The sequence below is a fragment of the Corynebacterium minutissimum genome (assembly GCF_000805675.1).
Lineage (GTDB): Bacteria > Actinomycetota > Actinomycetes > Mycobacteriales > Mycobacteriaceae > Corynebacterium > Corynebacterium minutissimum.
In genome coordinates this window covers 1-40,498 of record NZ_JSEF01000011.1, presented here as the reverse complement: position 1 = coordinate 40,498, position 40,498 = coordinate 1, and the positions used below count along the sequence as shown (strand labels likewise).

The following is a 40,498-nucleotide window of genomic DNA, read 5'->3' as shown; positions in this document are numbered from 1 at the left end:
GCTCCCAACGACTCGACACCACAAACACCACCAATCAAGGCCAGGTGTTTCCACGATCCTTAGAATCCGGGGTTGTGTGGGTAAGGCGAAACCCCCTGCTCCTCCTCGTGAAAGGAAGTGCAGGGGGTTCTTTTCAAGCCAGAGTGGGAAGGGCGGTCATTGCTGCCCGTTCTCTCCCCTCTCCGCTAATCCGTTAGCTGTTGAAGCGGCGCACGGCACGCAATGCAGCGTCGCCGCGGGACCTCGTCAACTCATCCTCAGACTTCAGGTCTTCCTGAGCCTGGGTCTCATCGACCTCGCGGGCCCAGATGGCCCAATCCGCGAGGACGGTGATCTTGTTCTCGGATACGGAGAGGAAGCCACCCTGGACGGCAGCGACGCGGCGCTCGCCGTCCGCTGGGTGGATGGTCACAACGCCATTGTTGATCAGCTGACCAACCATAGGCTCGTGGCCAGGAAGCACGCCGATCTCACCCTCGGTGGTCTCAGCCGTCACCATGGTGGCCTTGCCGGTCCACAGCAGGCGCTCGACGGAAACCAATTCGGCGGTGATGTCAGCCATGTGCCTCTCCCTACTTCTTCTCGCTCAGCTTCTTGTACGCAGCCTCGACGTCGTCCAAGCCACCCAGGCCGTTGAAGGCCTGCTCCGGGTAGTGGTCGAATTCGCCGTTGCAGATGCGCTCGAAAGCGTCGATGGTGTCAGCCAGCGGCACGTAGGAGCCCGGCAGGCCGGTGAACTTCTCTGCGACGAAGAAGTTCTGGCCCAGGAAGCGCTCGATACGACGTGCTCGCTGAACGGTGACCTTGTCCTCCTCAGACAGCTCGTCCATACCAAGGATGGCGATGATGTCCTGGAGTTCCTTGTTCTTCTGCAGGATACCGATGACACGCTGTGCCACCTCGTAGTGGCGCTCGCCCACGATGGACGGCTCCAGAATACGAGAGGTAGAGGTCAGCGGGTTCACTGCCGGGTAAATACCCTTCGAAGCAATGGAACGGTCCAGCTCAGTGGTGGCATCGAGGTGGGCGAAGGTGGTGGCCGGAGCCGGGTCGGTGTAGTCATCGGCCGGCACGTAGACGGCCTGCAGGGAAGTAATGGACTTACCCTTGGTGGAGGTAATACGCTCCTGCAGCACACCCATCTCATCAGCCAAGGTCGGCTGGTAACCCACAGCAGACGGCATACGGCCGAGCAGCGTGGACACCTCAGAACCTGCCTGGGTGAAACGGAAGATGTTGTCGATGAACAGCAGCACGTCCTGGTTCTGGACATCGCGGAAGTACTCCGCCATGGTCAGTCCGGACAGAGCCACGCGCATACGGACTCCCGGCGGCTCATCCATCTGGCCAAACACGAGGGCGGTGTCCTGGAGAACGCCCATCTCTTCCATCTCAAGGAAGAGGTCGGTGCCCTCACGGGTGCGCTCGCCGACGCCTGCGAAGACGGAGGTACCGGAGAACTCGCGTGCGATACGAGTAATCATCTCCTGGATAAGAACGGTCTTACCCACACCTGCACCACCAAAGAGGCCAATCTTGCCGCCCTTGACGTACGGGGTGAGAAGGTCAATGACCTTAATGCCGGTCTCGAGGATTTCGGTCTTACCTTCCAGCTGGTCGAATGCCGGCGGCTCGCGGTGGATGCCCCACTGTTCGCCATCGCGGCCCAGACCCGGCTGGTCAAGGCAGTCACCGAGGGCGTTGAAGACGTGGCCCTTGACCACATCGCCCACCGGGACGGAAATCGGCTTGCCGGTGTCGGTCACGGCAGCGCCACGGACGAGGCCGTCGGTCGGAGCCATGGACACGGCACGGACGAGGTTGTCACCGAGGTGCTGAGCGACCTCAAGGGTGACGGTCTTTGCAACAGCCTCGAGGGTCACCTCGACGGTCAGTGCGTTGTACAGTGCCGGCAGCCCGCCACGCGGAAACTCCACGTCGACGACCGGACCGATGACACGCACCACACGGCCGGCGGTAGCCGACGACTGTGTGTTCTGCTCTTGCAGAGCTGTAGTCATAATCTAGTCACTTTCTGCGCTTTCGGCGAGCGCCCCAGCGCCACCGACGATCTCTGTGATTTCTTGGGTAATCTGCGCCTGACGTGCCTGGTTGGCAACGCGGGAGAGGTCCTTGACCAGCTCGGTCGCGTTATCAGTTGCAGACTTCATTGCGGTACGGCGTGCGGCGGACTCGGAGGCTGAAGCCTCCAAGAACATCGCAAACAGGAGACGGGACACGTACTGCGGGAGCAGTGCTTCCATGAGGGTGTCCGCATCCGGCTCGAAGTCGTAATCAGGGGTGACCTGATTGACCGACGCGGAGTCGGAAAGCGCGGACTCGCCCATGTCGAAGTCCTCTTCCTCAATAACCGGTACCACCGGCAGCAGCTGCTGCACACGCGCCGTCTGGGTCAGCATGGACTCAAACTCGGTGTACACAACGTGTACCTGGTCGAAACCGCGAACAGTCTCGCCCTCGAGATTGATGCCCGCACGAGTCTTAGCCTGGCCCTTCGAACCGGCAATGAAGCCGTCGATGATGTGGCGGCGCACGTCATGCGTCGCCTTCCAGGTCGGATCCTGCGAGAATCCGGTCCAGCTGCCTGCGACCTCGGCTTCACGGAACTTGTAGAAGCCAACGCCCTTGTTACCCGTGACGTAGCGGACGGTCTCGTAACCTTCGCTCTTCAGCAAAGCTTCGAGCTCGGCCACCTTCTTGAAGACGTTGTTGTTGTAGCCACCGCACATACCGCGGTCAGAAGAGACCACGAGAATGGCGGCAACCTTGCCATCTTCACGCTCACGGAGCATCGGGTGATCCAGGTTTGTGTGCGCGGCGAGCTTGTTCAACACGTTGGACAGCTCGTGCGCATAAGGCTGCGACGCCTCGACCCTGGCCTGAGCCTTGGTAATGCGCGAGGTAGCAATGAGCTCCTGTGCCTTGGTGATCTTCTTAGTGGAATTGACGGACCTGATGCGGTCGCGCAGTTCACGAAGATTAGCCATGGTTTTCGCTCCTCCCTTCTCTTTCTAGACGGTTAATTCTTAGAGCGTGCGAAACTCTACTTGGCCGTCTTGCGGGAGACGCTGAGCTCGGACTTGTTGATCTCCTCAGCGTCGAGCGGATCCACCGGAGCCTCAGTGCCCAGGTTGTGGCCCTCAGAGGTGCGGAAGGACGGAGTGAAGTCCTTGGCTGCAGCAACAAGTGCGTCCTTGGACTCGTCGGTCAGAGCGGTGCCACCCTGAATCTGCTCGAACACCTGCGGGGTTGCAGAGTTGAGGTGATCGTGCAGCTCCTTCTCGAAGCGGCGTACGTCCTCGACGGGAACGACGTCGAAGATGCCCTGGTCTGCGAGGAAGATGGAGACCATCTGGTACTCGACAGGCTGCGGGGATGACTCGGACTGCTTGAGCAGCTCAACGAGGCGCTCACCGCGCTCCAGCTGAGCTTTGGACGCAGAGTCAAGGTCGGACGCGAAGGCAGCGAAGGCCTGCAGGTCACGGTAGGCAGCCAGCTCAAGACGGAGGTTACCGGCAACCTTCTTCATGCCCTTGGTCTGTGCTGCACCACCAACACGGGAGACGGACACACCGACGTTAATTGCCGGACGGACGCCCTGGTTGAACAGGTCGGACTCCAGGAAGACCTGGCCGTCGGTAATGGAAATAACGTTGGTCGGGATGAAGGCGGAGACGTCGTTCGCCTTCGTCTCAATGATCGGCAGTGCGGTCATGGAACCTGCACCCATGTCGTCGGAGAGCTTTGCAGCACGCTCCAGCAGACGGGAGTGCAGGTAGAAGACGTCACCCGGGTATGCCTCGCGGCCCGGCGGGCGGCGCAGCAGAAGGGAAATCGCACGGTAGGCCTCAGCCTGCTTGGTCAGATCATCGTAAATGATCAGGACGTGGTTGCCCTGGTACATCCAGTGCTGACCCAGAGCTGCACCGGAGAACGGTGCCAACCACTTGAAGCCGGCGGCGTCGGATGCCGGAGCAGCCACGATGGTGGTGTACTCCAGTGCGCCGTGCTGCTCCAGGGTGTGGCGCACACCAGCAATGGTGGAGCCCTTCTGGCCGATGGCGACGTAGATGCAGCGGACCTGCTTGTTCTTGTCGCCAGACTCCCAGTTAGCCTTCTGGTTCAGGATGGTGTCGATACAGACAGCGGTCTTACCCGTCTTACGGTCACCAATGATCAACTGACGCTGACCACGACCAATCGGGGTCATGGCGTCAATTGCCTTGATGCCGGTCTGCATCGGCTCTTCCACCGGCTGGCGCTGCAGCACGGACGGTGCCTGCAGCTCGAGGACGCGGTCCTCTTCAGCGGTGATCGGGCCCATGCCGTCAATCGGCTGGCCCAGGGGGTTGATAACGCGGCCGAGGAATTCCTCGCCCACAGGGATAGAGAGGACTTCGCCGGTCCTCTTGACCTCGTCGCCTTCCTTAAGGGACTCGAAGTTGCCCAAGACCACGACACCGATGGAGTTGGTGTCAAGGTTCTGAGCGACGCCAATGACGCCGCCTGGGAACTCGAGCAGCTCATTCGCCATGACGGACGGCAGGCCCGAAACCTGCGCAATACCGTCAGCTGCCGAAATGACCACGCCGACCTCCTCACGGGAGGCCTCCGCGGAGTAGCTCGAGGTGTAGTTCGCAATCGCGCTACGGATCTCGTCGGAGGAGATCGTCAGCTCCGCCATGTTCTTCCTGCTCTCGGTAGTATCTTCCAGCAATTACTTATTCGTTTCTGTCGTTTCGGCTTATGCCATCACAGCACGAAGGCGGGAAATCTTGCCTGCCGTCGAGCCATCAATGACTTCGTCGCCAACGCGGATGGTCATACCACCGAGGAGGCTGGTGTCAACCTCAGAGTGGATGGACATCGCACGACCATAAATTTTGCCCAGCTTTTCAGCGAGTGCTGCCCGCTGGCTATCGTTTAGCTCACCCGCCGACGTCACGCGCGCAATGGAGCGGCCCTGCAGCTCAGCTGCGGAGTCTGCCAGTGCGGCAATATCATCAATCGGGTTCTGCTCCGGGCGGCCAATGGCCTGCAGCGCGAGCGCCTCAGTGACCATAGTGACCTTGCCGTAGAGCACGCTTGCCAGCAGTCCAACCTTGCGGTCGGACGTCGCAGTACGGTCTGAAAGCAGCTGGGTCAGTTCGCCTTCGCGGTCAAGCACGCGCGACAGGGAGAAGAGCTCGTCTTCTACCTGGCCCAGCTTGCCCTCGGACTCAGCGCCACGCAGAAGAGCGCGGCGGCCAAGCTTCACGAGGCCACGGGCGATATCACGCGGGGAGGACCACTGTGCGGCGGCGGCTTCCTCGAGCACCTGCTGTGCTACCGGAGAAATCTTGCCGCCGAAAAGCTTCTGGACCAGGGACTTACGCTCCTCAGAGGAGGCCGCATCATCGGTCAGGGCAACGCGCAGTTCGCGGTCACCGTCGAGGACGCGGACAACCTCGAAGAGGTCCTGGCCTGCCTGGGTAGCAGTAGCTACCGAGTTGTCGCCGGAGAGAAAACCATCCAGCTTGGACTCAACGGTAGCGAGTGCTTCGCGGCTAGCTGCCTTCATCGTTGCCTACTTTCCGGCCGGTGCCACAGTGTCGAGCTCGGACAGGAAGCTATCAATGGTGGAGGACTGCTTCGTGGCGTCGGAAAGTTCGCCGCCAAGAAGCTTCTCTGCCAAGTTGATGGAGTTCTGTCCGATGTCGGAACGCAGCTCAGACACGACCTGTGCGCGGGAAGCTTCCAGCTGCTTCTCGCCAGCCGCAAGAATGCGACGAGACTCTTCTTCTGCAGCTTCCTTAGCCTCTGCCTCGATCAGCTTGCCGCGCTCACGCGCCTGCTCACGGATCTCAGCAGCCTCTGCTCGAGCGTCAGCGAGCTGAGCGTTGTACTTTTCCAAAGCGGCCTTTGCTTCGGCCTGCTGAGCCTCCGCACGCTTAAGGCCACCCTCGATCCGGTCTTCACGCTCCTGCAACATCTTGCTGTAAGCCGGAAGAACAAACTTCCAGAAAATCAGCAGGATGACGGCGAACGGAATGAGAGACCAGACCAAGTCGTACATCTTGGGCGAAAGGATGGAGTTGCCGCTCTCCAGCGGCAGGTGCTCACTTCCTTCCGCTGCAAGGTAGTAAATGACGTTGTTCATGGGGCTCCGTTCTTAAAGTTCGATTTACTTGTGTAAAGCGCTCTTTAGAACAGGAAGCCTGCAACGAGGCCGATGAGGGCGAGGGCCTCAACGAAGGCGATACCCAGGAACATGGTGGTACGCAGCTGACCAGCCATCTCCGGCTGGCGAGCCATGCCCTCGACGGTCTTGCCGACGAGGATACCGATGCCCAGACCCGGGCCGATGGTTGCGATGCCGTAGCCGATGGCGCCGAGACCGGTGATGGTGGACTCAGCAGCGTCCTGAGCAAGAATGATTTCGTTCATGATGAAAGTCGTTCCCTTTCAATGTTTCTCCTGCGGACTGTTCCGCAGGAAGCAGTGAGGATGGATTCTGGGGATATTTAGTTAACCGCGAGGTTCGCGTTGTTGTTAGTGCGAGTCTGCATGCAGCGACAGTTCGATGTATACCGCCGTCAGCAGGGCAAAGATGTATGCCTGCAGGAAGATGACGATAATCTCGTAAATCGTGAACAGAACCGCTGCGACCAGCGTCAGGCCACTCAATGCGGTCCAGGCGTTGAACTGGAAGAAGAAGAAGTTCGTTGCCGAGTACAACAGGACCAAAATGAGGTGACCAGCCAGGAAGTTCGCCATCAGACGAAGTGCCAGCGTGACTGGGCGCATAACGAACGTAGAGAATGCCTCAATCGGCACAACAAGGACGTGCAGCGCCGGTGGAAGGTTAGGAATAACCACCGAGGACTTGATGAACTTGCCGAAACCGAAGCGCTTCGCGCCGGCGTAGATCATGGCGATGTACGCCACGATGGCCAACACGATCGGCATACCAATACGGGCGTTCGGAGAGATGTTCAGGCCCGGAACAATAGTTGCTACGTTCCAGAACAAAACGCCGAAGAAGATAGAGGCCAAAATCGGAAGGAAACGGCGTCCTTCCTTCTTGCCCAATATGTCTTCTGCGATGTGAATTCGCACGAAGTCAATCGCATGCTCGCCTACGTTCTGCAATCCTTTAGGAACCAGCTTGGGGTTCTTAAAGGCGACAACAAAAAGGAGCACCAGGATGGCTGCCATGAACAGGCGAACCAGCATGATGCGATCCAAAGCGAACCAACCGTTGGCGAAGTCAGCAAACAAAAGGTCGACGACTTCACCGTCATCGGTTACGTGCCCCGGGAAAAATTCTGGATCCAGTTCGGGTGCGTGAAAGCTACCCTTCATGGCCAATGTTGTAACGCTCAGCGTTCTCTCCCGTGTTCGGGCCACACAGCTTGTCGAAGGCTATGTGGTGCGATGGACGTCTTCAGCTCTTTGCCTTGATCACGGACTCCGTCGCACATCAGCGTGAACAAGACAAGGATAAACCGCACTGTATCGGGCTAGCATGACACTAACCCGCGGTAACCCGAAGTGAATGGTATCAGTTTGATGACAAGTTTTCGCACGTGGGGGCACCGTGCCTCAAGCAACTCGCTACCCCACCCTCACGGATAGACCTAAAACGCCTACATTCTGCCCAAACCCCAGTCAGTGGACTTGGTCACATACCCCTATTTGCCCACCTTGACGGGGGTAACTCCGGGTGTCAGCAATGCCACATCACTACATGCAAAAGCCACCCTCCTGGGGTGTCCAGCAAGGGCGGCAGACATGGTACTTGGGAAGAATCTCTCCCCGCTACGCTACGACACGTACGTCACGTTGGAGGTCACTACTCCCCATACCTCAGTGCCGAGCGTAACCGCCAGTGCACAGATGACGGTGACGAAAAGCGCCATAGTGTCGTAGAACTCCAAGTCCTTAATGAGCAGCAGGACCATAATGAGGATGACCACCTTGAGCAGCCATCCGCCAAGGACCACAGCCATGGTCGTGGACGGCGTCGTACGAGCAGTCAGCAGCACCGAAGCGGCCGTAAAGAGCACGAAGCCTCCGCCGATGGCTGCGCCAACCAGAACGCCCAGAAGGCCCGGCGTGCCACGGACACCGCCCCAAATAGCGAGGGAGGCAAAGGTCACCACCACGAGGCCCATCGCACCCAAGCGCAGTGCGCGTTTCAGCGGGCGGCGATGATCGTCGTAAGGCGATAGCTGGTCAGAGCTCGTTGATTCAGTCACAGCCCCTAACCCTACCTCAGGAGGGATCCGTTTCGAGCACCACGCTCGTGGGACGAGACTTGCGCCCAATCTTGCCCTGACGAAGCGGAATGAGGGTCACGACGAAGGCAACGACAAGGGCAAGCACGGCTAGTGCCACCGCAACGGGCGCGGGAACGATGGAAAAAGACACCGCACCAAAGGCCACCGCTGAGACCCACAAGTACAGCACGAGCACCGTACGGCGGTGTGTGTGGCCCAATGACAGCAAGCGGTGGTGGATATGCGCCTTGTCCGCCGCGAAAGGCGAGCGCCCTTGGGAAACGCGGCGAATAACCGCCCAGACAAGGTCCAGTACTGGAACAAAGACCGCCGCGATGACCACAATCACCGGGGACATAAGCGCTACCATGTCCACCGTCCCATACAGCGACATGTTGATTTTGCCCGAAGCCGAGGTGGATGCAGCCGCCAGCAGCAAGCCAATGAGCATCGCACCGCTATCACCCATAAAGATGCGCGAGGGCTCGAAATTATGCGGCAAGAAGCCGGCACACATTCCCACGAGCGCGGCAGCAATAATCGCCGGCGGATACGCCGAGACTGCCCCGCCTTGGTCATGGAGCACTGTGAGCGAAAAGATGAGGATGGCGCCACCAGCAATCATGCCGAGGCCCGCAGCCAAACCGTCCAGGCCGTCAACGAAATTGATGGCGTTGATGAGTAGCACCGTAAAGAACACAGTCAAGAGTGTGCTCTGGACTTGGTCGAGGATAACCGTGGTCCCATCACCAAATGGCAGGAAGAGCAATGTCCACGTCAGGCCTAAACCGCTCATGAGCGCAGCGGCGACCAGCTGGCCCACAAGTTTAACTATCGCACTCAGCTCTATGAGGTCATCAACCACTCCGACCAGCACAATGGCCGCAGCCGACCAGAGCACGGCATTCATCTCGGGTGTCACGGGCATAAAGCCGCGAGTCAAGGCTGGAAGCTGGCCTGCGAGATAGACTGCCGCGGCAAAGCCAGTAAACATGGCCACGCCACCCAACTGCGGTGTGGGTTGCGAGTGACTATCACGCAGGCGAATCTCCGCTACCCGGCCCGTGCGCACGAGAAAAGTACGCACCAGACCGGTGCTGAGATACGTAAATGCAGCCGCAACAAAGATGACCAAGGCCAATTCGCGCAGCGGCACGCCTGTTCCTGCCACGGTGCGCGCTCCTTAGCTCTGTGTGCTCGGGCGGGTGCGCAGGGATTCTGGGGTCACGCCAATGACCTCAGCGATCTCTTCGGCAGTTAGCGCTCCCTCACGCAGAAGGTATGGGTGTGGCCCGGAAAGGTCGATGATCGTCGACGGCTTGCCAATCTCTGCTTCCCCACCATCGAGGTACACCGTCACCGCTTTGCCCAGCTGTTGCTTAGCAGCGATGGCGGTCGTCGGCGGCTGGTGGCCGGAGATATTCGCTGAGGAGACAGCCATGGGGCCGACCTCGCGCAGCAGCTCAATGGCGATGGGGTGAAGCGGCATACGCAGCATCACCGTGCCACGCGTATCCCCCAGGTTCCACGGCAGCGACGGCGCCTGCTCGACGACGATCGACAGCCCTCCCGGCCAGAACGCCTCGATGAGGTTCTGGGCGGTATCATCCAACCGTGCCACGAGGCCTTTGACAGTATCCCACGAACCCACCAGCACCGGTACGGGCATATCGGGCCCGCGATGTTTGGTGGCGAGGAGACTGGCCACAGCGTCATTATCGAAGGCATCACAGCCCAGCCCGTAGAGGGTATCGGTAGGCATGACCACGAGACGCCCAGACTTAGCGGCCTTGACTGCAAGCTCCATGCCTTCTTCGCGCTCGGCTGCATCCGCGCAGTTAAAAATCTGTCCCTGCATCGGTATGATTCTCCTTTATGCCACGCTCATGTAGCGTCGGCTGGTTGGCCAATCCTTGACCAATCTACTGTACTCCCCGCACTGCCGTCACAAACCGCGCGGTGCCAGTGAGGTCACGAAGTATGTCTACTTGCTCGAATCCGCCATGCGCGCGGAATGCTTCCTGGACCTGGTGGGAAGTCTCATCATCGTGCTCAAGGCCTACTCTCCCGCCTGGGCGCAATAGGCGCGCGATGGTGGGAATCATGGCGGTGATGGTGTCCATCCCGTCCACCCCTCCAAAGACGGCCTCGTGGGGGTCCTGGTACACCTCCGGCTCTAGGTCCGGGGTTTCGGGCACGTAGGGAGGATTGGTGAGCACGAGGTCCACGGTGCCATCCAACTCGGAAAGGACCTGCGGGTCTGTCACATCACCTTGGACCAACTGAAGTTCAGGGGCATAACGTGCGGCGTTGCGCTGGGCGTAGGCCAGGGAGGCGTCGGAAAGCTCCACGCCCCACACCTGTGCCCGCGGCAAGTAGTGCGCTACGTAGAGCGCCAGCGCCCCGGACCCCGTACACAGGTCAACGACGCGACTATCCTCTGCGTCGGAATTCTTAAGAATTCCGACGGCATAGTCGGCAAGGACCTCCGTCTCTGGACGCGGAATGAACACGCCAGGTCCCACTTCGAGTTCGAGCGGGCCGAACCACGCGTGGCCCAGGATGTGTTGGAGGGGCTCGCGCGCTTCACGACGCCTCACCAACGCCCCATAGGCCACATCAAACCCGGGGATGGGCGCCTGATCCATGGGGATGTCCATGTGGCCGCAGTGGATAAGGTGCGCGGCAAGCAAGCGTGCGTCCCACTCGGGTGAGGGGACGCCGGCAGCGCGAAGGCGCCCCGCGGCATCGCGGAGCGCCTCCTGATAGGTGTGAAACGTCACCGTATCTCGTCCTAGCCTTATGCTCTAGCCCTCGGCCTCAAGGCGCTCAGCACGCTCCTGGGCCTGGAGGGCCTCAATAAGTTCGTGCATATCGCCGTTGAGCACCGCGTCTAGGTTGTTGGCCTTGTAACCGATGCGGTGATCGGTAATACGGTTCTCCGGCCAGTTATAGGTGCGGATGCGCTCAGAGCGGTCCATAGTGCGCACCTGGGAGGCGCGCTGCTCGCCGGCTTCGGCCTCGCGGGCTTCGCGTTCCATCTGGTCGAGGCGAGCCTGCAGCACTTGCAGGGCACGCGCCTTGTTCTGAATTTGGGAACGCTCCTTCTGACACGTCACCACCAGGCCAGTCGGCAGGTGGGTAATACGCACGGCGGAGTCAGTGGTGTTAACACCCTGACCGCCCTTACCGGAGGAACGGTACACGTCGACGCGGATGTCCTTGTCATCAATGTTGACGGCCTCCACCTCTTCCGGCTCCGGGTAAACCAGAACGCCGGCAGCCGAGGTCTGGATGCGCCCCTGGGACTCCGTTACCGGGATACGCTGCACGCGGTGCACGCCGCCCTCAAACTTGAACACGCTCCAGGCGCCGTCGCGGGACGGGGTCTTGGACTTGAAGGAGATGGACATATCCTTCACGCCGCCCAGATCCGACTCGTTAAGGCCCAGAACCTCCCACTGGAAACCGGCCTTATCGGCAAAGCGCTCATACATGCGGGCCAAATCGCCGGCAAAGAGGGCTGCCTCTTCACCACCGGCACCAGCCTTGATCTCCATGATGATGTCCTCGGAGTCCTGCTCATCGCGCGGTGCAAGCAGGTCTGCGAGCTTTTCTTCCAGCTCCACGACAAGCGGCTCGAGGCGGTCTACCTCGGGCTGAAACTCGTGGTCCTCGTAGGCCATCTCCTTGGCATCGGCCAGGTCCTGGCGAGCCTGCACCAGCTCGTCGTTGACGGCGACGATGGGGCGCAGCTCGGCATAGCGCTTGGAGAGCTTGCGGAACTGGGACTGATCACCGGCTACCTCCGGGTCAGCCATCTGCATTTCGATGCCCTGGTACTCGGAGACAATATCGTCAACGAGGGAAACCTGGTTCGACATTACTTGTAGTCCTCCTCGTCGGTGTCTGCCGCCATGGGCGCAGAGGACGCCACCTGCATGAGGAACTCACCGTTGGAGCGGGTCTTCTTGAGCTGCTTAATGAGCAGGTCAATGGCGGCGAAGGAGTCCAGGCCAGAGAGGATACGGCGCAGTTTGGTCATGATGCGTGCTTCCTCCGGGACGAGCAAGAGCTCGTCCTTGCGGGTGCCGGACGGGTTGACGTCCACTGCCGGGAAGATGCGGCGCTCAGAGATAGCGCGGTCCAGCTTGAGCTCAGCGTTACCGGTGCCCTTGAACTCCTCGAAGATGACGGTGTCACCGGTAGAGCCGGTCTCCACCATCGCGGTAGCGATGATGGTCAGCGAGCCGCCGTTTTCGATGTTGCGGGCAGCACCGAGGAAACGCTTCGGCGGGTAGAGAGCGTTGGAGTCCACACCACCGGAGAGGATGCGGCCGGAGGCCGGCGAGGAGTTGTTGTAGGCACGGCCCAGGCGAGTAATGGAATCGAGCAGGACGACGACATCCTTGCCCTGCTCCACCAGGCGCTTGGCGCGCTCGATGGCCAGCTCTGCCACGGAGGTGTGCTCTGACGGCGGGCGGTCGAAGGTAGAGGCAATGACCTCACCCTTGACGCTGCGCTGCATGTCGGTGACCTCTTCAGGGCGCTCGTCAACGAGAACGACCATGAGGTAGCACTCCGGGTTATTGGCAGCAATCGCGTTGGCGATGTTCTGCAGAATCGTCGTCTTACCGGCCTTCGGCGGGGAGACGATGAGCGCGCGCTGACCTTTACCAATCGGCATGATGAGGTCAATGACGCGGGTGGTGAGGATCTTTGGATCCGTCTCTAGGCGCAGACGCTGGTTCGGGTAGAGCGGGGTGAGCTTGGCGAAGTCCGGACGCTCCTTGGCGCTCGACGGATCGAGACCATTGACGGTATCGACTTCCACCAGCTGGTTGTACTTGCGGCGGTTGCGGCCGTTGCCGTGGGTGTGGGTCGGGCCGGAAACCTTGACCTTGCCCGTGAGCGCATCACCGGAGCGCAGGCCCAGGCGGCGCACGAGGTTGTTGTTGACAAAGACATCGGAGATCGCTGCGCGGTAACCCGAGGTGCGCAGGAAGGCCACGTTGTTGTCCACAACCTCCAGGATGCCGCCAACGATCTGCACTTCATCGCCCTCGCGGATCTGCAGGTCGTTACCGCCATTGCCGCCGCCATCGCGGTCACGGCCGCGGCGGTTACGGCGGTTGCGGCGGTTGCGACGTCCGCCACCGCCATGGTTGTTGTCATCATCGTGGCGGTTGTTGTTGTCACGACGGTTGTTGCCGCCGTTATTGTTACCACCGTTGTTGTTGCCGCCACCATTGTCGTGGCGGCCCTGGTTGTCCTCCGACTTGCCCTGGCCGTCGTGGTTGGCGTCATTCTTGCCGCCCTGGTTGCCAGAGTTGCCCTTGTCCTGGCCATTGTTGTCCTGGTCATCGTGACCGGAAGCCTTAGCCTCTTCGCGCGCCTCGCGCTCCTGGCGGCGGGCACGATTGCGGCGGGCGCGGCGCGCTTGGGAGCGCGACTCGTAGCGCTGCTCATCGTTCTTGCCGCCCTTGTCCGCGTCGTTGTCACCCTGCTCAGAGCCCTGATCGGAGCTCTGTTCAGGGTTGCTCTTCGCGCCCTTCGGGGCATCATGGTTCTTCTCCTCGGCGGAGCCAGCCGGGCGGGAAGCCTTGCGCGCTGCGCGGCGCGGCGCGGAGGCCTTCTCCTCGGTCTTGTCCTCTGCCTTCGGAGCCTTCGGGGCGTCGGCAGCCTTAGAGGCTTCCTTCGCGGCACGCACCGGAACCTGGCCGGTGGTCAGAGCAGTAATGAGGTCCCCCTTGCGCAGTCCGGAGACGCCGCGAAGTCCGCGCTCCGCTGCAAGCTTGCGCAGTTCCGGCAGCTTCAGGGACGCCAAGTCCTGTGCTGCGGTCTTGTCCGTATCGCTCACGGATATCCTTTCGTCGCTTCACCAACGAGCACCAACATGGCCAGGCCGCATTCGAGCGGTACAGCCCACGCGTGGGGCGTTGGAAGCCAGTGTGTAATTGAAGTGGTCCGCCGCCACCAGCGAGTTCACGCAACCGCGATCCCCGTGGGCGGTGGGTTTGTGTGGCTCTCCCCTCGTAGACGCGCCCCCGCGGCGCGGAAAAGAACTAAAGCCGTGGGTCACTGATGGGAGATGTATTAAGAGGCGACTGCGAGCGTATCTCTACTCCCCTTCACCGTCGTGCGCAGTCTTACGAGTGCACACCGTGGAGGATGCTCGGAAGGTGCGGGGAAGGCCTCCCCGCCAGTCGTGGATAACTATACCGCATCCTTCCACCGCGCTCACACTGACACGGCTAAAGTGGTACGCATGCTCTCCACCATGCAGGATATCCCCCTGTCCCTGACGCGCATCCTGGAGTACGGTTCCTCCGTCCACGGCCAAACCCAAGTCATCACGTGGCATAGTGACGATCCGGGCAATGAGCGCGAGGAAACCACCTTCGCCGACATCGGCGCACGCGCTGCCGCTTTCGCGCATGCACTGCATGACACGCTGGGGGTCACCGGGGATGAGCGCGTGGGGTCCTTCATGTGGAATTGCGCGGAGCACCTCGAAGTCCTCTTCGGTACTGCCTGCAAAGGCGCGGTGTTTACCCCGCTCAACAAGCAGCTGATGAATGACCAGATTCGGCACATCGTCAACCATGCGGAAGTACAGGTTATTGTTGCCGATGGGCGCCTTGGCCAGCAGCTCGCGAACGTCCTCAGGGGCGTGGAGTGCGTACGCGCGGTGGTCTTTACGGACGTCGATAAGCTTACTGTTCCCATGCCCCAAGGCATCGAAGTCTACAGCTACGAGGAGCTGCTCGATGGCCGCTCGACGGTCTACGACTGGCCCACCTTGGATGAGCACACCGCGGCCGCCCTGTGTTATTCCACCGGTACCACCGGCGCGCCCAAAGGCGTGCTCTACTCGCACCGCGCGCTGTATCTCGAGGGCATGCAACTGCGTGCTTCCGATTCACTGTGTGTGACGCATGGAGAGACCTTCCTGTGCTGCATTCCCATCTATCACGTGCTGAGCTGGGGCGTTCCTTTTGCGGCATGGATGACGGGCACGCCGCTGGTGCTTCCCGACGCCGACGTCTCCCCCGCCACCCTGGCCAAAATCATCGCTGCGACCTCCCCGCGCGTGGCGCATGGCGTGCCCACCATTTGGATTCAGCTCTTTGTGCACTACCTCAAGAACCCGCCAGAGCGTATGACGCTGACCGAGATTTTTGCCGGTGGCTCGCCTGTGCCGCCGCAGCTCATCAAGATGTGGGAAGAGCGCTACGGCGTCGACGTCGTACACGTCTGGGGCATGGCGGAGACCACCACCGTAGGAACCGTCGCACGCCCGCCTTCAGGTGCTTCCGGCGAAGCGCGCTGGGCCTACCGCATTTCCCAGGGCCGCTTCCCTTCCTCCCTGGAATACCGCGTGGTCAATGATGGCCACGTGGTCAACACCACCGACCGCAACGCCGGCGAGATTCAGGTGCGCGGCAACCTCGTTACTGGTTCCTACTATCACTCGCCCACCTCCGAAGTCGGCGGTGCCGCCCACGAGTTCCGCGGCAAGGACGTGGAGGATGCCGAGTCCAAGTTCACTGCGGATGGATGGCTGCGCACCGGTGATGTCGGCTTCGTCAACGAGGAGGGCTTCCTCACCGTGGAGGACCGCGCCCGTGACGTCATCCGCTCTGGTGGCGAGTGGATCTATTCCGTGCAGCTAGAAAACCTCATCATGGCCAACCCGTTGGTGCTCGAATGCGCCGTTATTGGCTACCCGGATAAACAATGGGTCGAGCGCCCGCTTGCCGTCACGGTGCTGGCAGCGGGGATTTCCCCCACCATTGAGACCGCCGAGCGTCTGCGCGATGCTATGCGCTCAGAGCTGCCCTCCTGGATGCTTCCGGAGTACTGGACCTTTGTGAAGTCCATCGATAAGACCTCAGTGGGTAAGTTCGATAAGAAGGACCTGCGTGCTCACCTGGCTGAAGGTGACTACAACATTATCCGTCTTAAGGGCCCGGGTGAATCTCAGCGCCTCGACGCCGAGGAGTAATCCCGCTGCCTATTAATTCAGCGGACTTCGGGCTACAGTAGCGAGCAATGTCCGACACCACCCCACTGCCCCTGCCCCGCATCCCCGGCGCGGCCAGCCTTCCCGCTGACGTGCCGGGGCCTAGCCCTGATGGCCACCGCGCGCTCCTTGACCGCTACGGCCGCCAGGCCCGCGACCTGCGTGTGTCTTTGACGGACCGCTGCAATCTACGCTGCACCTATTGCATGCCGGCCGAGGGCTTTGAGTGGATGCCGACCGAACAGACGCTTAGCGACGACGAAACCATCCGCCTCATTCGCCTCGCCGTGGAGAAGCTCGGCATCCGCCAGGTACGTTTCACCGGCGGTGAACCACTCCTGCGTAACTCCTTGGAGGACATCATCGCCGCTACTACCGCTCTGCGTACCGATGAGGGTATCGCTCCCTCCACTGCGCTGACCACCAACGGTTTAGGGTTGGACAAGCGGCTTGAAGGGCTCCAGCGCGCCGGGCTGGACCGCGTCAACATTTCCCTCGATACCCTTGACCGCGAGCTTTACGCTCGGCTTACACGGCGCGACCGCCTGCCGGACGTGCTTGCCTCCATCGACGCTGCCCTTGCCGCCGATATGGCCCCGGTAAAAATCAATGCCGTTATCATGCCGGGAATTAATGAATCCGCCATCGTTTCGCTGGCTCGCTTTAGTCTGGAGCGCGGTGCTGAACTGCGCTTTATTGAGCAAATGCCCCTAGGCCCTCGTGAGGAGTGGGAACGCTCCCGCATGGTCACAGCCGAGGAGATTCTCGCTCGCCTGCGCGAGGAGTTCGAGCTCACACCAGCAGAAGAACCCCGCGGCTCGGCCCCTGCCGCGCTGTGGGAGGCTACCGCCCGCGATGGCTCCACTCCACCAGGGCGCATCGGCGTCATTGCTTCGGTTACCCGCCCCTTCTGCGGCAATTGCGACCGCACGCGCCTGACTACCGATGGCGCGGTGCGCAATTGCCTGTTTGGAAATTCGGAGACGTCCCTGCGGGATCTGATGCGTGCCGGCGCCAGCGACGACGAGCTCGCGGCAGCATGGGCCGGGGAGATGTGGCGCAAGCTGCCAGGCCATGGAGTCAATGACGAAGGTTTCCTCCAGCCCGATCGCCCCATGTCCGCCATCGGCGGCTAGATTAGGTGCAATGACAATGCCTGGCACGAGTATCGAGGACTACTTCTCACGCCTGCATACCCTTATCCGCCCCGTGTCGACGGAACAAAGCTCCGTGCACGCAGGACGAGTGCTCGCTCAGACTGTCACCGCCCGCCGTGCTATCCCACCGCAGGACAATTCCGCGATGGATGGTTTTCTTACCCCACCCTTGGATAAGCCGTGCACGCTCAAGGTCGTCGGTGACGTACCCGCTGGTGCTGCGCCGCGCACTCCGGAGCCTGGCACAGCCGTGCGCATCATGACGGGTGGGGCAATCCCTGAGGGCTTTGACGGACTGGTCATCCCCGTCGAAGATACGGACATCTCCCCTGGCCCCGGCCCGCTTCCGGAGACTATCACCATCCATCGCGTGCCTGCCCGGTCCCACATTCGCCGCCGCGGCTCCCATATCGCGTGCGGTGAGGAGATTACCCAATCCTCCAGTTTCATCGATGCCCCGCTCCTCGCTACCCTTTTATCCTCCGGCATCACTTCCGCCGAGCTCTACCGCGTCCCGCGCATCACTGTCATTGCCACCGGCGAGGAGCTTCTTAACGGCCAACTGCCCGATTCCAACGGCCCCATGCTCGAGGCCATCCTTCACGCCACCGGAACCTGCGACATCACCCGGCTGTGCTGCGGCGATGATCCAAATGAGCTGCGAGGAATCTTCGAAAGCGCTACGCAAGGAGCCACCGGTTCCGATCTCATCGTCACCACGGGCGGAGTGTCCGCCGGGGCCTTCGACGTTGTACGTGATGTGCTCACCGAGCACGGCGAACGCCCCTGGTTCGGTCACGTGGACCAGCGCCCCGGCGCGCCACAAGGCCACGCGTTGTGGAACGAGGTGCCCGTCGTGTGTCTGCCCGGCAACCCTGTCGCGGCTTTTGTCTCCGCGCATCTCTACCTCACCCCACTGCTGCGAACTCTTGCTGGATTGCCCCGACCGCAAAGCGCTCTGGACCGGCCACACCTCACCGCCACTGCTGCGGCCGATTTCCCCACGGCCTCACATCCCCTCATCCAGCCCTGCCATCTCATTCTCGACGGCACGGTCACCGCAGCCCCACCCCCGGGCCCCCGGATGCGCAGCCATCACGTCGGCGCCCTACTCGGCACGAATGCTTTCGCACTCATCACCGACTCCCTCAGCGCCGGGGACACGCTTGACGTCTATCCCTACTGAGCGAAAAGGGGCCCTAACTGACGCAGATTTCTCGCTAGAACCCGGCGAGTTCAGGTGGTGAAACTTTGCGTCAGTTAGGGTTAGTCCCACACCAGGAAAGGAACCCTGACACCATGAAGTTCACTCATCTCAACAACGCCGGCTCCGCCTACATGGTGGACGTGACAGAAAAGAACCCTACGGTGCGCACTGCCACCGCCCAAGGTGAGGTGGCCTGTTCCTCGGAGGTCCTCACCGCGCTGCGCGAGGGCAGCGTGCCCAAAGGTGACGTCCTCGCTGTGGCCCGCGTGGCCGGCATTGCCGCCGCCAAGAAGGTCCCGGACCTTCTGCCACTAGCCCACACCATCGGTGTGCATGGCTGTGCCGTGGACATTGAGCTACGCGGCGACCATGTGTTCATCGAGGCCACCGTGCGCACAGCTGACCGCACCGGCGTGGAGATGGAAGCGCTCACGGCCGTTAACATTGCCGCTCTAGCACTCATTGACATGGTCAAAGGCGTGGATCGCTCCGCCTACATTCGGCGCTGCGGCATCACCGCCAAGTCCGGCGGGCGCTCCGGTGACTGGTCCCGTGAGTTGCCCGGCGCGCAGGAGGGCTAGTCTTGCGCGGCGTCATCATACTGGCCGGTGGGCGCGGCACCCGGATGGGCGGTGTGGACAAAGCCAGCGTCATTCTCGCCGGCGAGCGCCTCATCGACCGCCTGGTGCGCCAACTTCCTTACGGCATGCCCACCGCAGTGGTCTCGCCCTACCGACTCGGCATGCCCCAGGTCTGCGAGTCTCCCCTCTTCGGCGGGCCGGTAGCGGGTATTGCGGCAGGTCACGCGGCTCTCTCCAACCTCTCTCTCAGTACCACGGCCGTCTTGGCGGTCGACGCCCCTGATTCCCCGCAGATGCTCCCAGCGCTGGCCGCGGCCGTCGAGGATTCCGACGCTGACGTCGCCGTTGCTACTCTCGACGGCCACCTGCAGCCTCTCTGCGCGCTCTGGCGCACCGAAGCGCTGCAGAAAGCCCTGGGTGAGCTTGGCGATCCGCGCAATCAGCCCGTCATGCGTCTGCTGCGCCTAGCCGAGAACGTCGTGCACGTTGCGGGAACGGAAGCCGTGCGTGACATCGATACCGTCGACGAATTGCGCGCCCGCAGGCAGGCCCGCCAGACTACTCAACGATGATCTGTCCGTGCTGGCCCTTTTCCGCATTAGTCATGATGTGGTTGACAAAGGAGTAGGTGCCCGGCTCGTTGAAGGTCATTTCCACGAAGCCGCCCTGTGCCGGGAGAAGGTCAACGGCCTGCGAACCGGAGTCCTCGGCATCCTGCAGAAGGTATGCACCTTCCTTGTAGACGGTATCGAAGATCTCGCCCACGACGTGGAAGCTCAGCGGCAGATCCGGGCCTAAATTCACCAGCCAAATACGCACCGTATCGCCCACCTTCGCATGCAACGGGGCGAGGCCGTCGTCGTACTGATTTGGGTAGTAGTTAAAGGAGGTGAGGTCATAGGAGCCATCGCTCACGCGCTGCGGGTCCGCGCCCTCAGCCTCGCTGCCCTCTGCGGCGAGGAAAACTTCGGCGGAGGTGAGGAGGTATTCCGCGTCGACGTCGGAAAGCGCATCCTCGCCCTTCGGATCAATGATGACCGCACCGGCCATGCCATTGGCAATATGCAGGCTCATTGGCATGGTGGAACAGTGATACATCCACGCACCTGCGCGGTGAGCCACGAACTCATAGGTCAAGGACTCGCCCGGCTGGATGGTCTTCATGGCCTCGTTTGGGGTCACCTCACCTGCGTGGAAGTCCACCGAGTGGCCCATGGAACCTTCGTTCTTAATGGTGATGCGGAAGGTATCGCCCACCGTGCCGCGCAGTGTAGGGCCCGGTGCTTGGCCGTTGAAGAGCCAGCGCGTTTGGCGCACACCAGGAGCGACCTCAACCTCTTCTTCCGTCATGGTCCACGTTTCCTCGTGGACTGTGCCTTTCGCTGGCTTCAGGACTGGGTCGAAGGCCTCGAAATCCTCACGCGGTGCCATGCGCTCAGCAAGGGACGGCACATTTGCGGGGGCAACCACGCCGTGGTTGTGGCCGGAGGCCATGTGGGAACCATCTGCTGGGGCATCCGTGACGTTGACCATGAAGGTCATGCCCTGAATCTTGTGGCCAGCAATGGTGCAATAGCCTTCGACGGATTCAGTGATGATACCGGCATCGATCTGCACGCTGTCACCTGGGTCGACGCGATTGGTTTCGGCTGAACCAATTTTCAGGTCGTGGACTTGGTCGCCAGTGTTGGTGAAGTTCACCACGAGGTGGGTTCCGGCCGGAACGTCTACGGAGTTGGGGACGAAGGACATGCCGTCGACGGAAACGTCGATCGTGGTGGCGTCGGCAGGCGCGGCTGAGGTGGCGCCGCGCTGCGCCGTCGTGGAATTCATCACCGCCAACCCAATCACCGCGACGAGCGCGAGGATAATAATGAGCCATGCGGCCCACTTCTTTGTCTCGGGGGCCTGAGCAGGCGCGCTAGACATGAACTTCTCCTTTGGTAGAAACCACGGCCCAAATAAGGACCGCGACGTTAGCGATGAGGCCTAGCCCCATCATGATAAGCCCGGCAGCGTGCACCACCGGAATCCCCAGCAGGCAGGCCAAGCCACCCACGTTGATCAACCCCAGGCGCATGCAGCCAGCACGCTCGGTGCGCCGGGCGCGCGCCAGGATGGGCAGCATGTGGTGAAGGACCCCCGTGACCAGCTGCAATAACCCTGCGCCGACAAAGGCGGGCATGAGCAACAGCGTGACTGCGCGGGGATAGGCACCCATGGCGCTGGCAACGGCATCGCCCGCACAGAGGGCCAGCATCCACACCAGCCCCGCCATGGCGGACATGCTCGCCGTGGACATCCTGCCGGCCAGCGCACCCGCGAGCACTGGCTGGATGATGAGAACCCCCGCTACGACCACAAGCAGCTGGGCTACACCGGCGACGCGGGTCAGCCCTGCGGCCTCTAGCCCCATGGCCACAGCGAGCCCAGCACAGTGCACGATGAGCGCGCGGGTACAGCGAGAACGCGCGGTGGGCGAAATCGGCGTGCGGGTCAGCGTGGGCAGCAAGGTCACCACGGTTCCCAGGATGGTGAGCAGAGCGAAGCCCCACACCATCCCGCGCGAGTGCGCGGCGACGAGCAATGAATAGTTGCCCACGCCGTGTGCGGCGAGAAGAACAACACCGATCGCGCTCACCATGAAGCCCGCCGCAGCCAGATAGAAGGGCACGGTGAGCGCGAAGGAACCGGACAGCGAGCCGCGTAGCTTCTGCCACAGCGCCCACGCGTGCCATGTGAGGGTGAGGATGAGGAGGACGGAGGAGGCGTCGGCAAGCGCGCCCCAGTCATAGCCCGCGCGGTCGACAAGGAGGAGCACCAGTCCCAGCTGGATGGCGGCCACGCGCGTGGCAACACCGCGGTAGTTCGCCGCCGGGGTGCGGGTGAGTGCCTCAGTAAAGTGCGTGGAATAGACCACGATGGCGGTGGTGAGCGCACCAATGGTGAAGGGGTGGATGAGATCCCACCACACCACCGGGGCGCCAAGGGAACCGGCGATGGTGAGCCCGATGCCCGCGAGAATCCAGAAGGCTACCAACGCGAAAGCTGTGGTGTGCCAACGCCGGCGAGCGGCAAGGGAGACATCGAGCAGGTTCACATCTTTTTTCACGGCTTTAATCGTAGTAAATTGGCATCGTGAGCGGCAACGCGTACCGCCGCGTGTGACGGAAAGGACCACAACCATGAACCTGCCAATCTTCGACTCCTCCAAGGGCACCAGCCTCCCCACCCTCAACGCCTCAGAGATTCCCCACGCCGTCCGCCACGGCGCCATCCACGGCGCGCTGGGAACACTCAACGTCGGCGAAGCCATGATCCTTATTGCCCCACACGATCCGCTGCCGCTACTCACAGAAATCGAGCAGCGCGAAGAACGCTTCGAGCTGGAGTACCTCAAGAAGGAACCAGAGGACGTCCACATTAAGTTCACCCGCACCGCGTAAAGTAAGCGGGCATGCGCCGTTTTATCCTCCCCATCCTCGCCGCCGCGCTCAGCCTTGCTGGGTGCACCGCGCAGCCAGTGGATAAGCCGCTTTCGGTCTTCGCAGCATCCTCAACGCGACTTATCAACGATGACTTGGCTGCGCGCACCGACATTGACCTGGCTATCAACAACGGTGGTTCCTCGGGGTTGGTGCAGCAGCTTTACGACGGCGCCCCGGCCGACCTCCTCATCACCGCTTCTGCGGCCACGATGGATAGAGCCGTATCACACGGCGATGTCGACAAGCCAGAGGTACTGGCTACCAACACGATGGTCATGGTGGTGCCCAAGGGCAACCCCGCCGGACTGGAGACTATCGAGGACATTGATGCCTCCACGCGCCTCGTCCTCTGTGATGCCCAAGTACCCTGCGGTGCATTGTCGGCGAAGATTCTTGCAGCCAAGGGGCTCAACGTGGAGCCTTATTCCCTGGAATCCCAAGTCGCCAACGTCCTCGGTAAAGTAGCCTCCGGGGAAGCCGATGCCGGTATGGTCTACGCCACCGACGCCACATCCAGCGATGATGTGGAAGCCATCCCCATTGATGGCGCCGAAGACTTCCCCAACGAAATCCTCGGCGCCGTAGTGGCCGCCTCACCTCGTCGCGATGAAGCACAAGCGGTCTTGGATCTTCTAGACGATGGCTTTGACGCCGAGTGGCAAAAGTATGGCTTTACCCCGGTTGACTAAATGAACACCTCTCTTGATCTGCGTGAACAACACCCCCGCGTGCCGTGGGCGGTAGTTGCTGTCGGCGCCCTCGCCGCCGTCTACATCGTTGCCCCCATCCTGGCATTAGGGCTCCGCGTCCCCTGGGGACAACTCCCGGAGACTCTCCGCGCGCCAGCCACTCAAGACCTCCTTCGCATCACGCTGAGCTCAGCTGCGCTCGCCACGATTCTCTCCACTCTTCTCGGAACCTGCTTGGCACTGTGGCTACAGCAGCTGCACCGCACTGCGCACCTCGTGCGGCTGGTGGTCTATCTGCCACTGGCGCTGCCGCCGGTGGTGGGTGGTTTGGCCCTCACCGCCCTTTTGGGGCGACGCGGCCTCGTGGGCCCCCTGCTCGAAGCCGCTGAGATTCGCGTGGCCTTCGCCTTCGCGGGAGTGGTGGTAGCGCATATCTTCGTCACCTTGCCCTTCGTGGTCGTGGCCGTCGATTCCGCCCTGCGCCAGCTTGATCATGAGGTTGTGGCGAGCGCGCGTGGCGTCGGCATGCGCCCAGGCGAGATTCTGCGGCACATCACCGCGCCCGCCATCGCCCCAGCTGTCCTCACAGGCGCCGCCTTGGCCTGTGCGCGTTCACTCGGTGAATTCGGCACCACCATCACTTTCGCGGGCTCGATGCCTGGTATCACCCGCACAATGTCCAGCGGCATCTACCTCGAACGCGAGGTCAGCGCCGACACCGCCTATGCACTTTCTGCCATCCTCATCGCACTGGCAGTTCTCCTCCTGGCTGCAGCAGGCGTGCCCTCGCTGCTCCGCCGGCACCGTGAGGCAGTCGCCCGCACGCTCTCCCCTATGAACACTGAGTCCCTCCGCGCGCTCACGGCACCTGTGCAGAGTCCACGAGAGGTAAGCCTCGTCGCGGGCCCCCACGACGTGACCTTCCGGGGAGGGACAATCACCGCCGTGGTGGGCCCTAACGGTGCTGGTAAGACCACCCTCATGCGTTTCCTCTCAGGTCGCCTTCGGGGCGCCACGGTCTCCGCAGACCGCGTGGTGATGCTCACCCAGAACCCCGGTCTTCCGCCCACCGCGACGGTACGACAAGCACTGTCCATGGTGACCAAGGACGATGCACGCACAGAAGAGCTCCTGGGCCATGCCGGGCTGGAGAATTTGAACTACGTGCGCGAACTATCCGGCGGGCAAGCAGCCCAGGTGGCACTACTACGCGCGCTCGCTGCGCGCCCAGAGGTCCTCGTACTCGACGAACCTTTCGCTGCTATGGATGTCGAGTCAGCCGCCCGATGGCGCCACCTCCTCTCGGTCACCGCGCCCGACCGCACTACCGTGCTGGTCACGCACAACCTCCACGACATCAGTGCCCTGGCCACCGACATCCTCGTCATGGAAGGCGGTTCCATCACTGCTCAGGGCTACGCACAGGACCTGCTCGCCCAGCCTCCCAACGCCTTCGTGGCCTCCCTCGCGGGTCTTAACCTTCTTGAAGGAACCGTGGCAGATGGAGTCTGCACCGCCGGTGAGATTGCTCTCCCCGCCCCCGACGTGGATGACGGATCTGCGTGGGTAGCCTTCCCACCCACCGCGCTCTACGCAGATGCGGCTGGCGAGCTCTCCCTGCAGGCAGTTGCCGCAGTAGGCGGCGGCATCGTGCTCGCTCAAACCGGCCCCCAACGCGTGCGTGTCAGCGGGGTTGCGGGCGAGCCCGCGCCGGGCGCCTCGGTGCGCTGCCGTCTCAATCAAGACGCAGTATCGGTATATCCCCGTATGTAGTCCTCTGAGTTAGCGCACGTAGTGAGCATTATCCTACGAAAAAATCGGTAAAAATTATAGAAAATGGATGTCCGAGTTGTAGGATCCCCACTAGAACCGTCTGAAGGAGCCATCTGCCGATGTCTACGCATACTCCCCGTTCCTCCACGGAGCTTTTTCCCGAGTCGCTTCATCTCTCCCCCAAGCAGCGAGAAGTACTCAAAGCCTTGCAGGAATATCCCCAAGGGGCGAAAGCAGCGGACGTCGCGGACGCGATGGGTATGCACGTCAACACCGCACGTGGTCACCTCGACGAGCTAGTGAATGCCGGTGCCGTCCGCGTCATCACCGCCCCAGCACAAGGCCGCGGGCGCCCCTCCCTCATTTTCCAAGTGCGTATCCCTGATAATCGCTCCGTGGCAGAGGAGTATGTGTCCCTCATCAGCGTCCTCGCAGAAATGCTGGCGGATAAGGACCAGCTTGATGACTTCGCTTCTGAGCAGGCACGAGAGATTGGTCGCCGCTGGGCACAGGCCACCGCCGACAAGACTGTCAATAAGGCTGATGCTCTCGCTCCGCTGTATCGCACCATGCGCGATATGGGCTTTGATCCGGTGACATCCATCGATAGGTTCAACCAGACGGGCGAGACAGACTTAGAGCTTCACGCGTGCCCGTTTGTCACCGCGGGTATCCGCCCCTCCCCCTTTGTCTGCGCCATTCACGATGGCTACCTTGAGCAAGCAGCCGTGGAGGCTGGCGGGCGCCTCCACCTCACACTCATGCCGCAGTCCGGCAACGGGGTCTGCCGGGTCAACGTCAAGACGGCGAGCTAGCTACGAGAAAGCGCGGTGCCATACGGCACCGCTCTCGAAGGTTTTAACCGCGCTCGACACTCACCGGTCCAGCGACCTCCAGCTCGAGGACACGAAGGCCTTGCTCTCGGGCTTCATCCAAGATGGACTCTTCAATGGGCTCCGTGTGGAGGACCATGATGGTAGGACCCGCACCTGAGAGGTAGGCCGCGTAGCCGCGGTTGCGCAGGCGGTTGACCCACTCCGCGGTTACAGGCAACACGTCCGCGCGATAAGGCTGGTGCAGGCGGTCGCGGGTGCCCTCCCAGAGCAGCTCTGGGTAGGCGGTCAGCGCTGCCACGTTGACCGCGGTGCGGGAGACGTTGAAGGCGGCGTCGGCATGCGTGACGTGCGAGGGAAGCACGCGGCGCACTGCCTGCGTTGAGGCGTGGAAATCTGGGACCAGGGCCGTGGCCTTGATGGATTCGTGGACGTCGAGAGTAGCGGCGCGGTATTCCGGGAGCGAGCGGCCGTCGACAGGCACCGTGGTCCACGAGACGACGGCGTTACCCAGCACGGACGCCGCGGCGTTATCCGGGTGTCCCTCGAAGGCCGAGGAGAGCTGGACAACCTGCTCCGCGGAAAGCGGGAAACCGGCCAGGCCGTTGCCTGCGGCCACGCCAGCCACCGCGGCAGACGCCGAGGAGCCCAAGCCGCGGGACTGCGGGATGTTATTCGTACACACCACGCGCAGGCCGGAGACCTCGACGTCGGCAGCCTGAAGCGCTGAACGGATGGCCTTGACTACCAGGTGGGAGCCGTCGCGGGGCAAATCATCTGCGCCCTCGCCAAAGATCTCCACCTCCAAGCCGGAGCGAGTGACCTCTACCTCCACGGTGTCGTAGAGGCTCAGCGCTATGCCGAGGGTGTCGTAGCCCGGCCCCAGGTTAGCCGAGGAGGCTGGGACCTGGACGGTGACTTTGGTGCCAACTTCGATATCGATGCTCATTGTCACAGCCTCAGCTTTAGACGCCTAGGCGGATGACGGAGTGAACGGCCTTGACCTCATCGAGCTCGCCAAGGGCCGCGACGATGTCCTCCAGCACCGCTTCCTTAGCCGCGTGGGTGACCACGATAAGGCGAGCGGTCTCCTCGCCATCTTCCTGGCGCACGGTGCGCAGGGAAACACCATGGCGGGCAAAAACACCGGAGATGACTGACAGCACGCCGGTGCGGTCATCCACCTCCATGTCCACGTGGTAGCGGGTCTCCACCTCACCGAACTCAGCGATGGGCAGGTTGGCGTAGGTATTCTCCCCCGGCGCACGGCCGCCGTGGACGATGTTGCGTGCCGCGCCGATGACATCACCCAGCACAGCAGAGGCGGTCGGGTTACCGCCAGCGCCGTTGCCGTAGAACATCAGTGAGCCAGCGGCCTCTGCCTCAACGAAGATAGCGTTGTAGGACTGGCTGACCGAAGCCAGTGGGTGATCCTTCGGAACCAACGTCGGGTGGACACGGGCGTTGACGGATTCCGCACCGGTCTCCTCATCCACAAGGCGCTCGCAGATGGCCAGCAACTTGATGGAGTAGCCAGCCTGGTTGGCGGCCGTGATGTCATCGGCGGTGATCTTCGAAATACCCTCGCAGTAGACATCGTCGAAGGTCAGGCGGGTGTAGAAGCCCAGGGATGCCAAGATGGCAGCCTTCGAGGCGGCGTCGTGGCCCTCCACGTCAGCGGTGGGATCGGCCTCGGCGTAGCCCAGGCGGGTCGCCTCAGCCAGTGCATCCTCATAGGAGGCACCAGTGGACTCCATAGCGTCCAGGATGAAGTTGGTGGTGCCGTTGACGATTCCGGAGATGCGCTGGATCTTGTCACCGGCCAGAGAGCGGCGCAGCATGCCCACCACCGGGATGGCGGCGGCCACGGCGGCCTCAAAGTAAAGGTCGACGTCTGCGTGGTCGGCAGCCTCCGCCAGCTCATCCGCGTGCGCGGCCACGAGAGCCTTGTTGGCGGTGACCACGGACTTGCCGGCGTTGAGGGCGGCGAGGACGAGCTCGCGCGGGAAATCAATGCCGCCGATCACCTCGACGACGAGGTCGATATCATCGCGCAGGACGAGCGCCTTGGCGTCGTCGGTCAGCAACTCCGCTGGCACGCCCGGGCGCAATTTATTCTTGTTGTGCACGGCCACGCCGCGGATCTCCACGGGGCCGCCGATACGGTGCGCAAAAGCATCAGCGTTTTCTTGCACGAGGCGGAAAACCTCGGCGCCCACGGTGCCAAAGCCAAGCAGTGCGATTCCTACAGGCTCGCCTTCGGGCTTCTTGCTACGGTTCGTCGTCATGGTGTCCCTTTGTTGAAATTGCGAATGGTTGTTACGTGCTAGCCCATCACTATACAGAACGAGCTGTCTATTTCTACGCGGAATGGCCTGCACTCCACGCGACCGGCCATGTCATCCTGAATAAAATGCGGTGAGCTGTGCCAACGCCGCGCTAATCGACGTCCAACGCCAGCAAGTCCTCCACCGTTTCCCGGCGCAGCATGAGTGAAGCTTTGCCGTCACGCACGGAGACTACCGCTGGGCGCAGAGCGCCGTTATAGCGCGAGGCCATCATGTACTGATAGGCGCCGGTGGTGGCGAAGGCGAGGAGATCGCCGGTGGTGATATCCGAGGGGAAACGGCGCTCATTGACCAGAATGTCACCGGATTCACAGTGGAAGCCCACGATACGCGAGTCCACTGGCTCGCCCTGGGTACGACGGTTGACCACACGCACGTCGTAGTCCGAGCCATAGAGTGCCGGCCGGATATTGTCCGACATGCCGCCGTCCACGGACAGGTAGCGGCGCATCGGCAGATCCGCCTTGCCGGTCTCCACATCCTTGACCGTGCCCACGCGGTAGACGGTGACCGCGGAGGCACCCACCAGAGAGCGGCCAGGTTCCACCAGCACGAACGGCGGCTTGATACCGAGTTCAGTAGCGGTGCGCTGCACGGCGTCGAGGAGGTCTTTAGCCAGGGTGGCGACGTCGAGGGCCTCCTCATATTCCATATAAGGAATGCCAAAGCCGCCGCCCAAGTCCAGCTCTTCGAGGGCAACGCCGAGCTCGGAGTGAATGCGCTTGTACAGGCTCAGCACGCGCTCAGCAGCCAGCTTGAAGCCATCGGCGTTGAACACCGAGGAACCGACGTGGCAGTGCAGGCCCACCAGCTTAAGATTGGCGGATTCCAACACCGTGCGAGCAACCTCAAAGGCGGCGCCGGTGGACAGGGAAATGCCGAACTTCTGGTCCTCGTGGGCGGTGGCGATGAATTCGTGCGTGTGGGCGTCGATACCGGGTTTGACGCGGATCATGACCGGCTGGACGCGTCCGGCGGCTGCGGCAATGCTGTTGAGACGCGAGAGCTCCTCCGCGTTATCCAGCACTACATGCCCAATCCCCTCGCTCACACACAGCTGCAAATATTCGTCTTCCTTGTTGTTGCCGTGCGCGGTCATGCGCTCCGGTGGGAAGTTCGCGGCTAGCGCCAGCTTGGCTTCGTTAAGGGAAGCCACGTCGAGGCACAGCCCCTCCTCATCCACCCAGCGCACGATGCGCTTGGTAATGAAGGCCTTGGAAGCGTAGTGCACGTGGTCGGGGCCGCCGAAGGCTTGGGCCATATCCTTACAGCGCGAGCGGAAGTCTTGCTCATCGAAAACGTAGAGCGGAGTGCCGTATTCTTCAGCCAGCTCGGTCAAAGAAACGCCGCCAATCGAGACCACGCCATCCGAATCTCGAGCAGCGTTACGCGGCCACACGTGGGCCGGAAGGGAATTGAAGTCAGTCATCGATACCTTGTCTTACATCTTCTCCGTCTTACATCTTCTCCGGTGCGCTAACCCCCACCATGGTCAAGGCATTGGCCATGACCTGGCGGGTGGCGTTGGCCAGGGCGAGGCGCGCGGAGTGAATCGGCTCGGTCGCTTCATCAGCCTTCGGCAGCACCTGGCACTGGTCATAGAAGCGGTGGAAGACGGCTGCCAGTTCCTCGGCGTAGCGCGCGATGCGGTGCGGCTCGCGCAGGGTCGCTGCGGTAGCCACCACCTCGGGGAACTCGCCCAGAGTGCGGATGAGATCGCCTTCCTTGTCGTGGGTGAGGAGGTCGAGGGGGGCGTCGGCAAGCGCGGCGGTGTCGAAGCCCAGTTCCGCTGCCTTACGCAGGATGGAACAAATGCGGGCGTGGCCGTACTGCACGTAGTAGACCGGGTTATCCGACGACTGGGAAGCCCACAGGCCTAAGTCGATGTCCAGGCTGGAGTCCACGGAGGAGCGCACCAGGGAGTAGCGCGCACCGTCGACGCCGATGGCTTCAACAAGATCATCGAGGGTAATGACAGTGCCCGCACGCTTGGACATCTTCACCGCCTGGCCATCGCGGACCAGGTTAACCATCTGGCCGATGAGGACCTCGACGGCCTCTGGGTCGTACCCGAGAGCCTGGGCGGATGCACGTAAGCGAGCGATGTAGCCGTGATGGTCCGCGCCCAGCATGTAGATGGCCAGGTCGTGTCCGCGGTCGAACTTATCGGCCACGTAGGCGATATCACCGGCGATGTAAGCAGCGTTGCCATCGGACTTAATAACGACGCGGTCCTTGTCATCGCCGTACTCGGTGGACTTCAGCCACCATGCGCCCTCGGACTCGTAGAGCTTGCCGTTGTCCTTGAGCTTCTGGATGGACTTTTCCACCGCGCCGGACTCGAAGAGGGAATTCTCGTGGAAGTAGACGTCGAAGTCCACGCCGAACTCGTGGAGGGACTCCTTAATTTGGGCGAACATCATCTCCACGCCCGCCGAGCGGAAGGCTTCCTGCACTTCGGCATCGCCACCGTCGAGGGCGTCCGGGTTCTGCTCGAGCACGCCCTGCGCAATTTCCTTAATATAATCGCCGCCGTAACCGTCCTCCGGGGTGGGTTCGCCCTTGGCGGCGGCCACCAGCGAACGCGCAAAGCGGTCGATCTGTCCGCCGTGGTCGTTGAAGTAGTACTCGCGGGTAACTTCCGCGCCGGAGGCTTCGAGCACGCGGCCGAGCGAGTCACCCACGGCGGCCCAGCGGGTACCACCCAGGTGGATCGGGCCAGTCGGGTTCGCGGAGACGAACTCCAGGTTGATCTTCGTGCCCTGGTAGGTGGTGTTGCTACCGAAGTCTGCACCGCCGTTGAGGACCTGGGCCACAATAGCGCCCTGCGCTGCGGCGGCAAGGCGAATGTTGAGGAATCCCGGGCCTGCGATGGAGGCTTCATCGATGGCATCGTTGCCGGCGAGGGCATCTGCCAACCACTGCGCCAGCTCGCGGGGCTGGGCACCGGCCTTCTTGGCCACCTGGAGGGCCAGGTTCGTGGCGTAGTCACCGTGCTCCGGGTTACGCGGGCGCTCGACGGTCACGGTCTCCGGCAGGACGGAGGCGTCCAGCTCATGCTCGGTAAGGACGGCCGCAGCGGTCTCTTTGATCAGGGCGGAAAGATCTTCAGGATTCATAGGGCCAAAGTCTATCGTCCTTGCCGCTGGGAGGCACGATCAGGCTGCTCGCGTACTCGGGACGCTCAAACGTTAACAAGCGCACTCACCCCCATCAGGTGAATAATGCGGCACATGAGGGTGTGAGGTTCTACGCTAAACACGCTAACTGTATCGTTCCATCGCCTCGCACCTCCTCCTCCGTACAGGTCACTACTTCACAGTGACCACGCAGTACGTGGAGGAAAAGCGGGAAACACTGTGAATTGAGCTTTATGTCAACCTTCAACATCACCACCGATGCCATCGCTGGCAGCGTGGGAGCCACCGCTGCGGTCTCTACCCTGCCGCTGATCGCGTTCTTCATCATGCTGCTGGGCTTCAAAGCCCGCGCTCACACCTCGGGAGCAGTCGCACTCCTTGTGGCGCTTCTCATCGCCATCTTCGGCATCGGCATGCCTGCCGATATGGCACTGTCCTCCGCACTGCGCGGCGGCTTCTTCGGCCTCTTCCCCATCGTTTGGGTCATCATCACCGCCATTTGGTTCTACGAAGTAACCGTGTCGTCCGGCCGCTTCGAGGACCTACGTAAGACCTTCGACCTCTTGGGCGATGGCGATATCCGTATCCAGGCCATCCTCATTGCTTTCTGCTTCGGTGGCCTGCTGGAGGCCCTCGCCGGCTTCGGTGCACCGGTGGCTATTACCGCCACGATGATCCTGGCGCTGGGTGTGAAGCCCCTAAAGGCCGCCACCACCGTGTTGATTGCGAACACCGCCCCGGTGGCCTTTGGTGCTGTGGGCATCCCGGTCACCACCGCCGGTTCCGTCGGCGGCCGTACCGCCGAGCAGACCGCGGACATCGCCAGCCTGATCTCCCTGCAGGTGCTGCTCATCGCTGCGGTCGTGCCCTTCTTCATCCTTTTCATCCTCGACGGCATGCGTGGCGTCAAGGAGGCCGGCCCTGCCGCGGCAGTTATTGGTGTGTCCTTCGCCATCGCGCAGTGGGCAGCCGCCACGTTCTTCGCCTACCAGCTCACCAACGTCGTGGCCTGCATTGTCTCCCTGGGCGCGGGCTTCCTCTTCCTGCGTGTATGGAAGCCCAAGGGCGTCGACAGCCTGCGTGAGCGCATGGAGCTGCCCGCCCAGGAAGAGGTGTCCGATCTTAACGGCCACCGCATCTGGATGGCCTTGCTGCCCTACGCGGTTGTCACCGCCGTCTTCGCCGTAGCCACTGCGTGGCCAGCCATCTTCGGTTTCATCCAGCTCAACATCCCGTGGCCGCTTCTCGACGGCACCATTATCGACGCCGACGGCAACGCCATGGACACCGCCTTCAAGTTCAACGTCTTGGGCAACCCGGGCACCTTGCTTCTCATCTCCGGCATCATCGTGGCTATCATCTACATGGCCTTTAACGAGAACGGCCGCTACACGCTGGAGGCCTCCGAGCCGCTGGCGAAGTTCGGCGAAGTTATCAACCGCATGAAGTTCTCCGCACTGACCATCATCTTGGTTCTGGCGCTGGCGTACACCATGAACTACTCGGGCCAGACCATTTCCATTGGTCAGTTCGTAGCATCCGTCGGTGGCATCTTCGCACTCTTCTCCCCGGTCCTGGGTTGGATTGGTACCGCCGTGACAGGCTCCGATACCTCCGCCAATGCGCTCTTTGCCAACCTGCAGGTCACCGCCGCCGACCGTATTGGCGTCAACCCGGATCTCATGCTGGCAGCCAACACCTCCGGTGGTGTTGTGGGCAAGATGATTTCCCCGCAGTCCCTGGCCATTGCCGCAACCGCAGTGAAGATGGAAGGCGAGGAGTCCCGCATCTTCAAGGCCGTCGTGGGCTACTCCGCAGCCTTCCTTGCCGTCGTCTGCATCATCGTCTTCCTCATGACCAACGTTCTGGGCTTCCTCGTTCCGTAGAAAATGGTCAGCACACCGCGCACTCCTTAGAACGCCTGCCCCCGGATTCGGGCGCATCCGCTCCACCAGCCGCTGAGTAGTCCTTACTGCTCGGCGGCTGATGTGTCAGCATCTGCGCACGTAAGAAATTCACAACATTAATGTTGCGTTAAAGTGCCAGGTAGTGGGAATTTTTCGTGTCGAGAAAAACGATTTTCCACGGTAGAATTCTGCCTATACCTGTAGGCACATGTTCTGCGCACCGCTGTCTACCATGTACAAACTCTCTCCATGGAGACGACAGCGGACGCGTGGGGCAGATAAGGAGCGCAACACTAATGCGAATAGCATTGTTTTCCACCTGTATCGGTGACTCTCTGTTCCCCGATGCGCACAAGGCCACGGCCCTCGTCTTGTCCCGTCTGGGTTATGATGTGGTCTTCCCTGAAGAGCAGACCTGCTGCGGTCAGATGCACATCAATACCGGTTACCAGAAGGAAACCCTGGGCATGATCCGCTCCTATGCGGACGCCTTTGCTGATCCGTCCATCGATTACGTGGTTTCTGCCTCCGGCTCCTGCGTAGGAGCAGTGCGCGAGCAGCACACGATGATTGCTCAACGCTTCGGCACCGCCGCTGATGTCGATGGCGCTAAGAAGACCTCAGAAAAGACCCTGGACCTGCCGGAATTCCTCGTGGACGTCGCCGGCGTAACCAACGTGGGCGCGTTCTTCCCGCACCGCGTGACCTACCATCCTTCCTGCCACGGCCTGCGCTTCCTCAAGCTTGGTGACCGCCCCTATCAGCTACTGCAGGAAGTCGAGGGAATCGACTTGGTGGAGCTTCCTAACAAGGAAGAGTGCTGCGGCTTCGGCGGTACCTTCGCCCTCAAGAACGCAGAGGTCTCCGCGGCCATGGTTGGTGATAAGACTCGCCACGTCCGCGAAACCGCAGCCGAGTTCGTCACCGGTGGTGACTCTTCCTGTCTCATGAACATCGGTGGTGCTCTGTCCCGTCAGCGTGCTGGCGTGCGCGCCATTCACTTGGCTGAGATCCTCGCCTCCACCAAGGAACACCCGTGGACCCCAGAGTCCGCGGCCTACTCTAAGGAGAAGATGCTCTAATGACTTCCTTCCTCGACACCACCCCGCCGCGCGCGCCCGAAGGTTACGGCAACCTGCGCGGTTCCAAGGCTTTTGTGCCGCTGGCACACGTCGGTCTTAATAACGCTACCCAGCGCCGCAACCTCCACCACGCCACCACCACCATTCGTAACAAGCGCCAGGGCGCTGTCGATGAGACCCCGGACTGGGAGCAGTTGCGTGACGCTGGTTCCGCCCTCAAGGAGGACGTCGGCGCCCGCATGAGCGAGCTCCTTCTCCAGTTTGAGGAGCAAGTGACCAAGCGAGGCGGCATCGTGCACTGGGCACGTGATGCTAAGGAAGCCAACGAGATCATCGAGGAGCTCATTAGGGAGACCGGCGAGACCGACGTGGTCAAGGTCAAGTCCATGGCTACCCAGGAAATCGCGCTCAACGAGCACCTCGAAGAAGCCGGCATCCACGCCCGCGAAACCGACCTGGCGGAGCTCATTGTTCAGCTGGGTGAGGACAAGCCGTCCCACATTCTGGTCCCGGCTATTCACCGCAACCGTGCGGAAATCCGTGACATCTTCGTCAACAAGATGCCGAATACCGATGACTCCCTCAAAGCCGAGCCTGCTGAGCTGGCTGAGGCATCCCGCCAGTTCCTGCGCGAGCAGTTCATGAAGGCCAAGGTTGCCATCTCCGGCGCAAACTTCGGTGTGGCTGAGACCGGTACCATCAACATCGTGGAGTCCGAAGGCAACGGCCGTATGTGTCTGACCCTGCCGGAGACCCTCATTACCGTCATGGGTATTGAGAAACTCGTTCCGACGTTCCAGGATCTTGAGGTATTCCTTCAGCTGCTGCCACGCTCCTCCACCGCTGAGCGCATGAACCCGTACACCTCGATGTGGTCCGGCGTGACCGAAGGTGACGGCCCGCAGAACTTCCACCTGGTTCTCCTGGACAATGGCCGCACCGCTGCCCTGTCTTCTCCGGTGGGCAGCCAGGCGCTCAAGTGCATCCGCTGCTCCGCCTGCCTCAACGTCTGCCCGGTCTACGAGCGCGCCGGTGGCCACGCCTACGGCTCCGTCTACCCGGGCCCGATTGGTATCTCCCTGACGCCGCAGTTGACGGGCATGAAGGACCACAACGATCCGTCGGCAAGCTTGCCCTATGCCTGCTCGCTGTGTGGCCGTTGCGACGAGGTCTGCCCGGTACGCATCCCGCTTTCCCAGGTGATTCTGGAAAACCGCCACCAGAAGGTCACCAACGCGACCCCGCCGATCGAGGAGAAGATCTTCAAGGTTCCGCAGCTTCTGTGGACCAACCCGAAGATATGGAACCAGGTCACCCACATGGTGGCTCTGGGTCGCGTCCTTGGTGGTTTCAACGGTGTCATCGACAAGCTGCCGCTGTTCATGTCCGGTTGGTCCGATGTACGCGATACTGCCGTTCCGCCTAAGAAGTCCTTCCGTCAGTGGTTCAACTCTGACGAAGCCCAAGAACTCCTCGCCCAAGCCAAGAAGGAGGGCATCAAGTGACCATCAAGAACAGCGCCGCCAAGGAAGAGATTCTGAAGCGCATCTCTTCTGCTCAGAAGCAGGCCGGATTGCCGGACCACATCGAGGTTCCGCGTGAGTACCAGCGTGAGGGCACGCTGAGCGACGATGAACTGCGCGACATGCTCGTCGACCGCCTCGAGGACTACAAGGCTGACGTCCACGTCACCGACGAGGCCGGGCTCAATTCCACGATTGTGGACATCCTGAAGGACCGTGGCTGCTCCACCGTTACCTACGCGCCTGGTATCGATACCGGCCTTCTCAATGGTTTCGAGGGCACTACCGCCCCGGATGACAATGCCAAGGATCCGCGCGAGCTGAACGACGTTGACGCGGTGCTTACCGAGTCCCACGTCACCTCGGCGCAGACCGGCACCATCGTCCTGGAGTCCAACGAACTCTGTGGCCGCCGTGCCCTGACCTTGGTTCCGGACCGCCACATCTGCATCGTGCGTGACGACCAGATCGTGTACGGCATCCCGGAGGTTGTCTCCCGCATGAACCCGGAGCGCCCGGCTACGTGGATTTCCGGCCCGTCGGCGACGTCCGATATTGAGCTCAGCCGCGTGGAGGGTGTCCACGGTCCGCGTGATCTCATTGTGGTGATTGTTAAGTAGTGAGGTAAACGGGGGTAGCCACTCCCCCTCCTCCATGCTGACTTAGCTGTCTTACATCACCCATGGCGCATAGGATAAGGCGAGTACCTACTCACCATTTTAGGAGCCTTGTTCTATGCGCCTTTCTCGCGTTCTGGGCTCGGTTCTAGGCCCTGTAGCTCTGGCTGCCGGCTTAGTAGCCGTTCCCACCGTTGCCCACGCTGACCAGCCCACCATCACGTGGGGAGAGTGTCCAGAGGGGGTTGACCATGAGCGTGCTGAATGCGGTCATGTGACCGTACCGACCTACTACGATGCCCCGGACAAGGGCACCATTGAGGTTGGTTTTATCCGCCTGAAGGCAACGGGTGCGCGCAAGGGCAGCCTGTTCACCAACCCGGGTGGTCCGAACGGTGACGCTTATGGCTGGGTCAACAACGCCGCATGGCCGAAAGAGATTGAGCAGGAGTTCGATATCATTGGTGTGCAGCCGCGTGGCTTGCGCGAGTCCGCGCCCGTCAACTGCACGGCAAGCAACCCGGGTGATAACCCAATCGTTGCGCTGACGCAGATTGGCGCCATCACCCGCCAGGATTGTGAGAAGAACACCCCTGGTTACACCGACTCCATCACCACAGAAAACACTGCCCGTGACTGGGAGGTCGTGCGCCAGGCACTCGGCGAGGAGCGCATCAACATCGCTGGTCTGTCCTACGGCACCTTCTTGGGCTCGACCTACGCCACCTTGTTCCCGCAGCATACGGACAAGATGGTGCTCGATTCCGGCATGAATCCGAACATGGCCTGGAACGGAATCTTCGCCTCCCAGCAGGCGGGCTACGAAAACGCCCTGGAAGATTTCTTCACCTACATGGCGAAGAATGACGCCACCTACCACGCTGGTAAAACTCCGCTGAAGGCGTATGAGCGCTGGTCCCAGGTTGTCGCTGCCGAGGCCGGCGTGCGCCCCACCGTCCTCCCGCCGGATGCACAGATTGGTGACCTCCCACCGGGCCTTGAGTTCGCTGGCCAGCCAGGCGCGAACATTATGACCGCTACTGGCCAGCTGCGCGTGCAGGCAGAGCACTTGGCAGGCAGGGCTCGCAACCCGCAGGCACTACAGGTAACCTCCCCTACGCTGAATACCACCCGTGAGCTTCTGCCCCGTCCAGAGGCATGGGAGACCCTAGCTAAGCACATTGCCGGCATTGAGCCCATCAACTTTGAAGAAGCAGCCAAGGAAGGCCCGCAGGACCCGAAGCAGGCTCAACAGGCCATTCTGAATGCGACGAGCATGCAGAACATCATCATGTGCAATGAGAACACTGCGCCGTCGGATCCGACCACCATCCCGGCCTTCCTGTGGTCGAACTACTTCACCCTGGACCCGTTCACCTTGTTCAACTCGCTGTACTCCTCCGGCTCCGGCTGCGGCGGCCGCGCCCCCATCACCAAGCCGGTGGCCGTGAACGGTGCCAACCTCGCCACCAAGCCACTGCAGATCCAATCCACCGGTGACCCGCAGACCCCGTACGCTCACTTCCGTGGGCTGTCGGATCCGATGCAGTCCCGCGTGGTCACCGTCCATGGCCCCGGCCACGGCCACTTCGCCGTAGGCAACCAGGCCGTTGACAACATTGTGGTGAACTACCTGCGCACCGGCGAGGTAAACACCGCCGATGCCCCGGGCTTCTTCGACCAGCCCCGGGCCGAGCAGCCCCAGAACCAGTAGGGCACGCAACGGGCGTGTGAGGTTGCACATGACTTCGCACGCCACCTGGAAACCTGAGAAAAGCACTGCTCAAGGCGCATAAACTAGAACTGTAGCCAGACCGGCAAGGAGTTCTGTTATGCGCCTTTCTCACGTTTTCGACTCAGCTCGCGCGGTGACCGCCACGCTCGCTGCCGCACTACTCGGTTGTGTTGGACTCGTAATCAGTACACCAGCCACTGCCGCACCAAACACCGCTGTCGGCCCTTCCTCAACCCCCGCGCCCGCAGGCACCCCAACCATCGATTGGGTACCATGCCCTGCGGACGTCGATGCACCTGGCGCCGAGTGCGGTCACATCACCGTGCCTACTTTCTACGATGCCCCCGAGCGCGGCAGCATCCAGGTCGGATTCGTGCGCCGTCCTGCCACCGCACAGTCCCGCGGCACAATCTTCATCAACCCTGGTGGCCCCGGCGGTGATGCCTTGGCGGCTATCTCCAGTTTTCTCTGGCCCGAGGAACTCACTACGCACTACGACATGGTGGGTGTACAGCCCCGGGGTTTACGCTTTTCCACGCCCCTTGACTGTGACAGCTCCGTTGTCGAAGACGCCGAGGGTACGGGTCAGTTCACACACTTTGGCCAGCTGATCCGCGATGCCTGCGAACAGTCCTTCCCTGGCTATGCCGATTCCATGACCACGGCAAACGTCGCCCGTGATTGGGAGCAGGTCCGCGCCGCCTTGGGTACGGAGACGATCATCGCCTCTGGTGTTTCCTACGGCACCTTGGTGGCCTCCACCTACGCCACGTTCTTTCCGGAGCACACCGACCGCGTCGTTCTTGATTCCGGCTACACCCCGTCTGCGTCGCTGAACCGTCAGGCCGCCAGCCAGCAACGAGGCACCACACGGGCTCTCGCTGACTTCTTCGGCTACATCGCAGCGAACGACGCCACATATCACCTGGGCACAACTCCCCTGCAGGTATATGAACACTGGGCAGACAAGGTTAGGGCCGAATCCGGTGTGCGCCCCACTGCACATCCGCCTGCTGCTAGCACCGAAGACCTACCGGATCCCCTAGCCTTTACCGGTCATCGCGGCGCCGAGGTCATGACAATAACAGGCCCATTACGCGTACAGCTGGAGAATCTCTTCGACCAACTCCGAAACCTTGGTGCCAGCCAGTCGGACTCCCCAACCCTGCGCATCACCGCATCAGTCCTGCCTTACCCCGCGTCTTGGGAGAAGGCAGCCCGCCACATCGCCGGGATAGAGGCCATTGACCTCGGTAATACTCAGCCCACGGACTCCCTCCCCACCGACACTGCCGCCCGTGCACAAGGTTTTACCACGAACCTCGTTCTCTGCAATGAGACCTACTCGGCCCACGAATTCGGTTATGGCGCGGCGTTTCTGTGGGACGCTTTCGTCACCAAGGATCCATTCACGGTGCAGAACAACCAATTCCGCTCTGGACAGTTCTGCGGCGGGCGTGAGCCTATAACTGAGCCTGTGCTTCTCGACGGCTCCCGCCTCACCACCCCGCCCGTACAACTTCAATCCACCGGCGACCCACTCACGCCGTATAGCGATTTCCGCGGCATGTCAGATGCTATGCGCTCCCAGGTCGTCACCGTGCATGGCCCTGGCCACGGCCAGTTCGCCACCGGCAATGGCGCCGTCGATGACATCGTCATGGAGTACCTGCGCACCGGCCACATCAACACCACCGACGCCCCCGGCTTCTTCGAGCAGTAATCACCTCACCGAACCACCCCACCAGCCACACTCCCTGAAGGACCAGTCACTGCGCGAGCCAATTTCTAGGCGCTCACCCCTATGCGCTAGAATCGCATCGTTGGCATTTCGCCAGCGATGCCCTTGTAGCTCAGCGGATTAGAGCATCGGTTTCCGGTACCGAAGGTCGCAGGTTCGATCCCTGTCAGGGGCACACTGTGAAGTCTCGAGACATCGTTCCGGTCGGTGTCTCGAGACTTTTCGTTTTCGGAGCCGGCCCCGACATTCAGGCTTAGGCTTAAGGGACGTTCACGGTAGATAAGGGCCAGAAATCTGTGGCGGGCTCAGGTGGTGAATGCATCTATACAGCTAGGAGGTTGTGTAGATGTCAGGTGATGAGAAGTTACG

Annotated in this window: 35 protein-coding genes and 1 tRNA gene; 16 read left to right on the top strand and 20 right to left on the bottom strand. The window is 61.6% G+C overall.

Going from position 1 to position 40,498, the window contains the following annotated elements:
• Positions 1 to 193: 193 nt before the first annotated feature.
• From NX84_RS06305 to rho, 14 genes are all read right to left on the bottom strand, one after another.
• Positions 194 to 562, bottom strand: coding sequence for a F0F1 ATP synthase subunit epsilon (locus NX84_RS06305; RefSeq protein ID WP_039675001.1), 369 nt, complete (start codon positions 560 to 562; stop codon positions 194 to 196).
• Between the two features lie 10 nt (positions 563 to 572).
• Positions 573 to 2,021: a F0F1 ATP synthase subunit beta gene (gene atpD, locus NX84_RS06300; protein WP_039674999.1), complete on the bottom strand. Its 1,449-nt coding sequence runs from the start codon at positions 2,019 to 2,021 to the stop codon at positions 573 to 575.
• A 3-nt stretch (positions 2,022 to 2,024) separates the two neighbouring features.
• Positions 2,025 to 3,008, bottom strand: coding sequence for a F0F1 ATP synthase subunit gamma (locus NX84_RS06295; protein WP_039674997.1), 984 nt, complete (start codon positions 3,006 to 3,008; stop codon positions 2,025 to 2,027).
• Positions 3,009 to 3,064: 56 nt separating this feature from the next.
• On the bottom strand, positions 3,065 to 4,705 hold the full coding sequence (gene atpA, locus NX84_RS06290) for a F0F1 ATP synthase subunit alpha (RefSeq protein WP_039674995.1): 1,641 nt from the start codon (positions 4,703 to 4,705) through the stop codon (positions 3,065 to 3,067).
• Positions 4,706 to 4,765: 60 nt separating this feature from the next.
• Positions 4,766 to 5,581, bottom strand: a complete 816-nt coding sequence (locus NX84_RS06285) for a F0F1 ATP synthase subunit delta (protein WP_039674993.1) — start codon at positions 5,579 to 5,581, stop codon at positions 4,766 to 4,768.
• A gap of 6 nt (positions 5,582 to 5,587) precedes the next feature.
• Positions 5,588 to 6,160 carry a F0F1 ATP synthase subunit B gene (locus NX84_RS06280; protein ID WP_039674991.1) on the bottom strand — a complete coding sequence of 191 codons (573 nt, stop codon included), beginning with the start codon at positions 6,158 to 6,160 and terminating at the stop codon, positions 5,588 to 5,590.
• 44 nt (positions 6,161 to 6,204) lie between these two features.
• Positions 6,205 to 6,447, bottom strand: coding sequence for an ATP synthase F0 subunit C (locus tag NX84_RS06275; RefSeq protein WP_039674989.1), 243 nt, complete (start codon positions 6,445 to 6,447; stop codon positions 6,205 to 6,207).
• Between the two features lie 105 nt (positions 6,448 to 6,552).
• Positions 6,553 to 7,365, bottom strand: coding sequence for a F0F1 ATP synthase subunit A (atpB, locus tag NX84_RS06270; protein WP_039674987.1), 813 nt, complete (start codon positions 7,363 to 7,365; stop codon positions 6,553 to 6,555).
• A gap of 461 nt (positions 7,366 to 7,826) precedes the next feature.
• The gene (locus tag NX84_RS06265) at positions 7,827 to 8,261 is read right to left on the bottom strand and encodes a Cg1360 family ATP-synthase-associated protein (RefSeq protein WP_039674985.1); all 435 of its coding nucleotides are present in this window, start codon (positions 8,259 to 8,261) and stop codon (positions 7,827 to 7,829) included.
• Between the two features lie 16 nt (positions 8,262 to 8,277).
• Positions 8,278 to 9,453 (bottom strand): MraY family glycosyltransferase, encoded by a 1,176-nt coding sequence (locus tag NX84_RS06260; protein ID WP_039674984.1) that lies wholly within the window; start codon positions 9,451 to 9,453, stop codon positions 8,278 to 8,280.
• A gap of 12 nt (positions 9,454 to 9,465) precedes the next feature.
• Positions 9,466 to 10,140, bottom strand: a complete 675-nt coding sequence (locus tag NX84_RS06255) for an L-threonylcarbamoyladenylate synthase (protein WP_039674982.1) — start codon at positions 10,138 to 10,140, stop codon at positions 9,466 to 9,468.
• Positions 10,141 to 10,204: 64 nt separating this feature from the next.
• Positions 10,205 to 11,065: a peptide chain release factor N(5)-glutamine methyltransferase gene (prmC, locus tag NX84_RS06250; protein ID WP_039674980.1), complete on the bottom strand. Its 861-nt coding sequence runs from the start codon at positions 11,063 to 11,065 to the stop codon at positions 10,205 to 10,207.
• Positions 11,066 to 11,089: 24 nt separating this feature from the next.
• Positions 11,090 to 12,166 carry a peptide chain release factor 1 gene (gene prfA, locus NX84_RS06245; protein ID WP_039674978.1) on the bottom strand — a complete coding sequence of 359 codons (1,077 nt, stop codon included), beginning with the start codon at positions 12,164 to 12,166 and terminating at the stop codon, positions 11,090 to 11,092.
• Positions 12,166 to 14,142 carry a transcription termination factor Rho gene (gene rho, locus NX84_RS06240; protein ID WP_039674976.1) on the bottom strand — a complete coding sequence of 659 codons (1,977 nt, stop codon included), beginning with the start codon at positions 14,140 to 14,142 and terminating at the stop codon, positions 12,166 to 12,168. The genes prfA and rho overlap by 1 nt, the downstream gene beginning before the upstream one ends.
• Before the next feature lie 408 nt (positions 14,143 to 14,550).
• Here rho and NX84_RS06235 point away from each other — a divergent pair, with 408 nt between their 5' ends.
• The 5 genes from NX84_RS06235 (at position 14,551) to NX84_RS06215 (ending at position 19,825) form a co-directional block, all read left to right on the top strand.
• Positions 14,551 to 16,290, top strand: a complete 1,740-nt coding sequence (locus tag NX84_RS06235; RefSeq protein WP_039675007.1) for a long-chain fatty-acid--CoA ligase — start codon at positions 14,551 to 14,553, stop codon at positions 16,288 to 16,290.
• A 47-nt stretch (positions 16,291 to 16,337) separates the two neighbouring features.
• Positions 16,338 to 17,444 (top strand): GTP 3',8-cyclase MoaA, encoded by a 1,107-nt coding sequence (moaA, locus tag NX84_RS06230; RefSeq protein WP_039674974.1) that lies wholly within the window; start codon positions 16,338 to 16,340, stop codon positions 17,442 to 17,444.
• A gap of 10 nt (positions 17,445 to 17,454) precedes the next feature.
• Positions 17,455 to 18,651, top strand: a complete 1,197-nt coding sequence (locus NX84_RS06225; protein WP_039674972.1) for a molybdopterin molybdotransferase MoeA — start codon at positions 17,455 to 17,457, stop codon at positions 18,649 to 18,651.
• 113 nt (positions 18,652 to 18,764) lie between these two features.
• Positions 18,765 to 19,253: a cyclic pyranopterin monophosphate synthase MoaC gene (moaC, locus tag NX84_RS06220; RefSeq protein WP_039674970.1), complete on the top strand. Its 489-nt coding sequence runs from the start codon at positions 18,765 to 18,767 to the stop codon at positions 19,251 to 19,253.
• A 2-nt stretch (positions 19,254 to 19,255) separates the two neighbouring features.
• Positions 19,256 to 19,825 carry a molybdenum cofactor guanylyltransferase gene (locus tag NX84_RS06215; protein WP_039674968.1) on the top strand — a complete coding sequence of 190 codons (570 nt, stop codon included), beginning with the start codon at positions 19,256 to 19,258 and terminating at the stop codon, positions 19,823 to 19,825.
• Here NX84_RS06215 and NX84_RS06210 read toward each other — a convergent pair.
• Both NX84_RS06210 and NX84_RS06205 read right to left on the bottom strand, forming a co-directional pair.
• Positions 19,812 to 21,182, bottom strand: coding sequence for a multicopper oxidase domain-containing protein (locus NX84_RS06210; RefSeq protein ID WP_039674966.1), 1,371 nt, complete (start codon positions 21,180 to 21,182; stop codon positions 19,812 to 19,814). The genes NX84_RS06215 and NX84_RS06210 overlap by 14 nt on opposite strands.
• Positions 21,175 to 22,353, bottom strand: coding sequence for a hypothetical protein (locus tag NX84_RS06205; RefSeq protein ID WP_039675005.1), 1,179 nt, complete (start codon positions 22,351 to 22,353; stop codon positions 21,175 to 21,177). Before NX84_RS06205 ends, NX84_RS06210 begins: the two co-directional genes overlap by 8 nt.
• Before the next feature lie 85 nt (positions 22,354 to 22,438).
• Here NX84_RS06205 and NX84_RS06200 point away from each other — a divergent pair, with 85 nt between their 5' ends.
• The 4 genes from NX84_RS06200 (at position 22,439) to NX84_RS06185 (ending at position 26,018) form a co-directional block, all read left to right on the top strand.
• Positions 22,439 to 22,699: a DUF2249 domain-containing protein gene (locus tag NX84_RS06200; protein WP_039674964.1), complete on the top strand. Its 261-nt coding sequence runs from the start codon at positions 22,439 to 22,441 to the stop codon at positions 22,697 to 22,699.
• 11 nt (positions 22,700 to 22,710) lie between these two features.
• The gene (gene modA, locus NX84_RS06195) at positions 22,711 to 23,430 is read left to right on the top strand and encodes a molybdate ABC transporter substrate-binding protein (RefSeq protein WP_039674963.1); all 720 of its coding nucleotides are present in this window, start codon (positions 22,711 to 22,713) and stop codon (positions 23,428 to 23,430) included.
• Positions 23,431 to 25,203, top strand: coding sequence for an ATP-binding cassette domain-containing protein (locus NX84_RS06190; protein ID WP_039674962.1), 1,773 nt, complete (start codon positions 23,431 to 23,433; stop codon positions 25,201 to 25,203).
• 119 nt (positions 25,204 to 25,322) lie between these two features.
• The gene (locus NX84_RS06185; RefSeq protein ID WP_039674961.1) at positions 25,323 to 26,018 is read left to right on the top strand and encodes a helix-turn-helix transcriptional regulator; all 696 of its coding nucleotides are present in this window, start codon (positions 25,323 to 25,325) and stop codon (positions 26,016 to 26,018) included.
• Between the two features lie 43 nt (positions 26,019 to 26,061).
• On the opposite strand, the gene thrB is transcribed toward NX84_RS06185, so the two are convergent.
• The 4 genes from thrB to argS all read right to left on the bottom strand — a co-directional run bounded on the left by thrB (position 26,062) and on the right by argS (position 31,503).
• A complete protein-coding gene (thrB, locus tag NX84_RS06180) occupies positions 26,062 to 26,985 on the bottom strand; it encodes a homoserine kinase (RefSeq protein WP_039674960.1) in 924 nt (307 codons plus the stop codon).
• A 16-nt stretch (positions 26,986 to 27,001) separates the two neighbouring features.
• Positions 27,002 to 28,324: a homoserine dehydrogenase gene (locus NX84_RS06175; RefSeq protein WP_039674958.1), complete on the bottom strand. Its 1,323-nt coding sequence runs from the start codon at positions 28,322 to 28,324 to the stop codon at positions 27,002 to 27,004.
• Between the two features lie 151 nt (positions 28,325 to 28,475).
• Positions 28,476 to 29,813 (bottom strand): diaminopimelate decarboxylase, encoded by a 1,338-nt coding sequence (gene lysA, locus NX84_RS06170; RefSeq protein WP_039674956.1) that lies wholly within the window; start codon positions 29,811 to 29,813, stop codon positions 28,476 to 28,478.
• A gap of 28 nt (positions 29,814 to 29,841) precedes the next feature.
• Positions 29,842 to 31,503 carry an arginine--tRNA ligase gene (gene argS / locus NX84_RS06165; RefSeq protein ID WP_039674952.1) on the bottom strand — a complete coding sequence of 554 codons (1,662 nt, stop codon included), beginning with the start codon at positions 31,501 to 31,503 and terminating at the stop codon, positions 29,842 to 29,844.
• 254 nt (positions 31,504 to 31,757) lie between these two features.
• Between argS and NX84_RS06160 the strand changes: the two genes are divergently transcribed.
• From NX84_RS06160 to NX84_RS06130, 7 genes are all read left to right on the top strand, one after another.
• On the top strand, positions 31,758 to 33,410 hold the full coding sequence (locus NX84_RS06160) for an L-lactate permease (protein WP_039674950.1): 1,653 nt from the start codon (positions 31,758 to 31,760) through the stop codon (positions 33,408 to 33,410).
• A gap of 317 nt (positions 33,411 to 33,727) precedes the next feature.
• On the top strand, positions 33,728 to 34,513 hold the full coding sequence (locus NX84_RS06155; protein WP_039674948.1) for a (Fe-S)-binding protein: 786 nt from the start codon (positions 33,728 to 33,730) through the stop codon (positions 34,511 to 34,513).
• Entirely contained in the window at positions 34,513 to 36,018 is a 1,506-nt protein-coding gene (locus tag NX84_RS06150; protein WP_039674946.1) for a LutB/LldF family L-lactate oxidation iron-sulfur protein, read from the top strand. The genes NX84_RS06155 and NX84_RS06150 overlap by 1 nt, the downstream gene beginning before the upstream one ends.
• Positions 36,015 to 36,656, top strand: coding sequence for a LutC/YkgG family protein (locus NX84_RS06145; protein ID WP_231913684.1), 642 nt, complete (start codon positions 36,015 to 36,017; stop codon positions 36,654 to 36,656). Before NX84_RS06150 ends, NX84_RS06145 begins: the two co-directional genes overlap by 4 nt.
• A gap of 115 nt (positions 36,657 to 36,771) precedes the next feature.
• Positions 36,772 to 38,367 (top strand): alpha/beta fold hydrolase, encoded by a 1,596-nt coding sequence (locus NX84_RS06140; RefSeq protein WP_039674943.1) that lies wholly within the window; start codon positions 36,772 to 36,774, stop codon positions 38,365 to 38,367.
• 118 nt (positions 38,368 to 38,485) lie between these two features.
• A complete protein-coding gene (locus NX84_RS06135) occupies positions 38,486 to 40,111 on the top strand; it encodes an alpha/beta fold hydrolase (RefSeq protein ID WP_039674941.1) in 1,626 nt (541 codons plus the stop codon).
• 119 nt (positions 40,112 to 40,230) lie between these two features.
• Positions 40,231 to 40,304: transfer RNA gene (locus NX84_RS06130), tRNA-Arg, on the top strand.
• The last annotated feature ends 194 nt before the right edge of the window (positions 40,305 to 40,498 follow it).

Bases quoted from the DNA above. Each gene is read 5' to 3' on its own strand.
- NX84_RS06305 (WP_039675001.1), bottom strand. From the start codon at position 562: ATGGCTGACATCACCGCCGAATTGGTTTCCGTCGAGCGCCTGCTGTGG.
- atpD (WP_039674999.1), bottom strand. From the start codon at position 2,021: ATGACTACAGCTCTGCAAGAGCAGAACACACAGTCGTCGGCTACCGCC.
- NX84_RS06295 (WP_039674997.1), bottom strand. From the start codon at position 3,008: ATGGCTAATCTTCGTGAACTGCGCGACCGCATCAGGTCCGTCAATTCC.
- atpA (WP_039674995.1), bottom strand. From the start codon at position 4,705: ATGGCGGAGCTGACGATCTCCTCCGACGAGATCCGTAGCGCGATTGCG.
- NX84_RS06285 (WP_039674993.1), bottom strand. From the start codon at position 5,581: ATGAAGGCAGCTAGCCGCGAAGCACTCGCTACCGTTGAGTCCAAGCTG.
- NX84_RS06280 (WP_039674991.1), bottom strand. From the start codon at position 6,160: ATGAACAACGTCATTTACTACCTTGCAGCGGAAGGAAGTGAGCACCTG.
- NX84_RS06275 (WP_039674989.1), bottom strand. From the start codon at position 6,447: ATGAACGAAATCATTCTTGCTCAGGACGCTGCTGAGTCCACCATCACC.
- atpB (WP_039674987.1), bottom strand. From the start codon at position 7,365: ATGAAGGGTAGCTTTCACGCACCCGAACTGGATCCAGAATTTTTCCCG.
- NX84_RS06255 (WP_039674982.1), bottom strand. From the start codon at position 10,140: ATGCAGGGACAGATTTTTAACTGCGCGGATGCAGCCGAGCGCGAAGAA.
- prfA (WP_039674978.1), bottom strand. From the start codon at position 12,166: ATGTCGAACCAGGTTTCCCTCGTTGACGATATTGTCTCCGAGTACCAG.
- NX84_RS06235 (WP_039675007.1), top strand. From the start codon at position 14,551: ATGCTCTCCACCATGCAGGATATCCCCCTGTCCCTGACGCGCATCCTG.
- moaA (WP_039674974.1), top strand. From the start codon at position 16,338: ATGTCCGACACCACCCCACTGCCCCTGCCCCGCATCCCCGGCGCGGCC.
- NX84_RS06225 (WP_039674972.1), top strand. From the start codon at position 17,455: ATGACAATGCCTGGCACGAGTATCGAGGACTACTTCTCACGCCTGCAT.
- moaC (WP_039674970.1), top strand. From the start codon at position 18,765: ATGAAGTTCACTCATCTCAACAACGCCGGCTCCGCCTACATGGTGGAC.
- NX84_RS06210 (WP_039674966.1), bottom strand. From the start codon at position 21,182: ATGTCTAGCGCGCCTGCTCAGGCCCCCGAGACAAAGAAGTGGGCCGCA.
- NX84_RS06200 (WP_039674964.1), top strand. From the start codon at position 22,439: ATGAACCTGCCAATCTTCGACTCCTCCAAGGGCACCAGCCTCCCCACC.
- modA (WP_039674963.1), top strand. From the start codon at position 22,711: ATGCGCCGTTTTATCCTCCCCATCCTCGCCGCCGCGCTCAGCCTTGCT.
- NX84_RS06190 (WP_039674962.1), top strand. From the start codon at position 23,431: ATGAACACCTCTCTTGATCTGCGTGAACAACACCCCCGCGTGCCGTGG.
- NX84_RS06185 (WP_039674961.1), top strand. From the start codon at position 25,323: ATGTCTACGCATACTCCCCGTTCCTCCACGGAGCTTTTTCCCGAGTCG.
- thrB (WP_039674960.1), bottom strand. From the start codon at position 26,985: ATGAGCATCGATATCGAAGTTGGCACCAAAGTCACCGTCCAGGTCCCA.
- NX84_RS06175 (WP_039674958.1), bottom strand. From the start codon at position 28,324: ATGACGACGAACCGTAGCAAGAAGCCCGAAGGCGAGCCTGTAGGAATC.
- lysA (WP_039674956.1), bottom strand. From the start codon at position 29,813: ATGACTGACTTCAATTCCCTTCCGGCCCACGTGTGGCCGCGTAACGCT.
- argS (WP_039674952.1), bottom strand. From the start codon at position 31,503: ATGAATCCTGAAGATCTTTCCGCCCTGATCAAAGAGACCGCTGCGGCC.
- NX84_RS06160 (WP_039674950.1), top strand. From the start codon at position 31,758: ATGTCAACCTTCAACATCACCACCGATGCCATCGCTGGCAGCGTGGGA.
- NX84_RS06155 (WP_039674948.1), top strand. From the start codon at position 33,728: ATGCGAATAGCATTGTTTTCCACCTGTATCGGTGACTCTCTGTTCCCC.
- NX84_RS06150 (WP_039674946.1), top strand. From the start codon at position 34,513: ATGACTTCCTTCCTCGACACCACCCCGCCGCGCGCGCCCGAAGGTTAC.
- NX84_RS06140 (WP_039674943.1), top strand. From the start codon at position 36,772: ATGCGCCTTTCTCGCGTTCTGGGCTCGGTTCTAGGCCCTGTAGCTCTG.
- NX84_RS06135 (WP_039674941.1), top strand. From the start codon at position 38,486: ATGCGCCTTTCTCACGTTTTCGACTCAGCTCGCGCGGTGACCGCCACG.